Origin of the sequence: Aquabacterium sp. (assembly GCF_014378415.1) — a bacterium.
In the GTDB taxonomy this organism is placed as follows: domain Bacteria; phylum Pseudomonadota; class Gammaproteobacteria; order Burkholderiales; family Burkholderiaceae_C; genus Aquabacterium.
On record NZ_JACMNS010000006.1, the window covers coordinates 1 to 40,949 of the forward strand.

General features: G+C 63.5%; 34 protein-coding genes and 2 pseudogenes. 18 read left to right on the forward strand and 18 right to left on the reverse strand.

Annotation, left to right across the window (positions count from 1 at the left end; all coding sequences use genetic code 11):
• The 4 genes and pseudogenes from H7225_RS00875 to H7225_RS00890 all read right to left on the reverse strand — a co-directional run.
• Window positions 1–262 (reverse strand): annotated as a pseudogene (locus H7225_RS00875) (ABC transporter permease); the annotation flags it as partial.
• A complete protein-coding gene (locus tag H7225_RS00880) occupies window positions 259–1,002 on the reverse strand; it encodes an ABC transporter ATP-binding protein (protein ID WP_290658673.1) in 744 nt (247 codons plus the stop codon). The pseudogene H7225_RS00875 and the gene H7225_RS00880, both read right to left, overlap by 4 nt.
• Before the next feature lie 24 nt (window positions 1,003–1,026).
• Window positions 1,027–2,013, reverse strand: coding sequence for an ABC transporter substrate-binding protein (locus H7225_RS00885; RefSeq protein WP_290658675.1), 987 nt, complete (start codon window positions 2,011–2,013; stop codon window positions 1,027–1,029).
• Between the two features lie 78 nt (window positions 2,014–2,091).
• On the reverse strand, window positions 2,092–3,000 hold the full coding sequence (locus H7225_RS00890; RefSeq protein WP_290658677.1) for a LysR family transcriptional regulator: 909 nt from the start codon (window positions 2,998–3,000) through the stop codon (window positions 2,092–2,094).
• 97 nt (window positions 3,001–3,097) lie between these two features.
• On the opposite strand from H7225_RS00890, the gene H7225_RS00895 reads away from it, so the two are divergent.
• A complete protein-coding gene (locus tag H7225_RS00895; RefSeq protein ID WP_290658679.1) occupies window positions 3,098–3,283 on the forward strand; it encodes an NmrA family NAD(P)-binding protein in 186 nt (61 codons plus the stop codon).
• A 662-nt stretch (window positions 3,284–3,945) separates the two neighbouring features.
• Here the strand turns inward: H7225_RS00895 and H7225_RS00900 are convergent.
• The 7 genes from H7225_RS00900 to H7225_RS00930 form a co-directional block, all read right to left on the reverse strand.
• Window positions 3,946–5,946, reverse strand: a complete 2,001-nt coding sequence (locus tag H7225_RS00900; protein ID WP_290658680.1) for a sensor histidine kinase — start codon at window positions 5,944–5,946, stop codon at window positions 3,946–3,948.
• 128 nt (window positions 5,947–6,074) lie between these two features.
• Window positions 6,075–6,650: a tRNA-uridine aminocarboxypropyltransferase gene (locus H7225_RS00905; protein ID WP_290658682.1), complete on the reverse strand. Its 576-nt coding sequence runs from the start codon at window positions 6,648–6,650 to the stop codon at window positions 6,075–6,077.
• Complete coding sequence (locus H7225_RS00910; protein WP_290658683.1) at window positions 6,647–6,859, reverse strand: hypothetical protein; 213 nt, start codon at window positions 6,857–6,859, stop codon at window positions 6,647–6,649. The genes H7225_RS00905 and H7225_RS00910 overlap by 4 nt, the downstream gene beginning before the upstream one ends.
• A gap of 18 nt (window positions 6,860–6,877) precedes the next feature.
• Window positions 6,878–8,128 (reverse strand): M20/M25/M40 family metallo-hydrolase, encoded by a 1,251-nt coding sequence (locus H7225_RS00915; RefSeq protein ID WP_290658685.1) that lies wholly within the window; start codon window positions 8,126–8,128, stop codon window positions 6,878–6,880.
• Window positions 8,125–9,906 (reverse strand): 2-oxo-4-hydroxy-4-carboxy-5-ureidoimidazoline decarboxylase, encoded by a 1,782-nt coding sequence (gene uraD, locus H7225_RS00920; protein ID WP_290658687.1) that lies wholly within the window; start codon window positions 9,904–9,906, stop codon window positions 8,125–8,127. Before uraD ends, H7225_RS00915 begins: the two co-directional genes overlap by 4 nt.
• Complete coding sequence (gene puuE / locus H7225_RS00925; RefSeq protein ID WP_290658689.1) at window positions 9,903–10,841, reverse strand: allantoinase PuuE; 939 nt, start codon at window positions 10,839–10,841, stop codon at window positions 9,903–9,905. The genes uraD and puuE overlap by 4 nt, the downstream gene beginning before the upstream one ends.
• Complete coding sequence (locus H7225_RS00930; protein WP_290658730.1) at window positions 10,838–11,515, reverse strand: GntR family transcriptional regulator; 678 nt, start codon at window positions 11,513–11,515, stop codon at window positions 10,838–10,840. Before H7225_RS00930 ends, puuE begins: the two co-directional genes overlap by 4 nt.
• Before the next feature lie 197 nt (window positions 11,516–11,712).
• Here H7225_RS00930 and uraH point away from each other — a divergent pair, with 197 nt between their 5' ends.
• Together uraH and H7225_RS00940 are read left to right on the forward strand one after the other, a co-directional pair.
• Window positions 11,713–12,099 carry a hydroxyisourate hydrolase gene (gene uraH / locus H7225_RS00935; protein WP_290658691.1) on the forward strand — a complete coding sequence of 129 codons (387 nt, stop codon included), beginning with the start codon at window positions 11,713–11,715 and terminating at the stop codon, window positions 12,097–12,099.
• A 3-nt stretch (window positions 12,100–12,102) separates the two neighbouring features.
• Window positions 12,103–13,350: a urate hydroxylase PuuD gene (locus H7225_RS00940; protein ID WP_290658693.1), complete on the forward strand. Its 1,248-nt coding sequence runs from the start codon at window positions 12,103–12,105 to the stop codon at window positions 13,348–13,350.
• Window positions 13,351–13,377: 27 nt separating this feature from the next.
• On the opposite strand, the gene H7225_RS00945 is transcribed toward H7225_RS00940, so the two are convergent.
• Window positions 13,378–16,362 (reverse strand): response regulator, encoded by a 2,985-nt coding sequence (locus H7225_RS00945; RefSeq protein ID WP_290658695.1) that lies wholly within the window; start codon window positions 16,360–16,362, stop codon window positions 13,378–13,380.
• A gap of 565 nt (window positions 16,363–16,927) precedes the next feature.
• On the opposite strand from H7225_RS00945, the gene katG reads away from it, so the two are divergent.
• From katG to H7225_RS00980, 7 genes are all read left to right on the forward strand, one after another.
• On the forward strand, window positions 16,928–19,189 hold the full coding sequence (gene katG / locus H7225_RS00950) for a catalase/peroxidase HPI (RefSeq protein ID WP_290658696.1): 2,262 nt from the start codon (window positions 16,928–16,930) through the stop codon (window positions 19,187–19,189).
• A gap of 88 nt (window positions 19,190–19,277) precedes the next feature.
• Window positions 19,278–19,766 (forward strand): hypothetical protein, encoded by a 489-nt coding sequence (locus H7225_RS00955; protein ID WP_290658698.1) that lies wholly within the window; start codon window positions 19,278–19,280, stop codon window positions 19,764–19,766.
• 9 nt (window positions 19,767–19,775) lie between these two features.
• Window positions 19,776–20,048 (forward strand): diguanylate cyclase, encoded by a 273-nt coding sequence (locus H7225_RS00960; RefSeq protein WP_290658700.1) that lies wholly within the window; start codon window positions 19,776–19,778, stop codon window positions 20,046–20,048.
• Window positions 19,960–20,550 carry an SDR family NAD(P)-dependent oxidoreductase gene (locus tag H7225_RS00965; protein WP_290658702.1) on the forward strand — a complete coding sequence of 197 codons (591 nt, stop codon included), beginning with the start codon at window positions 19,960–19,962 and terminating at the stop codon, window positions 20,548–20,550. Before H7225_RS00960 ends, H7225_RS00965 begins: the two co-directional genes overlap by 89 nt.
• A 149-nt stretch (window positions 20,551–20,699) precedes the next feature.
• Entirely contained in the window at window positions 20,700–21,575 is an 876-nt protein-coding gene (locus tag H7225_RS00970) for a hypothetical protein (protein ID WP_290658704.1), read from the forward strand.
• A 109-nt stretch (window positions 21,576–21,684) separates the two neighbouring features.
• Entirely contained in the window at window positions 21,685–22,908 is a 1,224-nt protein-coding gene (locus tag H7225_RS00975; RefSeq protein WP_290658706.1) for a lipase family protein, read from the forward strand.
• Between the two features lie 57 nt (window positions 22,909–22,965).
• Complete coding sequence (locus H7225_RS00980) at window positions 22,966–23,376, forward strand: GFA family protein (RefSeq protein ID WP_290658707.1); 411 nt, start codon at window positions 22,966–22,968, stop codon at window positions 23,374–23,376.
• A 198-nt stretch (window positions 23,377–23,574) separates the two neighbouring features.
• Here the strand turns inward: H7225_RS00980 and H7225_RS00985 are convergent.
• The 4 genes and pseudogenes from H7225_RS00985 to xdhA all read right to left on the reverse strand — a co-directional run.
• A pseudogene (locus H7225_RS00985) lies at window positions 23,575–23,922 on the reverse strand (8-oxoguanine deaminase); the annotation flags it as partial.
• A gap of 4 nt (window positions 23,923–23,926) precedes the next feature.
• Window positions 23,927–24,799 carry a xanthine dehydrogenase accessory protein XdhC gene (xdhC, locus tag H7225_RS00990; RefSeq protein WP_290658709.1) on the reverse strand — a complete coding sequence of 291 codons (873 nt, stop codon included), beginning with the start codon at window positions 24,797–24,799 and terminating at the stop codon, window positions 23,927–23,929.
• Between the two features lie 5 nt (window positions 24,800–24,804).
• The gene (xdhB, locus tag H7225_RS00995; RefSeq protein WP_290658711.1) at window positions 24,805–27,129 is read right to left on the reverse strand and encodes a xanthine dehydrogenase molybdopterin binding subunit; all 2,325 of its coding nucleotides are present in this window, start codon (window positions 27,127–27,129) and stop codon (window positions 24,805–24,807) included.
• Window positions 27,117–28,616, reverse strand: coding sequence for a xanthine dehydrogenase small subunit (gene xdhA, locus H7225_RS01000; RefSeq protein ID WP_290658713.1), 1,500 nt, complete (start codon window positions 28,614–28,616; stop codon window positions 27,117–27,119). Before xdhA ends, xdhB begins: the two co-directional genes overlap by 13 nt.
• Before the next feature lie 131 nt (window positions 28,617–28,747).
• Between xdhA and H7225_RS01005 the strand changes: the two genes are divergently transcribed.
• From H7225_RS01005 to H7225_RS01035, 7 genes are all read left to right on the forward strand, one after another.
• Window positions 28,748–29,761, forward strand: a complete 1,014-nt coding sequence (locus H7225_RS01005; protein ID WP_290658715.1) for a LysR family transcriptional regulator — start codon at window positions 28,748–28,750, stop codon at window positions 29,759–29,761.
• Window positions 29,762–29,767: 6 nt separating this feature from the next.
• The gene (gene guaD, locus H7225_RS01010; protein ID WP_290658717.1) at window positions 29,768–31,168 is read left to right on the forward strand and encodes a guanine deaminase; all 1,401 of its coding nucleotides are present in this window, start codon (window positions 29,768–29,770) and stop codon (window positions 31,166–31,168) included.
• Between the two features lie 18 nt (window positions 31,169–31,186).
• On the forward strand, window positions 31,187–32,698 hold the full coding sequence (locus H7225_RS01015; RefSeq protein ID WP_290658719.1) for an ABC transporter ATP-binding protein: 1,512 nt from the start codon (window positions 31,187–31,189) through the stop codon (window positions 32,696–32,698).
• Window positions 32,685–33,743, forward strand: a complete 1,059-nt coding sequence (locus H7225_RS01020; RefSeq protein ID WP_290658721.1) for an ABC transporter permease — start codon at window positions 32,685–32,687, stop codon at window positions 33,741–33,743. The genes H7225_RS01015 and H7225_RS01020 overlap by 14 nt, the downstream gene beginning before the upstream one ends.
• Window positions 33,740–34,675, forward strand: coding sequence for an ABC transporter permease (locus H7225_RS01025; RefSeq protein WP_290658723.1), 936 nt, complete (start codon window positions 33,740–33,742; stop codon window positions 34,673–34,675). Before H7225_RS01020 ends, H7225_RS01025 begins: the two co-directional genes overlap by 4 nt.
• A 62-nt stretch (window positions 34,676–34,737) precedes the next feature.
• A complete protein-coding gene (locus H7225_RS01030) occupies window positions 34,738–35,913 on the forward strand; it encodes a BMP family ABC transporter substrate-binding protein (protein WP_290658725.1) in 1,176 nt (391 codons plus the stop codon).
• Window positions 35,914–35,924: 11 nt separating this feature from the next.
• Window positions 35,925–36,956, forward strand: a complete 1,032-nt coding sequence (locus H7225_RS01035) for an adenosine deaminase (protein WP_290658727.1) — start codon at window positions 35,925–35,927, stop codon at window positions 36,954–36,956.
• A gap of 4 nt (window positions 36,957–36,960) precedes the next feature.
• Here H7225_RS01035 and H7225_RS01040 read toward each other — a convergent pair whose 3' ends face one another.
• Entirely contained in the window at window positions 36,961–37,713 is a 753-nt protein-coding gene (locus H7225_RS01040) for a YoaK family protein (RefSeq protein WP_290658732.1), read from the reverse strand.
• Window positions 37,714–37,781: 68 nt separating this feature from the next.
• Here H7225_RS01040 and H7225_RS01045 point away from each other — a divergent pair, with 68 nt between their 5' ends.
• A complete protein-coding gene (locus H7225_RS01045; RefSeq protein WP_290658728.1) occupies window positions 37,782–40,403 on the forward strand; it encodes an FtsX-like permease family protein in 2,622 nt (873 codons plus the stop codon).
• A gap of 6 nt (window positions 40,404–40,409) precedes the next feature.
• Here the strand turns inward: H7225_RS01045 and H7225_RS01050 are convergent, their stop codons facing one another.
• On the reverse strand, window positions 40,410–40,922 hold the full coding sequence (locus H7225_RS01050; protein WP_290658733.1) for a chemotaxis protein CheW: 513 nt from the start codon (window positions 40,920–40,922) through the stop codon (window positions 40,410–40,412).
• Between the last annotated feature and the right edge of the window lie 27 nt (window positions 40,923–40,949).

Genomic DNA, 40,949 nt, shown 5'->3' on the forward strand with positions numbered 1-40,949 from the left:
ACACAAAAGCGATCAGGCTGCCAATCACGATCGATGCGCCAAAGGCCAGCAAGGTGATCTTCAAGGTCACCAGCAAAGCGGCACCCAGCAGCGCCCAGTCGGCCACCAGCGTCTGGCCGATCAACCAGGGTGAGGGCACCAAGTAGGTGGGCACGTCAAAGTAGGTGACCCAGGCTTGCCATGAACTCAGCAGTGCTGCGGCGGCCAACACCGGCAAAGCCAGGCGCAGTAGCGATTCTTGGCGATTGGTTGATGAAGTCATGCGGTGGCCCCGGAGGCATCGCTCAGGCATTGGCGCAGGTGCCGCTCTAGCGTGTGAAAGGCCGTGCTGCTGCGCCAATCATCGCCGCGAGGGTAGGGCGTGCCAATGCTGATCTCGTCCACGATGCGGCCTGGCTGCGCCGCCATGACGACCACGCGCTGCGATAAGTAAACCGCCTCGCTGATCGAGTGGGTCACGAACACCACGGTCAAGCCTTGGGCCTGCCAAAGCTTCAACAGCTCATCGTCCAGCCCTTGGCGCGTGATCTCGTCCAGGGCGCCAAAGGGTTCATCCATCAGCAGAATCTGTGGATCGGTCACCAGGCTGCGGGCAATGGACACGCGCATCTGCATGCCGCCCGACAGCTCACGCGGCCTCTGCCGGGCGGCACCGTGCAAGCCCACCAGTGCCAAGGCCCGAGCCACGCGTACTTCGGCCTGCGACCTGGGAACGTGGGCCAGGTCCAGTGGCAGGCGCACATTGGCCTGCACGCTGGCCCAGGGCATCAAGGTGGCTTCCTGGAACACGAAGGACAAGCGCTTGCCCTGCACAACGATCCCCCCCTGCGTGGGCAGCAGCAAGCCCGCCATCATGCGCAGCAAGGTGCTTTTGCCACAACCCGAGGGGCCCAGCAAGGTGACGAATTCGCCCTTGGCCACCGACAGGCACACCGGCTGCAGCGCCTGCGTGCCATTGGGGTAGACCTGCGTGGCCCCTTGTACTTCAATGGATGATTGCATGCTCAAACTGGCGGGCTCCTGCGCTCAGGGCATGACTTTGGCCGGGGCGATGAAATCGGTCCGGTAGGTCTGCTTGAGCGACACCTTGGCCGGGTCCACCAGCTTGTGCTTGACCAGCATGTCGTAGGTCTGCTTCATGCGCTCATCCGTGATGATGCCGATGCCCAGCTTGGCCGCGTCGCCCCCCATCACCGTGCCGGTGTCTTTCAGGGTGGCAATGCCATAGGCCAATTGCTCATCGGTCATGTTGGGGTTGTCTTTTCTGATCAGCGCATTGGCGGGTGAAGGGTCTCCCGTCAGGTAGCTTTTCCAGCCCTCCATGGAGGCCTTGACGAAAGCCGCCACCGCCTTGGGCCGCTCCTTCAAAGTCTTGTCCATGCAGACCACGGCCGTGGCATAGGGCGGCCAGCCCTCGTCGGCCAGCATGAAGACGCTGGGCTTGAGCTTGCCCTCCTTCTGGATGGCAAAAGGCTCAGACGCCAGATAGCCTTGCTGCGCGATGCCCTTGTCGGCCAGAAAGGGCTGGATGTTGAAGGTGTAGGGCCGCATCTGGCTGTCGGTGAAACCGTATTTGGCCTTGAGCCAGGGCCAGTAGGTGACCATGCCGGCACTGCCAATCAGCAAGGTGCGGCTTTTCAGCTCGGGCAGTTGCTTGACATCGGGGTGGGCAATCAACACCACCGGGTCTTTCTGGAAGGCGGCGGCCACGGTCACGGCCTTGATGCCTTGCTCCCAGGCCTGGATGGTCTGCACGTCGTAGCCCATCACGCAATCGGCCTGGCCGGCCAGCATCAATTGCATGATGTTGATTTGGGGCCCGCCCATTTTCAGGGTCACGTCCAGGCCGGCTTTGGCATACAGGCCCGTGGCCTGTGCTTGGTAGAAGCCGCCATGCTCGGCTTGCGCGTACCAGTTGGTCACGTAAACGAATTTTTCGGCGGCGTGGCTCAGGGGGGTGCACAGCAAGGCCAGCGCAGCCACGCACAGGGGGTGCCGGGATTTTGTGCTCAAGGGGGCGGCCATCTTTTGCTCCAGGATCTGTGATGCGTGCCTAGTGTAGTGTTGATGCCAGCCGGGCTTGATGGCAGGTCAGGAACTCCGAAGGCTGGATTGCGCATACCGGCCCAGGGCCTCGCTCAGGAAGCGGAACAAGCCCATCACCCGTTTGTTGGACTTCAGGCCCGAATGCGTCACCAGCCACATGTCCAGGCTGAACACCATCACGTCGGGCAGCACCGGCACCAAGGCAGGGTCACGCCGGGCCACGCCCATCTGGCAGCCGCCGATGCCCATGCCGGCCCGCAGCGCGGCCAACTGCGCCAGATCGCTGTCGGTGCGAAAGGCAAAGTCATCGCGCGACACCGGCAGGCCAATCTGCTGTGCCAGTGCCCCGATGGTGGGGTCCAGGTCTGAGCCGATCAGGGTGTGATGGCGCAAGTCCTGCAGGCTTTTGGGCAGGCCGTGGGTTTTGACGTAGCGCTGGTGCGCATACATGCCAATGTCGACCCGGCCCAGGCGCTTGGCCAGCAAGGCCTGCTGAGTGGGGCGAATCATGCGCACGGCGATGTCGGCCTCGCGCTTGAGCAGGTCTTCGCTTTTGTTGGTCAGCACCAGTTCAATGGTGACCTGGGGATGCTGCTCGCGGTACTGGGTCAACAGCGCGGGCAGCACCTCGCCCCCCATCATCTGGCTGGCGGTGACGCGCACAGTGCCTCGTTCGTCTTCCCGGCTACCGGAGGCCACGCGCGCGGCTTGCTGCACGGCGGCGGCCATGGCCTCGACCGAGTCCAGCATTTCGGTGGCCACGAGCGTGGGCGTGAGCCCGCCCTGGGCACGGATGAACAAGGTCACGCCCAGGGTCTGCTCCAGGGCGTCCATGTGACGGCCGATGCTCGGTTGCGTCATGCCCAAGGCACGCGCGGCCGCCGACAAGCTGCCCTCGCGCATCACGGCCAGGAAGGAGCGGTACAAGCTCCAGTCGATGTGTTGGCTTCTCATGCAAAAATGTATATCAGATTAACGTAAATAGCCAATTGCCGTTTAGATTGAGGCTGCCTACCATCCAGGTCATCGCAACCACCGACAGGTGATCCAGATGACTCAAACCGTTTTGTTGATTGGTGCCACGGGTGGCCTTGGTGGCGCGGTGGCCCAAGCATTTCTGGCCCAGGGTTGGCAGGTGCTGGCCTTGACCCGCCAGCCGCCGGCCGCCGCGCAACTGCAGCCTGCTCAAGCCGGATTGAACGGCGTCGAGTGGTGGGTCGGTGATGCCATGAACTAAGCCGATGTGGTCAAGGCGGCCCAAGGCGTCGATTGCATCTTTCACGGCGCCAACCCACCGAGATACACCCGTTGGCGCGAGCTGGCCTTGCCCATGCTGGCCCATTCGATCGAAGCGGCTCGCAGCAGTGGCGCGCGCATGATCTTCCCGGGCAACGTCTATAACTTCGGGCCCGACGCCGGGTCCGTGGTCAATGAGGAGTCACCACAGCATCCAAAAACGCGCAAAGGGATTGTGCGGGTGGAGATGGAGCAGATGCTGCACCGCGCGGCTGAGACACAAGGCGTTCAAGCCGAAGCAGCCCTTGCGATCGGTGACTTACCCCGGCAGCGCCGAGGTGGGTCATGCCTGGGCCTACCTGCCCGATCTGGCCTTGACCATCGTGCGCCTGGCCAAGCTGCAGTCCACTTTGCCCACGTTCGATACTTTTCACTTTGCAGGGCATTGGACACCGCGTGGTGCCGAGATGGCCGAGTCGATCCGCCGGGTTTCGGGCAACCCCGGTTTGCCGATCAAGGCCATGCCCTGGTGGTTGATTAACCTGGGCGCACCTTGGGTGACCTTGCTGCACGAGATCGTCGAAATGCGCTACTTGTGGCAAGTGCCTTGTCCAGCAGCACCAGGTCAAACGCCTCGCGCTCCGGGCGGCCCGTGCCGAATGATCAAAGACCAGCCTGATCTGCGTTACGCAGTACCAGCATGGCAGTCATGGTGTCGCTGTTGGTCTGGCGATCTTCCACGCACAGCACCTTGCGTTGATCTGAGTTGGCGTCTGGGGTGGGCGCGTTGAGCTTGTGCTGCACTTTGGCGGAACCCGCGGCGGGCAATGTGAATTTGAACTCGCTGCCTTCCTTCTCGATGGAGCGCACGCTCAGGCTGCTGCCCATCAACTCCAGCAGCCGCTTGCAAATCACCAGCCCAATGCCCGTGCCGGGTATTGAGGTGTTTTCACGCCCCAGCCGGTTGAAGGGTTCGAACAGGTGTTCGACCTGTTCCCGCGTCATGCCCAGGCCGGTGTCCCTGACTCGAAAGGTCAATTGCCCTTCATTTTCTTGCAGGATCAGGCTGACCTGGCCGCCAGGCCGGTTGTACTTCACAGCGTTGCCGAGCAGGTTCAGCAACACCTGTTTGAGCCGGGTGCGGTCTGCGCATACCTGCGCAATGCCGTCCTGCGTGATGACGTCCAGGTGCACGTCGGCCGAGCGAGCCTGAGTGGTCAGCATTTGCTGGCAGTCGCGCGTCAGGGCACGCACGTCCACGTCCTCGATGAACAAATTGACGGAGTCGCTTTCGATCTTCGTCACGTCCAGCACGTCAGAGATCATCGCCAGCAGGTGCAGTCCGGATGCTTCAATCTGATTGACCATGCCCAATTGCCGGGTGCTGAGCGGATCGGCCGTGTTCATCTTGAGCACCTGCGCAAAGCCCAGCACAGCGTTCAAGGGGGTGCGCAACTCATGGCTCATGCGCGACAGGAAATCGGTTTTTGCCTGATTGGCGGCTTCGGCGGCGGCCTTGGCCCGAAGCTCCTGTTCGTGCTGGCGCAGGCGCTCGCCCATTTCCAGAAAACCTTGTTCCAGCGCCACGAACTCGCGGCTGCCCATGGCATTAGAGGGTGGGCCTGGGTCTGCGCCCCGAGACAGGCTGCCCATGCGGGCCAGCAGGCGATGTACCGGGTACGCCACCTTGGCCAGCGCCAGCCGCCATGCCAACCACATGGCGGCCACCGACAACAGCGTGTTGACGATCAGCAGCATGATCAAGTTCTCGTTCAGGCCGGCATCCAGCCCGGCTTTGGGCACCCCGACCGCCACGCTCCAGTTTGAAACGCTGGAGCGGCTGAAGGCAGTGATCACCGGGATGCCTTCCAGGGTGGTGGTCTCGAGCACGCCTTCCCGCTGTTTTTGCAGCATGCGGACCAGGTCGGGCACGGCAGGCTTGCCCTGAAAGCTAGTCAACTCACGCGTGCGGGTGATCACTTTGCCCTGGCCGTCAAGCACGACGCCAATCCAGTCGGGGGGTAGCCGCTGTGCCAGCAGAAGTTTGGCCAAGCGGTCCGGAAATATCCCGGCATTGAGGCCGTAGATGACGTGGCCGTCGCGCGTGACTGGCACGCCAATGGCCAGGATTGGTTTGCCCGTGGCGGGCCCGATGAACAAGTCTGTCAGCACGGTGGTGCCGGTGGTGAACACGCTTTGCAGTTGCGCTGGCCCAACTTTGGTCGGCAGGGGTGCCTCTGGCGGCAAGATGGTGTTGACCCGCTGCCGTCCGCTGGCGTCAATCAAAATGTAGTTGGTGATGCTCTGAAATGGCAGCGCCTGCTTGGCTTCGCGATAAAAAGCGGGCAGGTCATGGGTGCCCAGCGCGGCGGATTTGGCCAACACGTGCAGCCCCGATTCGATGCTGGCGATGTCGTGGTCCAGGCTGGTCGTGGCGGCCCGTGCCGTGGCGATGGCATCCTGGACCGCGCGCGCTTTTTGCTGACGATAGCCCGACACGATGAAGTAGGTGGACATCAGGACGCCAGGCAGGATGCAAGCCATGGCCAGCAAAGCAAGGTTGCTGCGGATGCTCCAGGTGGCCGGCTGGTTTGACAAGCCGGCGGCGCGCTTGAAAACCCAGGTTTTTCGTGGGCCGATACTTCGTAGCACGAAGTTGATCATGGCGTGAATCCAGAGGCATGGATGTCTTGAACACGGGCTGCCTGTGGACGAGGCAGCAGCGGGCACAACCATCAATACAACTGTCCACTTTGTGAGTAGACCACAAGCCCGCGGAGGAATGTTTGGATTCAGCGCCTCTGGCTGGCCACGAAACCGGCAAAGGCTGCTAGCAGCGGTTCAAACTGGACCGATGGGCCTTTTTGCAGCTGCTGCAGTGCCAGGCAGGTGGCCTCCAGCGTGGACAACTGGTCTGGGCGATGCGCTTTGCGAATCAAGTACCTGGAAGGCGGTGGTGCCTGCAGCGCCAGGCGAGGCAGCTGGCGCAGGGCCGGGTTCAGGTGCAGCATCTTGCGGCTTTTGCGCCAAGTGCCGTCCAGCACGACCAGGCGGATTTGGCTGGGCTCAGTCGGCAAGGGGTCTGGATGGCAGCCTTCTGCATCACCTGGGTACAGCAGCAGGTTGACGCGGTGGTCGGTGTCCAGAAGGTTTTGCAGCGCCAACGGGTCAAAGGCCTCGCCGGTGACCAGGCGGCTGCCTGACAAGCTCAGGTGCAGCAAGCGGGCGCTGCCCTTGGCCTGGTGCACTTCCAGTGGGTGCTGCAGGATCAGCACGTCTGCCTCCGTCAAGGTGGGGGTGATCCAACGACAGATGCAGTTGCTTTCAGGGCGCAAGCACCGTGTGCACTGAAGGCGGCCTGGCGTCACGCGTGTGCCGCCACGACCGCGATCAGCAATGGCCCGGTGCGCGCCACCGAGGCCACGTCCACCGATTCGCCGGGGGCATGCGGGCCCCGGATGGTGGGCCCGAAAGACACGATGTCCATGCCCGGGTACTTGGCCGCGATGATCCCGCATTTCAGGCCGTTGTCGGCCCCCAGCGTGGCGAAGTGGGCCCACACGGCGCTTGGTTGCAACTCACTCACCATCACAAGTCACCTCAGCAGGTCCAGCAAAGTCCTGGCGACCACCTTGGTGGCTTTGCGCAGGTCTTCCAGCACCAGGTGCTCGTCGGCGCGCTTGGCGTTCGACTCGAACACCGTGCGCGGCCCGGCGCCATAGATCACGGCCGGAATGCCTTGCGCACAGTACAGCCGCACGTCGGTGTACAACGGCGTGCCCATGTTGGGGATGGCCTGGCCAAACACGGTTTGCCCGTGCTTTTGAATGGCCTCCACCAAAGGCGCGTTGCCGGGCAGGGGCTGCAGTGATTTGGCCAGCAACAGGCGCTTCACGTCCACGGTGATGCCCGGGCAGGTGGCGGCGGCCTCCATGATCACGCGGCGGATGTCGGCCTCCACCGCCACGGGGTCTTCTTCCGGGATCATTCGGCGGTCTAGCTTCAGCACCACCTTGCCGGGGACCACATTGGTGTTGGTGCCGCCTTCAATGCGGCCCACGTTCAGGTAGGGGTGTGTGATGCCCGGCACTTTGGACGTGATGGCTTTGTAGGCCGTGTTCTGCGCGTACAGGGCGTTGAGGATGACGACCGCGCCTTGCAAGGCGTCGATGCCAGTGTGGGGGATGGCGGCGTGCGCCATCAGGCCGTGCACGGTCACTTCCATCTGCAGGCAGCCGTTGTGGGCGGTGACCACTTCGTAACTGAAGCCTGCGGCGATCAGCAGGTCGGGCTTGGTCAGGCCCTGGCGCAGCAGCCAGCCGGGGCCCATCTCGCCACCGAATTCTTCGTCGTAGGTGAAGTGCAGTTCGACCCCGCCTTTGATGGCGGGCGCCTCGGCCTGGGCCGCCAGGGCTTCCAGCGCGCGCAGGGCAAAGCTGAAGGTGGCGAAGTCGCTCTTGCTGACGGCGCTGGCGCGGCCGTACAGCTTGCCATCGACCACCTCGCCGCCATAGGGATCATGGGTCCAGCCTTCGCCGGGCGGTACCACGTCGCCATGGGCATTGAGGGCCACGGTGAGGCCGCCTGCGGCAAAGCGGCGGCGCACGATCAGGTTGGTCAGGCTGGTGAGGCCATGGTCGCGCACCTCGGCTTCGGGCACGGCATGCTGCTCGGCCTGCCAGCCAAAGCCTTGCAGCAACTCGGCGGTGCGTTGCGCGTGGGGCGCGTTGTTGCCGGGCGGGGTGTCGGTGGGCACCTGCACCAGCGCCTGCAGAAAGCGCACCTCTTCGTCAAAGTGGGCGTCGATCCAGGCGTCCAGGGCCTGGTAGTCGGATGAGGTCGTCATAGATTTTCAAGCAGCTGCATGAAGGCGTCCACGCACAGTTGGGCGTCGTCGCTGGTGATGGTCTCTAAGGGGTTGTGGCTGATGCCGGCGTTGCCGCCCCGCACAAAAAGCATGGCTTGCGGCATGACCTGGTGCAGCTTCATCGCGTCGTGACCAGCGCCACTGGGCAAGGAGTAGACGGGCAGGCCAATGGCTTGAACGGCCTGGACCCAGCGTGTTTGCCACGCGGGGTCGCTGGGCGCGGCGGCGGCAGTCATGGTGCGTTCCAGTTTGTAGTGCACCCCGCGGCGCTGGCAGATGGCTTGCAGGGCGCCTTCCACGTCGGCGGCCAAGGCGTCGCGCTGTTCGTTGTTGGGCGCACGCAGGTCCAGCGTGAATTGGCAGCGGCCGGGGACCACGTTGATCGAGCCCTGCGGCACGTTCAGCACGCCGACGGTGCCCACCGAGGGGCCATGGGGGCTGCTCAGGTCCAAGCCCGCCCGTCGCTCCACGTACAGCAACAGCTTGGCCACGGCGGCGGCCGCGTCCTTGCGGCGGTCCATGGGCGTGGTGCCGGCGTGGCTGGCCATGCCCACCACTTCGCCGCTGTAGCGCGCGCTGCCGTTGATGGACGTGACCACGCCCAGCGGCATGTCGATTTCGTCCAGCACGGGGCCTTGCTCAATGTGCACTTCGACGAAAGCCTTGTATTGGCCTGGGTCGCGCTTCAAGGCCCTGATGGCGTCCAGTTTGCCGGGCAGTCCAGCGTCCACCATGGCCTGGCGCACGGTGATGCCATCGGCATCGGCCAGGTCCAGCCAGGCGGGGTTGAAGTCGCCAGTCAGCGCGCCTGATCCCAAAAAGGTGGCCTTGTAGCGCTGGCCTTCTTCTTCGGCAAAGCCCACCACCTCGATGCCGAAGGGCAGGCGCTGGCCACGCTGGTGCAACTGGCGCACGCAGGCCATGGGCGCGAAGATGCCCAGGCGTCCGTCGTACTTGCCGCCATTGCGAACGGTGTCGAAGTGTGAGCCGGTCAACAGCCAGGGCTCGTCGGGGTCGGTGCCCTTGTAGCGGCCCACCACATTGCCCACGGCGTCCTGGGTGACTTCGTCAAAGCCGCAGTCTTGCATCCAGGTTTGCAACAGCTTGGCGCAGGCCTGGTGGGCGGGGGTCAGGTAGGTCACCGTCAGCTGGCCGGCGGTGTCGCCGATGCCTTCGCTGTGCTGTGCCAAGGCTTCGCACCAATCCCACACCAATTCGCCATCAAGGTTGCTCACGGCGAACTTGTCGTTCAGGCGGATTTCGGCGATGCGGTGGATGTTGCGCAGGCACTCGGCCAGTTCAAAGTCCGGGTGGTTGTCCAGGCGGCGCTGGAAGGTGGCGATGATGGCCGGGCGGCTCAGGCCCAGGCCACGCGGGCCTCGCACGGCCATGATGAAGGGCCAGCCGAAGCGCGCGTTGTAGTCCTGATTGAGTTGCTGCAGCAGCGTGAACTCTTCGGCCGTGCAGTGGGTCAGCCCGGCCTTGCTTTGCTCATGGCTTGATTCGGCCGTGAGCTGGCCCGCCACGGCGGCCTTGCCCGCCAGCTCGGGGTGAACGCGGATCAGGCCCAGTTGTGCTTGCGGCGGGGCTTGCCTCACGACCTGCGCCAAGGCGTACTTCAGGTGGGTCAGGGACTTGAAGGGGCGCTGTGCCCAGGCCTGCTCGGCAATCCAGGGCGAGTGTTCGTAGATGCCATCCAGCAAGGCGGTGAAGCCAGCCTGGTCGGTGCTGTTGAGTTGGTCGAGAGTGAGGCTCATGATGGGTGCACCGCTTTCCAGTGGCGCGCGATGTCCAGGCGGCGGCAAACCCAGACCTTGTCGTGCGCTTCCAGGTGGTCCAGAAAACGTTGCAGTGCGCGGATGCGGCCTGGCCGGCCCAGCAGGCGGCAGTGCATGCCCACGCTCATCATCTTGGGTGAGTTGGCGCCGTTGGGGTCGCCCTCGGCATAGAGCACGTCGAAGGTGTCGCGCAGGTAGGTGAAAAAGTCGTCGGCCTGCGAATAGCCTTGCGGCAGGCAAAAGCGCATGTCGTTCACATCGAGCGTGTAGGGCACGATCAACTGCGACACGGCTTCGCCGTTGGTTTTGGTCACCGGCATCCAGAAGGGCAGGTCGTCGCCATAGTGGTCGCTGTCGTATTCAAAGCCGCCGTAGTCGGCCACCAGGCGGTGTGTGTTGGGGCTGTCGCGGCCGGTGTACCAGCCCAGGGCACGCTGGCCGGTCAGTTGCTCGATGGCCCGCATGCCCAGCGCCATGTGCTCGCGCTCGGTGGCCTCGTCCATGTTCTGGTAGCTGATCCAGCGCCAGCCGTGGCAGGCGATTTCGTGGCCCAACTCGACGAAGGCCTGTGTCAGTTCCGGGTGGCGTTGCAGGGCCATGCCCACGCCGAACACGGTGAGCGGCAGTTGGCGTTGCTCGAACTCGCGCAGCAGGCGCCACACACCCACGCGAGATCCGTATTCGTAGATCGACTCCATGCTCATGTGCCGGTCCGGGAAGGTGGGCGGGTTGAACATTTCGCTGAGGAACTGCTCGCTGCCCGGGTCGCCGTGCAGCACGCTGTTCTCGCTGCCTTCTTCGTAGTTCAGCGCGAACTGCACGGCGATGCGTGCACCGCCCGGCCATTGGGCGTGCGGCGGTTTGCGGCCATGGCCGACCAGATCGCGAGGGTAGGGGGCACGGTTCAATGTCATGGTCGCAGGGCATCGGCCAACGTGAGTTGGGGGACGCGGGGGTGTTCGGTCAATTGGTGTTCGACGGTGTTCAGGTGTTCGTCCAACAAGCGGATGGCCTCGTCGGCATCGCGCGCCTCGATGGCCCGCAGGATGTCGACGTGCTCTGCGTTGGAGGCCCCCGCGTCGTCGGACGACTGGTACATCAGGGTGATCAGCGAGCAGCGCGACACCAGCTCCTGGATCAGCTCGATCAGGACCTGGTTGCCCAGCACCTCGGCCAGGCGCACGTGAAAATCGAACAACAGCTTGGTGCGCGTGGCCACGTCAATGCGGCGCACTGCATCACGCTCGGCTTTCAAATGCGCCTTCAGCCGTTTGATGTCAATCGGGCGGGCCTTGTCGACCAGCTCGCGCAGCATCTGACTTTCGACCATGCGGCGCACGGCGAAAACCTCGCGTGCCTCAATGATCGACGGCTTGGCCACGAAGGCGCCCCGCGCCGGTTCCAACCGCACCAGCTTGAGCTGCGACAAGCGGATCAGCGCCTGCCTCACGATGGTGCGCGACACGCCAAAGCGGTCGCCGATGGTTTGCTCGACCAGCTTGGCGCCGGGCTGCAGGCGGTGTTCCACGATGGCACGCGTGACCGCCGCCACGATGACTTCGGTGCTGGACGACTCGCCCTCGTCCACGCAGGCCTGGTCCACGGTCGGCAGGGCGTCTGCATCGACCTTGGTCAGTCGGAGGTTCTTGCGTGAAGCGCTCATCGTGGTTAAAGTGTATACAGTTTTATGCGCTGTCGGCAAGCCCGAGGCGGCCTTTCATGGTCGGCCCGCGACTTGCATCGCTCCTCTTTGAATGCACATGCCGTGCCAGGACACCCAGATCCATGACCGACCCCAATCCCCCCATCGCCTCTGCGCCGTCAGGGCGCCTGACCACCCATGTGCTCGATACCGTCCATGGCCATCCCGCCGCCGGCATGTCGGTGGCCTTGTACGTGATGCAGGGTGAGTGGGCCTTGATCAAGCAGGCGCGCACCAACGCCGACGGCCGCCTGGACGCTCCGCTGTTGGCTGGTCACGACCTGGTGCCGGGTCGCTACCGCCTGGTGTTTGACGTGGAAGCGTATTTCCGCCACATGGGCGTCGACCTGCCCAAGCCCGCCTTTTTGGGCCAGGTGCCGCTGGACTTCGGCATCGCAGATGGCACCGTGCATTACCACGTGCCCCTGTTGGTCAGCCCCTGGGCCTATTCCACCTACCGAGGCAGTTGATCGATGTTTGCAGAATTGGCACCCTGGCTGAACTACGCCCTGGATTGGGTCAACCTCTTGCTGCGATGGGCCCACGTGGTCGTGGCCATCGCCTGGATTGGTTCGTCGTTTTACTTCGTGTGGCTGGACAACAGCCTGACCCCGCCGCCCGATCAGGCCCTGCAAGACAAGGGCGTGGGTGGTGAGCTGTGGGCGGTGCACGGCGGTGGTTTTTACAACCCGCAGAAGTACCTGGGCGCGCCCAAGGCCGTGCCTGCGCACCTGCATTGGTTTTATTGGGAAAGCTACTCCACCTGGCTGACGGGCTTTGCCTTGTTCACGGTGCTGTACCTGTTCAATGCGGGCACCTTCTTGATCGACAAGTCGGTCTTCAACTGGACGCCGATGGCCGCCGTGACCACGGCCTTGTCATTCCTGGTGGGCTTTTGGGCGATCTACGACGTGATCTGCCGCACCGTGGGCCGCAAACCCGAGGGCAACGCCCTGGTCGGTGCGTTGGTGTTTGGCGTGGTAGTGGTGGCCGCTTGGGCTGCGGCACAGTTGTTCGCGGGCCGGGCGGCCTTCCTGTTGGTGGGCGCCATGATGGCCACCACCATGAGCGCCAATGTTTTCTTCTGGATCATCCCCGGGCAGCGCACGGTGGTTGAGTCCATCAAGGCGGGTCAGCCGGTGGACCCGGTGCACGGCCAGCGCGGCAAGCAGCGCAGCGTGCACAACACTTATTTCACGATGCCGGTGTTGATTGCCATGCTGAGCAACCACTACAGCTGGGTCTACAGCCATGCGCACAACTGGTTGGCGCTGGTGCTGCTGATGTTGGCCGGCGCCTTGATCCGTCACTTTTTCGTGGCGCGCCACAAGACCGAGGTCGCCGGTACGCCCGCGCCCTGGCGCTGGGTCGTGGGTGGCTGCCTGGTGTTGGTGGGGGCCGTGGTCTGGCTGGCACCCGCACCGCAGCCGGCCGCTGTGGCCAAGCCGGCGGAGGCGTCATCGGCCCCCATGGCCATTGCCCCGATGGACCCACTGTTGTCCCAGGTCAGTGGCATCGTTCAGCAGCGTTGCGTGATGTGCCATAACGCAGGTCTGGCCAACAAAGGTGTGATGTTGCACAATCCCGAGCTGATCAAACAACACAGGCAACAGATCTACCAGCAGGTGGTGATGTTGCGGGCCATGCCGATGAACAACGCCACTCGGATCACCGAGGACGAGCGCGGCGTGCTGGCCAAGTGGTACGAAGCCGGGCAGTGATGCCGACGTGCTTACCGTGCGCTGGCCTCAAACCAGTTCGGCGGCAAGCCTTTTCATCAAGGTTTTCAGCTCGCCGTTCAACCGCGCACCTTGCTGACCCAGTGCTGCGGCGTCTTCGCTTTGCGTCAATGCTGCTTCAAACGACTTGAGTGCCTGCGCCAAGGCAATGGCGCCCAATGTGCCGCAAGCACCTCGCACTGAGTGGCAGGCTTCCATGCATTGCGCGCGCTCTTGGGCCGAGCCCGTCAGTGTCAACGCGGGCACGCCTGCCTGGTAGGTTCGGGTGAGGTGATGCAGCATCCTCTCCAGAATCGCGACCTGGTTTCCGACGTTGTAAAGCCCCGCATCAATGTCCATGCCTTCGATGGCGGCCAGTCGTTCTATCAAAGGTGCTCTGCTTGGCGCATGGGCCACGGTGGAGTCCAGCGATGGCGTGACGGCTTCTGGCAGGGCGACTGGCTTTGGCAGCCAGCGCAGTAGCGTGGCATACAAAGTGGCCGGGTCCACCGGCTTGGCCACGTGGTCATTCATGCCGACCGCCAGGCATGCAGCGCGGTCCTCGCCAAAGGCGTTGGCCGTCATCGCCACGATGGGAAGGTCAGACCCAAATTTTTCACGAATCGCCAGAGTCGCGGCCAACCCGTCCATGACGGGCATCTGCATGTCCATGAGGATCAGGTCAAAGTGACGGGCCAGGGCCATTTGGACCGCTTGCGCGCCATCCTGTGCCGTCGCGACCTGCAAGCCCGCGTTGCGCAGCAGTTCGCTGGCCACCTCTTGGTTGATGGGGTTGTCTTCGACCAGCAAAATCTGCTGACCGGCGTGCGCTTGTTGCAGCATGAGCTCATGCTCGCCAGATGTGAGCTCGTTGCTGATGGCGATTTCAGCCGGGTGGCCCAGCAGTTGTACCAGCTTGTCGTGCAGGGCCGAGGCGGTGATCGGCTTGAGCAACACAGCATCAAATCCCGCGACGCGTGCCTGCTGTTGAAGTTCAGGTTCGTCAAAGGCCGTCACCAGGATGCTTGGCGGCATGCCGTCGCCCAGCAGCTTTCGCAGTTCGCTGTGCGTCTCAATGCCATCCATCGGCGCCATTCGCCAATCGATCAGGATCACGTCGTAAGGCTTGCCCGCGATCATTTCCTGGCGCATGCGCTGCAATGCCTCAGGGCCGTTGCTCAGGGCATCGACGTGCAGCCCGAAGGTTCTCAAGCGGTCTTCGAGTGTAGCTAGGGATTCGGGCAGGTCATCGATGAGCAGGGCGCGTTGTCCCTCCATGGGCGTTGCTGCAAGAGGTCTCTTCAACTCGGTTCCGTGCTTTAGCCAGGCGGTGAACCAGAAGGTGCTGCCCTTGCCCAGCCTGCTGGTCACGCCCGCTTCGCCACCCATCATCCGGGCAAAATGGCGAGTCAAGGCCAGCCCCAGGCCGGTGCCGCCATGCTGGCGCGTGGTCGAGGTGTCAGCCTGCTCAAAGGCGTCGAACAGTCTGCCTTGCTGGTCGGGGGCGATGCCCTCGCCGGTGTCAGTCACTTCAAAGCGCAACTGCAGACCCCGCTCTTGGTCAGACTGACATTGCACCTGCAAGCGCACCCAGCCCTGCGGGGTGAAATTCACGGCGTTGGTCAGCAAATTGATCATGGCCTGCGACAGTCGGGTTGGGTCGCCGCGCAGGCGGTCGGGCACGTGGTCGGTGTCCAGCACCAGTTCCAGGCCCTTCTCCTGGGCGCGGGTGGTGACCATGTCGAGCGCGCTTTTGCTCAGGCTATCGAGCGAAAAATCGACCTCCTCCAAGGTCATTTTGCCGGCGTCGATTTTCGACAAATCGAGGATGTCGTTCAGAATTTGCAGCAAGTGTTTGGCGGCACCGTCCACTTTGCTCAGGCGTTCGCGCTGCAGCGTGTCACGCGTATCGCGCTTCATCAAATGTGTGAGGCCGATCACCGCGTTGATGGGCGTCCGGATCTCGTGGCTCATGTTAGCCAAAAAATCCGCTTTGGACCGCGTTGCGCTTTCGGCCGCCAATCGCGCCTTGGCCAGTTGCAGCTTTTCGCGCGCGATGCGCCATGACAGGCCTGCAATCAAGGCCAGCACGAGCGATGACAGGGCGGCAGACATCCAGGCCACTCGCGCTTGGCTTGCGCGCAGCGCAGCCTCTGGTCGGTGCGTTATCACGAACCAGGGGGTGGCGTTGATGCGGTTAACTGGTGGGCCGGCGTCGGGTGTGGGGTCCAGCGTGCGCCAAGCCCATACCGCACCGTTGGCCACCATGGTGCCAGAGTCGAGTTCGGCCATTTTGGCCCACACCTGTGGCGCACGCTGAGCCATCGTCACCGTTCTCTTGAACATGAAGGCGAACTCGTCTTGGGCCGACAGCCCGCGCAGGAAATCACCCCGCCGGTTGACGAGCAGGCGCTGCGTGCCCGGGTCGTCTTGCGTGTAGTCCAGCGCTTTCAGGATGTCCCGACCTTCTACGTTCACCACGATCACGCCTCGTGAGTGTCCGCAAGACGCGCCTACTCGGATCACGGCCCTGAACATGGGGTGGGGCGGCTGCTCAATTTGGCCTTGCTCGACGTTCAGATCAAGCTCGGACACGTAAATGGAGTCTGGCGGCAAGACCAGCGCATCGCGGACGAAATAGCGGTCGCCCTTGTTCTGCAATTGGTTATCCGGGCTTCTGCGCGGCCCATCTGGCGCGGCATAAATGCGAACACGCTCCAGGCCATGGTCGTCGATCCAGCGTACTTGCGCATAAGAGGGATTGCGCTGCAAGAGTAAGACAAACGCATTGGCCATGCCGTTGAGCTTGGTGGCCGTGGGCGCGTCAATCGCAGCGCAGATCGGCGCTTCGTGGGCCAAGGATCGGAGGTGCCGCATCACCGGTGCCAGTGACAGAGCCACCGACGTGGCGGCAACCTCGGCCGCGTTGTTCTGGAGGGCCATCTCGCGGTTGGCCTCGGCGCCCATGCCTTTCCAGGCCAGCAAGGACCCCAGGGTGACGACCAGGACTGCCAACGGCAGAAACGGTTTGAAAAACTCTCGCATCACAGGTGCCCACTTACTGAGCGCCCGGAACCTCCGGGCATGGCTGCTGGCGAACATTTCCACGGCTAGAGCATGCTCGTTGCACAGTCTGCCATAAACAGAGGCGCGTCATTTATCATCGCGTGTAGCTTTGCGTTGATGACCGCCGCCTTGCTCCTTGAAGGCGGCATCTGCATGGCCATGCCTTTGCCCGTTTTTAGCCTGATGGATTCCGTCGGGGGATTGATCGGGTGGGCCTTGGCCAAACGTGTGCAACCTCAGCCCGGCACCATGAACACCTTGCTGTTGCTGCCTTTGCCAGTCGTTTGCGCGCAAACGCATGTGACGCGGCCGCAAGAGATCCGCCAAAGCACCGCCTCATTCGGCCCAGGCTATTTTGCGTTTCTACAAGAACCGTGGTGGGCGCGGCGGCCAAGCTTGACCCATCACAGGGAGCCCGTTCGCTATCGGGGGCATAGGAGTTTTTACCGTCATTGGCGCTGTTTTTAAAAGAGAATTTGTTTTCCCTCACATTCCAGGCAGCAGGAGACTTCACATGGGTAACGACAAGACACAGGCCAAGTGCCCCTTCAACCACGCCACAGGCGCTGGCACGACCAATCAAGACTGGTGGCCCAAGCAATTGCGCGTGGACCTGCTCCATCAGCACTCCTCCAAATCCGACCCACTGGGCGGGGATTTTGATTACGCCAAAGCCTTCAAGAGCCTCGACCTGGCCGCCGTCAAGCAAGATCTGGCCGCCTTGATGACTGATTCTCAAGATTGGTGGCCGGCCGACTTCGGACACTACGGGCCGTTGTTCATCCGCATGGCCTGGCACAGCGCAGGCACCTACCGCATCGGCGATGGGCGTGGAGGTTCCGGCCGCGGCCAGCAACGCTTCGCGCCCTTGAACAGTTGGCCCGACAATGTGAGCCTGGACAAGGCCCGTCGGCTGATTTGGCCGATCAAGCAAAAATACGGCCAGAATATCTCGTGGGCCGATCTGATCGTTCTTGCCGGCAACGTCGCGCTGGAAACCATGGGCTTCAAGACCTTCGGCTTCGCCGGTGGCCGTGAAGACGTGTGGGAGCCCGATCAAGACGTGTACTGGGGCCGCGAGAAGACCTGGCTGGGCGGCGACCTGCGTTACACCCACGGCTCGCAAGGTGTCGAGAAAGATGGCGGCGTGCTGGTGACCGATGACAAGGCCGACGGCGACGAGCACACGCGTGATCTGGAGAACCCACTCGCCGCCGTGCAGATGGGCTTGATTTACGTCAACCCGGAAGGCCCGGACGGCAACCCCGACCCACTCGCTTCCGCCTTTGACATCCGCGAGACCTTCGCGCGCATGGCCATGGACGATGAAGAGACCGTCGCGCTGATTGCCGGTGGCCACAGCTTCGGCAAGACCCACGGCGCCGGCCCTGCCTCGCATGTCTCTGACGAGCCCGAGGCGGCTGGCATTGAGGATCAGGGCTTTGGCTGGAAGAACAGCTTTGGCACCGGTAAAGGCGGTGATGCGATCACCAGCGGCCTGGAAGTCACCTGGACCACCACGCCCACCCAGTGGAGCAACAACTACTTCGAGAACCTGTTCGGCTTCGAGTGGGAGTTGACCAAGAGCCCCGCAGGCGCTCACCAGTGGGTGGCCAAGGATGGCGCTGGCGCCGGCACCATTCCGCACGCGCACGACGCTGCCAAGCGTTTGGCGCCAACCATGCTGACCACCGACCTGTCGATGCGTGTGGATCCGGCCTACGAGAAGATCTCGCGGCGTTTCCTGGCCAACCCCGATCAGTTCGCGGATGCCTTTGCCCGAGCCTGGTTCAAGCTCACCCACCGAGACATGGGCCCCCGTGCCCGTTACCTGGGCCCCGAAGTGCCCGCCGAAGAACTGATCTGGCAGGACCCCATCCCCGCTGTGAAGCACGCGCTGGTCGATGCACAGGATGTCGCAGCGCTCAAGCAAAAGGTGTTGGCCTCGGGCCTGACAGTGGCCCAGCTCGTCTCGACGGCGTGGGCATCGGCGTCCACCTTCCGTGGTTCGGACAAGCGGGGCGGTGCCAATGGTGCGCGCATCCGCCTGGCGCCGCAGAAAGATTGGGCCGTCAACCAACCCGAGCAACTGGCGAAAGTGCTGGCGGTGCTGGAAAGCATCCGCGCTGACTTCAACGCCACGCAGACCGGCGGCAAGGCGATTTCGCTGGCCGATCTGATCGTGCTGGCAGGCAGTGCAGGCGTTGAGAAGGCTGCCAGTGATGCTGGCCAAGCAGTGGCCGTGCCATTCACGCCGGGCCGCGCGGACGCTTCGCAAGATCAGACCGACGTGTCATCCTTCGTCCCGCTGGAGCCGATCGCCGATGGCTTTCGCAACTACCAGAAGGCGCGGTATGCCATGCCGGCCGAAGCCTTGCTGATCGACAAGGCGCAACTGCTGACGCTGACGGCGCCGGAGATGACGGTGCTGGTCGGTGGTTTGCGCGTGTTGGGGGCCAATGTTGGGCAGACCCCGCATGGCGCCTTCACCCAGAAGCCGGGTGCGCTGAGCAACGACTACTTCGTCAACCTGCTAGACATGGGCACGGAGTGGAAGCCTGTCTCAGCTGCCAAGGAGGCCTTTGAGGGGCGCGATCGCAAGACGGGCGCCGTGAAGTGGACGGCCACGCGCGTCGACCTGATCTTCGGGTCGAACGCGCACTTGCGTGCCATCGCCGAGGTCTATGGCAGCGCGGACTCGCAGCAGAAGTTCGTTCAGGACTTTGTGGCCGCGTGGGGCAAGGTGATGAACCTGGACCGGTTCGACATCGCCTGAGATCGGCGTGCGCCGGTGTGGCGCGGCGCTCACCCCGAATTGGGCTTGGCGGGGTGGGCGAATGCATCCGGTCATTCGTGAAAATGTCATGGCTGCTCCGTTTCACGGCACGGCTTACGCGCACCTGAGTCGACCTGTCTCGTTAAACTTCGTCATCAAGGGTTTTGGACAGGTACTGGCTCGGTATCTGCAAGACAAGGAATCGGAACGGCTACGCCAGATCCGCCTTGCGGCCATCCTCATCCTTGCCTTGAACTGCGTGCTGCTGTTGGCTGACTGGTACATGGTGCCCGATCAGTTTCAAGTGGCGCTTGGCTTGCGCCTGCTGGTTCAAGCCCCACTGACCATCGTGGGTTTGCTGTGCCTCAAGGGTGCTCACCGATCCGTGCGCGAGTTGCTGGCCTTGGTATTGGGCTTGGTGACAGCGGGCATCACCTGCTATGTGTCTGTGACCAGCCAAGACCCGCTGGCGCCGGACTATCTGGTGGCCTTGTTCATGATCTTGCTGTTCAGCAGCTACCGCAGTGAGCACGAAGAACGCGCCAACTGGTTGATATCGCAGCATCAACAGCTTTAGCGCGAGGAGGTGGAGCACAGCAACCGACAACTGAATCGCCTGTCGCGCTTCGATCCGCTGACCGACATGGCCAATCGACGGCACTTCGACGAATTTTTGCAGCAGGTCTGGTCACGTGCGCGGGCCGATGGTGACGAAGTGGCCGCCGCACTCAAGGGCCATCTGCGTCAACCTGACGACCTGATCGCACGCTATGGGGGCGATCCACACCTACCTGTGCGATGTGAGCGACAAAGCCTCGGTGGTGGCCTTTGTGGCTTTGGTGTCCGCAGCCTTCCTTGACATCAAGTTGTTGGTCAGCAACGCGGGCCGATTGCGCGAGCTGGACTTCACGCAAGCCGATTTGTTGCAGCAGGATCTGACGCAAGAGATCCGCGCCAACCTGGAGGGCAGCATTCACATCACGGCAGGATTTTTGCCTGCCTTACGCGCATCTACCCCATCTCGCATCATCATGGTGAGCTCGGGCTTTGGCTTGTTACCCGCCACGCGCGCACCGATTTACTCGGCGTCCAAGGCGGGCTTGCAAAGTTTCACCAAGGCGCTTCGGCGCCAACTGGACGGGCAGGGCATCACCATCACCGACGTGGCCTCGCCTTCGGTGGACACCCCCGCCACGGCACATTACCAAGCCAACAAGATCTCGCCGGAGCAGGTGGTGGCGTTGACCTTGGCCGCCGCCTGGCGGGGCCAAGCAGAGGTCTACCCGGGCATGGCGCGTTGGCTGCCTTTGATGATGCGATTGGCGCCTGGTCTGATCGCGCGCATCGTGGCCAAAGGCTGAGTCAGCTTGTTGTTTGTCGTTAAATGGCAAGTCACCGGGTAAGTCCGCACCCACAAAGCCAATGATTGGCCGCTTCAGCCCATGCGGCCATGGACCCATGGGCCTAGCATCTGGGCAACTCCAATCTGCCCGCGCACGCCAGGTCCACCATGAACATCTATCGCCAATTTCTCTGTGCCTTGACGCTCGCCGCTTGTGCCCTGGTGGCCACGCAAGCGCAGGCCGCCGACCATGAACGCGGCCCAGACCCCACGGCTGCGCTGCTGAATGCGACAGGGCTTTATGCGGTAAGCGCCTTCAAGATCTCGAAGGCCGATGCCAAAAGCCACAACTATGGTGGCGCCACCGTGTACTACCCGAATGCACCAGGAGAAACCTTCGGCGTGGTGGCCATGACGCCCGGCTTCCTCGCCTTCCAGGCGGTCTATGAAACGCTGGTGAAGAAGGTGGCGTCTCACGGATTTGTGGTGATCAACCTGGACAGCGTGGCAAGCCTTGACCAGCCTGATACGCGCGCCGTTGCCGTGGCCGGCGCTTTGCAGCATGTGGTTGATCTTGCCCAGGTGGGGCAAGTGCCCTATGCCATCGTGACCGATGTGAGGCGCCGCGCCGTGATGGGCAACTCCATGGGGGGCGGGGCGGTGCTGAGCGCGGCGGTGGCCGACAACACGCTCAAGGCAGTTGTCGCCCTTCAACCCTGGCACACCACCAAGAGCTTTGCAGGCGACACGGTTCCGACGTTGATCGTGGCTTGTGAGAAAGACACCATCGCACCGAACAAGACGCACTCGGATCAGTTTTATGCCAGCTTGAATCCCTTGCTGCCACGCGCCGAAATCGAGGTCATAGGTGCCAGCCACTTGTGCTCCACCTTCCTCGCCAGCAAGGCGCAGTTGGCCACTGCGGGCAAGGCCTCGGTGGCCTGGCTCAAGCGCTTCCTGGACGACGACATGCGTTACGACGCCATGGTCAAGGGGGGCATCAACGAAGGTGAGTTCAGCCGCTTCGTGGTCGAAGGGTTCTAAGACAGCCCCCTGTTCTGTGGGCGTGTTTCCCCTCGCTTCAGAGGGAAAACGCCCAACTATTTGAATTGCACCTGACCTTCCAATTGATTTAAACCCGCTAAGGAACAACATGAATCGAACCGTGAACCGCCTGACCACCATCGCCGGCCTCGCCTGCGCTGGTGCCTTGTCCATGACGACGCTTGTCCAGGCCCAACAGGTCTATCCCACAGTCGACGCCAAACTCAAGCCCACCGCCGACGCCTTCTACACCTCGCCCACCAGCGGCGAGCTGGCCGCCGAGGTCCCCGGCAACGTGCTGCGCTACCGCGCACTGCCAGCCGCTTCGCTGGGCACCAGCCTCAAAGAAGGCTGGCAGGTGATGTACCGCTCGACGAACACCAAGAACCAGCCCGTGGCCATGGTCACGACCGTTCTGATCCCCAAGGCTGCCCCTGCAACCGGTCGCAAGCTGCTGTCTTACCAATCCTTCTACGACAGCCTCACGCTGGACTGCTCACCTTCTGGTCAGGCCACGTCCAACACGCTGCTGGAAAAGACTTTCTTCCAATCGGCGCTGAACAAGGGTTACATCGTGACCATGGCCGACTATGAAGGCCTGGAATCACAATGGATCGTCGCCAAGAACAGCGGCCAGGGCGTGCTCGACGGCATCCGCGCCACACTGAGGTTCAGCAACAGCGGTCTGAATGCATTGACGCCCGTGGGCATGTTGGGCTACTCCGGCGGCGGCTTTGCCACGGCCTGGGCCGCTGAGCTGGCGGCGGGCTACGCGCCTGAGCTGAAGATCATCGGCGCTGCGCAAGGCGGCTTGCCCGTCAACCCCATCAATGTGGCCAAGAAGGTCGATGGCGGTTTCTGGGCGGGTGCCTACCTGGGTGCGGTGGTGGGCTTGTCGCGCGCTTATCCCGAGCTCAAGGTCGAGGACTACGCCACGCCCGAAGGCATTGTGGCCATCAAGGACATCGGCACACGCTGCCTGACAGGTTCGCCCAATCTGCTGACGGCCTATGCCTACAAGAAGGGCTCTGACCTGTTGAAGGATCCCAACTTCCTGAACCTGCCCGAGATGCAAGCCATCAACCGCGAAAACACCATGGGCCAGAACACGCCCAAGATCCCGCTCCAAATCTTTCAAAGCATTGGTGATCAAGTGATGCCCATCGCTGACGTGGACAGCCTGGCGGCCTACTACTGCGCCAACAACGCCACGCTGGAATACAAGCCAGTCGCCGGCACAGACCACGTTCTGGGCGCCATGGGCTTGAGTGGTGGTTTGACCTACCTGCTGAACCGTTTCGACGGCAAGGTGGCGCCGAACAACTGCAAGTAAGGTTGAAGCGAAACATGTGTCAAACTTCCTGAAACCCCAAGTTTCAGGAGGGCGGTCATGCACCGTGGCAGCTGCCTCTGCGGAGGCGTTACCTTCACCGTGTCCGGCGATCTGCCGCCGATCCAGGTCTGCCACTGCGGCCAATGCCGCCGTGCGCAGGGCACGCCTTTCGTCACCAACATCCCGTTGGACGAATCGCAGGTGGATTGGCTTTCTGGCATCAGCCTGATCCAGCGGTACGAGTCATCACCTGGCAAGTACCGCTGCTTTTGCAAGACCTGCGGCTCGCCCTTGTTCAGCCAGCGCAGCTCACTGCCGGGTGTGTTGCGCCTGCGGGTGGGCACGCTTCAAGGGCATGTCAAATCCAAAGTTGGCATCCACATTCACGATGCATCCAGGGCCAATTGGTGGACGCCACAAGATGACGCCCACGCGCCCAGGCATGACGAGAATGGCCCAGCCGCATGAAATATCGCTTGGCCCCGGATCCTCCAACATGATCCGGCCGTCTACCACCTAGGCATCCGCCAGTTGCCTGGCCATGATCCGCCACCTCGCGCCCATTCACGATGGTCCATGCTGTCGTCTGGCCATGGCACATCAGCAGCGAGGTCACCGGGTCGTGTACGGCGCTACTGGCCATGCCCAAGGTGCGCAGGATGTGGTTTCGCGCTCGACCAGGTGGTCGGGTGGCAGACCGCCAGCGCTCTCGCCCACGCTCATGCTGCCCCGGCTGGCCATGAAGCGGATGCCGATCTCTTGCGCGGCGGCGATGCTGTCGTCCAGCCTGACGCCGTTGGGGTAGAGCGTACGCAGCCAGCCAAACAGCTCGGCGTTCTGCGCGGCGGGGATGGCCCGCGTCAGGCTTTGGACCATGTGGTGGGGCGGGTTCACCAAGCCTGGGATGACGATGTGGCCACGTGCGTCGATGGTCTGGGTGGCCTGGGCGAGCAATTCGGGCGGAAGGTCGGCCGTGGGGCCGGCGGCCACGATCTCGCTGCCTTTGAGCAGCACGGCGTCAGTCCTGTGGTGATGTTGAGGTGTGTTGCAACAGCTGCGCGAGCACGGCGATGGCAATGACGGCGGGCTCTTTGCCAATCACGCCGGGCAGGCCGATGGGGCAGGTCAGGCGGGCCAGCGTTTCAGGTGTGATGCCTTGCTCAGCCAGGCGGTGCAGGAACTTGGCGCGTTTGGTCTGCGAGCCGATCAGACCGGCGAAGCGGAAGTCGCCGCGGCGCAGTACGGCATCGATGATGCGCAGGTCCAGGTCGTGGCGGTGGGTCAGCACCAGGTGGCAGGCCTTGGTTGGCGCGTCGTGCACCTCATGCTCTGCGGCCTCGGTGGCCATCCACTGGATGTGCGGCGGCAGGCTGGCCAGCATCTCAAGGGTGGGCAGGCCGGGTTGCTCGGCGTTGGGCAGGCTGGCATCTTCAGCGCGCTCATCGATCCAGCGCACGGTGCAGTCCAGGTCCACCAGCAGGCGCACGATGGCCTGGCCCACGTGGCCGGCGCCGTGCAGTTCCAGGTGAAAGCGGGGTGGGGGCAGGGCCCAGTTGGCCAGCGTGGCTTCGTTCAAAGGTGCAAAGCGCAGTGTCACCACGCCACCACAGCATTGGCCCAGCGTGGGGCCCAGCGCAAAGGTGCGGGTCCACGGGGCCGTGGGCTGGGTGTTCTCTTGCAAGGCATGGCGCGCCAGGTCAATGGCCTGCCATTCCAGGTGGCCGCCGCCGATGGTGCCGTCAACCTGATCCGTGGACACCAGCATGCGCGTGCCAGTGCCGCGTGGGGTCGAGCCTTTGATCTCGTCCACCGAGATGACCAAGGCATGGCGCTGGGCCGCCCACCATTGCTTGGCGGTGCGTCGCAGGGCCCGTGCGCTCAGGCTGCTCATGGTGATCAGGCCCGTGCGGCCTTGACGGCATCGACCGCGTCGAGGATGGCCTCGGGCGTGGCGGGTGCGCGCAAAGGTGGGTCGATGTCATGGCCGCCTACGCTCGACACCGCATCGCGGATTGCCAAAAACACCGAGAAGGGCAGCAGCAAGGGCGGCTCGCCCACGGCTTTGGACCGGTGGATGGTGTCTTCCACGTTGATGTTGTCGAACAGCTTGACACGGAAGTCGGCCGGGCAGTCGCTGGCGGTGGGGATCTTGTAGGTCGAGGGTGCGTGCGTCATCAGTCGGCCCGACTCAGGGTGCCAGTACAGCTCTTCGCTGGTGAGCCAGCCCATGCCCTGGATGAAGCCACCTTCGATTTGGCCGATGTCCACGGCCGGGTTGATGGACTGGCCCGCGTCGTGCAGCACTTCGGCGCGCAACAGCCTCCACTCGCCGGTCAGCGTGTCCACCAGCACTTCGCTCACAGCCGCGCCATAGGCGAAGTAGAAGAAGGGTCGGCCCTGCATGGTGGTGCGGTCCCAGTGCAGTTTGGGCGTGGTGTAGAAGCCGTCGGACCACAGTTGGATGCGGGCAAAGTAGGCTTCGCTGATGACCTGTTCGAAGGACAGTTTCTGCGAGCCGATTTCCACCTGGTCGTCCACGAAGCGCACGGCATCCTCTGGCACCTGTTCGCGGTCGGCCAGGAACTTCGTCAGCCGCTCAATGATCTGCCGCGCTGCATCGGCGGCGGCCTTGCCGTTCAGGTCGGATCCTGTGGACGCGGCCGTGGCCGAGGTGTTGACCACCTTGGCTGTGTCGGTGGCGGTGACGCGCACGCGGGCCATGCTGACGCCCAGGGTGTGCGCCACCATTTGCGCCACTTTAGTGTTCAGGCCTTGCCCCATCTCGGTGCCGCCGTGGTTCACCAGCACGCTGCCATCGGTGTAGATGTGCACCAGGGCGCCAGCCTGGTTCAGGTGCACCACATTGAATGAGATGCCGAACTTGAGCGGCGTCAGGGCCAGACCTTTTTTCAACACCGGGCTGCAGGCGTTGAATGCTTCTAAAGACTGGCGGCGCGCTCGGTAATCGCTGCTGGCCACCAACTCATCAATCAAAGGGCGCAGCACATTGTCTTCAACCGTCTGGCCATAGGGCGTGACGTTGTTCTCTTGCAAGCCATAGAGGTTGGCCAGGCGCACGTCCAGCGCATCCAGCTTGAGCTTGCGGGCGATGCTGTCCAGTGCCACCTCCACCGCCAGCGCGCCTTGGGGCCCGCCAAAGCCACGGAAGGCGGTGTTGCTTTGCGTGTTGGTGCGCGCGCAGTAGCCGTGCATGCTCACGTTCGGCAGCCAGTAGGCGTTGTCGAAGTGGCACAGGGCGCGCGTCATCACCGGGGGCGACAGGTCGGCCGACCAACCTGCGCGCGAGACCATGTTCACCTCGGCGGCCAGGATGCGGCCCTGGTCATCGTGGCCGATCTCATAGTCGTGGATGAAGCAATGGCGCCTGCCCGTGATCATGAAATCGTCGTCGCGGTCCACGCGCAGCTTGACCGGCCGCTTGAGCTTTCGGGCTGCGATGGCCGCGATGCAGGCGAACACGGCCGATTGCGATTCCTTGCCGCCAAAGCCGCCACCCATGCGCCGGCATTCGACCTGGATGTGGTGCGAGTGCAGGCCCAGCGCGTGCGCGATGTGGTGCTGCATCTCGCTGGGGTGTTGCGTGGAGCAGTGCACCAGCATGCCGTTGTTCTCGCGCGGGATGGCGTACGAGATCTGGCCTTCCAGGTAGAACTGCTCTTGCCCACCCAGGTAGAAGCGATCCTTCAAACGGTGCGGTGCCTGGGCCATCGCGCCGGCAGCATCGCCGCGCTTGAGGTGCATGGGCGGCACCACGTAGGACTCGGCGGCGTGGGCCGCTTCGATGGTCAGCAGCGAAGGCAGGGCTTCGACCTGGATGACGTCCTTGGCGCGGGCCGCAGCACGGCGCGCCGATTCACGGTCAGTGGCGATGACGGCGAACACCGGGTGGCCCAGGAAGTGCACTTCGCCATCGGCCAGGATGGGCTCGTCGTGGATGATGGCGCCGCAGTCGTTCTTGCCGGGCACATCCTGGGCAGTCAGCACCGCGACCACGCCGGGCATGGCTTTGATGGTGGCCACGTCAACGCCAAGCAATCGTCCATGTGCCACGGGCGACAGGCCCAGGGCACAGTGCAGGGTGCCTGCCAGCTCGGGCAGGTCGTCGATGTACGGGGCGGCACCCGCCACGTGCAGGTGGGCGGACTCGTGCGGCAGGGATTGGCCAGCTGCCGTGGCGGTCTTCATCGTCAGGCGGTCCATACCTGCACCTTTTCAGCGGCGAGCGCGTGCTCCGTGCGGGTTTCAAGCCAGAAACGTTCCAGCAGGTTGACGGCCACGCGCGAGCGGTAACTTTGGCTGGCGCGCAGATCGGTCATGGGCTTGAAATCTTGGGCCAGCGCAGCCTGAGCGCCGCGCAAGGTGGCCTCGGTCCAGGGCTGGCCAATCAGCGCGGCTTCGGTCAAGGCCGCACGTTTGGCCGTGGCCGCCATGCCGCCCCAGGCCAGGCGCGCCTCGGCGATCACGTCGCCGTCCAGCCGCAGCATCAGGCCGGCGCACACGGCCGAGATGTCGCTGTCGCGGCGCTTGGAAATCTTGTAGCCGCGCACGATGTCGTCCTGCTGGGGCAAGGGAATGTGCATGGACTGCAGGAACTCGCCGGGCTCCAGCGCGTTCTTCATGTAGTCCAGGTAGAAGCTTGACAAGGGCAGGGTGCGCTGCCAGTCGCCTTTGCGCAAGGTGACCTCGGCATTGAGGGCCAGCAGCATGGGCGCGCTGTCCCCGATGGGCGAGCCATTGGCGATGTTGCCGCCCAGGGTGCCAGCGTGGCGCACTGGCGGCGAGGCGAAGCGCAGCCAGATCTCGCGCAGGGCAGGCACGTGCTGCACGATGGCGGCCCAGGCGTCTTCCAGCGAGGCGGCGGCGCCAATGGTCAGGCCGGTGCTGGTGGCGGTGATGGCCTTGAGTTCTTTGACGCGGCCCAGGTAGAGGATGTCGCCCAGAGGCTTCATTTGCTTGGTGACCCATAGGCCCACGTCGGTGCTGCCGGCCAGCAGGCGTGCTTGCGGCATCTGCTGACGCCAGCGGGCCAACTCGCTCAAGGTGGCGGGGGCGACGAAGCGGGTGCGCTTGGCGGGGTTGGTGGCCTCGGGCGCCTCGTGGATGAAGGTCTGGTCAGTGGCGTCCAGCGCTTTCAACGCGTTCAACGCTGGGGTCGGGTCGAAGACCACGCGGGGTGCCTCGAACATTTTTTGTCCGGCGTCCAGGATAGGGCGGTAACCCGTGCAGCGGCACAGGTTGCCCGACAGCGCATCGGCCAAGTCTTGCCTTGGCAATGCCTGCACCTGGTCTTCATAAACCTGCCACAAGGACATCACGAAGCCCGGCGTGCAGAAGCCACATTGCGAGCCGTGGCAATCGACCATGGCCTGCTGGCAGGGGTGCAGTGCGCCGCCGTTCATGCCCTGCAGGTCTTCAACCGTGAACAGGGCTCGCCCATCAAGCGTGGGCAAAAACTGGATACAAGCATTGACGGTGGTCTTGGTGAGTGCCTGCCCTGACTCATCGACCTCGCCGACGACCACGGTGCAAGCGCCGCAATCACCTTCGGCGCAGCCTTCTTTGGTGCCGGTGCAATGCGCCTGCTCGCGCAGCCATTGCAGCACGGTGGTGGTGGGCGGCAGGCCCTCTACGGTGTGGATCTGCCCTTGGTGAAAGAAGCGAATCGGACGGGGTGTCGGGTCGCTCATGGTCAGACTCCTGGATCAGCGACAAGCATTGAATGGCACACCCCACTCAATGGGGATCCCACCTCAGAGGGTACTGCGATTGGGGTTTGCCGCTATACCATCATGGTAATAATAACTATCTGCTGTTGCACATGAGCAAGGACGCTGTTTTCGACAAGATCGACATTTCCCTCATCCGGGTTTTACACACCGTGATTACCGAGTGCAGCGTCTCCAAGGCGGCCCTTCGCCTTCAATCCAGCCAGCCCGCCGTCAGCACCCAGCTGAAGCGCCTGCGCGAGATCACGGGCGACCCGCTTTTGGTGCGCTGTGGCCAGACCATGGCGCCCACCGATGTGGCGCTGAGTCTGCTGGAGCCCGCCTCGGCCATCCTGCAGCACGCGCAGAGCATGTTTGGCCACAAGAACTCGGTGCGCGACTTCGACCCGGCCAGCACCACGCTCACTTTCCGGATTGCCGCCACCGATTACCTCGATCCTTTCTTCCTGCCTGAACTCACCCTGAGGCTACGCCGACTGGCGCCCAACATCAAGGTCGAGGTCGTTCAATTGACCGCCGAACTCGACCACCGCCGCAGCCTGGCGCGTGGCGAGGTCGACCTGGTGATCGGCAACTGGCTGGAGCCCTCTGACGAGCTGCACTTGGGCCGCCTGCTGACCGACGAGGTGGTGTGTCTCGTCTCTGAAGACCACCCTGCTGCGCGCCTGCCCAAGGAAGGCAAACGCGCCTGGTCGATCGAGCAATACCTGGCGGCCGAGCACGTGTCGCCACCGGCTTTGCACCCGGGCGCCGTGGGCGTGATTGACGAGCGCCTGGCCATGCAGGGCTTGCGCCGAAACATTGTGGTGCGCAACCCGCACTTTGCCCAGCTGCCCTACATGGTGGCAGGCTCCTTGCTGGTGTTGACCACGGGGCGCCGCTTCTGTGAGCGTTACGCGCAACAGTTGCGCGTCAAGATCATCCGATGCCCCGTGCCATTCCCGGCCATGAACTACTATCAGTTGTGGCACGATCTCACGCACCATTCAGCGGCCAGCCGCTGGTTGCGCGAGCAAGTGCGCGACGTGGTTCGTGGTCTGCACCAGGTTCGCCCTCCTTTGCGCGCCGAGTCCTTGCCCGTGCTGGGTTCTTCGGCCAAACAGTGAGCTTTCATGCCTGATCCCCGATTGAATCCCGTCAACGGCCCAGCTGTCCAGACTCGGCGGGTGCTGCGCGGCGACCTGCTGGATTTCACCGCCGACCCAGGCTTTGCGCTGCCCGCCGAAGCGCCGGGTGTGCGCTGGCGCCCCGACCATGTCCTGCTGATCGACGGTGAGCGCATCGCGGCCATCCATCCGGCCGGCGATCCCTTGCCACAGGACTGGGCCGATGTGCCGGTGACCGACCACCGTGGTCAGTTGATCATGCCGGGCTTCATCGACACCCACGTGCATTGCCCGCAGTTGGACGTCATCGCCAGCTATGGCGCCGAGCTGCTCGATTGGCTCAACACCTACACCTTCCCGGCCGAGCGCCGCTACGTGGACCCGCTGGTGGCCCGCGAAGGCGCCGAGCGTTTTCTCCACGCCCTGTGGGCCCATGGCACGACCAGCGCGGTGGTGTTCCCCACGGTGCACAAGGTCAGCGCCGAAGCCTTGTTCGACATGGCCAGCGCGCACCACATGCGCTTGATCACCGGCAAGGTTCTGATGGACCGACACGCGCCCGAGGGTCTGCTGGACGACGTGGACCAGGCTGAGAAAGATTGCATCGACCTGATCGACCGCTTCCATGGAAAAGCCAGGCAGTCGTTCGCGGTCACCGTGCGTTTTGCCCCCACCAGCACCCCTGAGCAACTGACCATGGCCGGCCGCCTGTGCCAAACCTACGCTGGCACCTACATGCAGACCCACGTGGCCGAGAACCGCGACGAAGTGCGCTGGGTGGCCGAGCTGTTCCCCACCGCGCGCAGCTACCTGGACGTGTACGACCGCGACGGCCTGATCGGCCCGCGCGCGGTGCTGGCCCACGGCATCTGGTTGGACGCCAACGACCGCGCCGTGTTGAAGGCGCATGGCGCGCAGATCGCCCACAGCCCTTCGTCCAACCTCTTCCTGGGCAGCGGTTTGTTCAACTGGCTTGAAGCCGAGCGTGAAGGTGTGAACGTGAGCTTGGCCAGTGACGTGGGCGGCGGCACCAGCCTGTCCATGCTGCGCAACATTGCCGATGCCTACAAGATCCAGGCGCTGCAAGGCGTGCGCCTGTCGGCTTGGAAGGCCCTGTACACCTGCACCTTGGGCGCCGCCAGCCACCTGGGTTTGGCCGATGAGATTGGACGCCTGGAGCCGGACTGCATGGCCGACCTGGCGGTGTGGAGCATGGCGCAGGGCCCAGTGGCCGAGCATCGGGATCGGGTCGCTCAGCAACGCCTGGCCCGCGTTTTGCAAGAGCATTTGCACGAGCGCATCTTTGCCTGGGTGACCATGGGCGATGAACGCAATCTGGTGAGCACCTACGTGGCTGGCCAATGCGTTCATTCGGCCTCGTCGCTTGTTCAGGCCGCAGTCCAATAACGCGCCCAGGCGCTTTTTATGTCGTATCGCCTAGAACTCCGCAATATCACCAAGCAGTACCCTGCGGTGCGGGCCAATGACGATGTCAGCCTGCACGTCCTGCCGGGCGAAATCCACGCTGTGCTGGGCGAGAACGGCGCCGGCAAATCCACCTTGATGAAGATCATCTTCGGCGCGGTCAAACCCGACGCCGGCGAGATCTACTTCAACGATGCCTTGGTGCAGGTGCGTTCGCCGCAAGAGGCCCGAGCGCTGGGCATCAGCATGGTGTTCCAGCACTTCTCCTTGTTTGACACCCTCACCGCCGCCGAAAACGTGTGGCTGGGCCTGGACAAGAAATGGACGCTGCCCGAGGTAATCGAGCGCATCCAGGCCGTCTCAAGCGACTATGGGTTGGAGGTTGATCCCTGGCGCCCTGTGCACACCTTGAGCGTGGGCGAGCGCCAGCGGGTCGAGATCGTGCGCGCCTTGCTGACGAACCCGCAATTGTTGATCCTGGATGAGCCTACCTCGGTGCTGACGCCGCAAGCCGTTGACAAGCTCTTCGTGACCTTGCGCCAATTGGCCGAGCGTGGTTGTTCCATCCTTTACATCAGCCACAAGCTGGACGAGATCCGCGCCTTGTGCCACCGCTGCACCGTGCTACGCGGAGGCAAGGTCACGGGCGAGGTCGATCCGCGCCAAGAGACCAATGCCAGCTTGTCCCGCTTGATGATTGGCTCCGAGCCGCCGCAGCTCAAGCGCGTGGCGCCGGTGCTGGGCGCCATGGCCTTGGTGGTCAAAAACTTGAACCTGGCCAAGCAAGACACCTTTGGCGTGAACTTGCAAGACATCTGCCTGCAGGTGCAGGCCGGCGAGATCGTCGGCATCGCGGGCGTGTCGGGCAATGGGCAGCAAGCCCTGATGGCGGCTTTGAGCGGTGAAGACCCGCGCACCACGCCCGGCATGGTCACCTTGTTTGGTCGGGATGTCAGCCAGTCGTCTCCGCGCGAACGTCGAAGCCAGGGGCTGCACAGCGTGCCCGAAGAGCGCCTGGGCCGGGGCGCTGTTCCCAGCATGTCGCTGGCGCAAAACACCTTGCTGACCCGCACCAATGCCGTCGGCCCTGGCGGCTGGCTTCGCATTCAGGGCACCCACGGCATGGCATCCGATTTGATCAGCCGCTTCAAGGTCAAGGCCGTGGGCTCGAACGCGGCGGCCAAGAGTCTGTCTGGCGGCAATCTGCAAAAGTTCATCATGGGCCGCGAGATCGATGCCTCGCCCAAGTTGTTGCTGGTGTCCCAGCCCACCTGGGGCGTGGACGTGGGCGCGGCCGCGCAGATCCGTGGCGAATTGTTGAAACTGCGTGACGCCGGTTGCGCGGTGCTGGTCGTTAGCGAGGAGTTGGACGAATTGTTTGCAGTCAGCGATCGATTGATGGTGATGGCGCAAGGGCGCTTGTCGCCCAGCATTGACGCCAGCCAGGCCACGGCCCCGCAGATCGGCATCTGGATGAGCGGCTTGTGGGAGGCCGCCCATGTTCAAGCTTGAAACACGTGCCGAGCCGTCCAAACTGCTGATGGTGGGCTCGCCCGTCATCGCCTTGCTGATCACGGTGCTGGTGGGTTCGTTCCTGTTCGTGGTCTTGGGCAAGAACCCCGTCGATGGCCTGCGGATGTTCTTCTACGAGCCGGTTAAAAGCGTTTATTCGCTGACCGAATTGACCATCAAGGCCACGCCCCTGGTGCTGATCGCGCTGGGGTTGGCCGTGTGCTTTCGCGCCAACCTGTGGAACATCGGGGCGGAAGGGCAGTTCGTGCTGGGCGCCATTTGCGGCGGTTGGGTGGCCATGCAGGCCACGCCCGACACCGGCCGCTGGATCGTCGCCGCTGTGCTGATCGCCGGCATGCTCGGCGGCATGGCCTGGGCGGGCATCGTGGCCCTGCTGCGCGACCGCTTCAACGCCAGCGAAATCCTGGTCAGCCTGATGCTGGTCTACGTGGCCGAGATGTTGCTGAGTTACCTGGTCTACGGCCCCTGGAGGGATCCTCAGGGCTATAACTTTCCGCAAACGATCACCTTCCTGGACGCGGCCCGCATCCCCAAGATCGTCAGCGGCTTCCGCATGAACATCGGTGTCTACATCGCCTTGGCGGCGGTGGCATGTTTCACGATCTTCCTGGCGCGCACCTATGCCGGTTTCCAGTTGCAGGTGGGCGGCCTGGCTCCGGCGGCGGCGCGTTATGCGGGCTTTTCGTCACGCCGGGCGCTTTGGACCGGGCTGTTGATTTCGGGTGGCATGGCTGGATTGGCAGGCGCGCTGGAAGCGGCCGGGCCACAAGGGCAGCTCACGCCTTTCGTGCCCATGGGCTATGGCTTCGCCGCCATCATCGTGGCCTTCGTGGGGCGGCTCAATCCCATTGGCATCGTGTTCTCAGCCTTGTTGATGAGCATGTTCTACATTGGCGGCGAACTGGCCCAGTCGCGTCTGGGCCTGCCCAAGGCGCTGACCGGCGTCTTCCAGGGTTTGTTGCTGTTCTGCCTGCTGGCCTGCGACACCTTCATCCATCAACGCTTGCGCTGGGTTTCCAAATGAGCGTCTTCACCGCCGATTCGCTGGCCTTGCTGCTGGCCGCCACGCTGAACGCGGGCACCGTGCTGGGGCTGGCAGCGATGGGCCTGCTGATCAACGAGCGCTCCGGTGTGGTCAACCTGGGGGCCGAGGGCCTGATGCTGGTGGCCGCCATCGCCGGTTTTGCCACGGGCGTGACCACGGGCAGCGACACCCTGGCCTTCATGGCCGGTGCGGCTGCAGGGGCCTTGCTGGCCGCCGTGTTCGGGGTGCTGGTGATCTGGCTCAACACCAATCAGTACGCCACGGGTTTGGCGCTCAGCCTGTTCGGGGCTGGGCTGTCGGCCTTTGCCGGCATCCGCTACACGCAAGAGAAACTGCCTGAGCGGCCCAACTTCGCCGTCCCCTACCTGTCAGACATCCCGTTCGTGGGGCCCGCCTTGTTCAAACAACACCCGCTGGTGTACCTGGCCATCGCCTTCACGGCGGCCCTGGCCTGGTTTTTGTACCGTTCACGGGCCGGTTTGATCTTGCGGGCGGTGGGCGAATCGCCAGAGTCGGCGCACGCCTTGGGCTACCCGGTGCGCCAAATTCGCTTGATGGCTGTGATGGCTGGCGGCGCCCTGTGCGGTTTGGCGGGGGCTTATCTGTCGGTGGTCTACACCCCGCTTTGGGTCGAGGGCATGGTGGCTGGCAAAGGCTGGATCGCCCTGGCGCTGACCACCTTCGCCACTTGGCGCCCGGCCCGCGTCTTGCTAGGTGCTTACCTGTTCGGCGGCGTGACCATGCTGCAGTTCCAGCTGCAAGGGCAGGGCATTCAGATTCCCAGCCAGTTGCTGACGATGCTGCCTTACCTGGCCACCATCGTGGTGCTGGTGCTGATCTCCCGCAATCCGACGTGGATTCGCGTCAACATGCCCGCGTCGTTGGGCAAGCCCTTCCATCCCGGCAGCTGACGAGGCATCATCGCCCCTGGCTGTCTGTTTCAGTGTTCTGATTTTTCCACCCTGGAGATGACATGACTCGACCATTGACCAAACGTTCTTTGTTGAAAGCGGCCGGATGGGCCAGCATTGCCGCGACCGCCGCCCTGGTGGGTTGCGGCAAGAAAGAAGCCACGCCTGACGCCGCTTCGGCCGCGTCGACACCTGCGGCCACCGCCTCGGTGGCGGCCGCCGCGCCCGCAGGCCCCCTGCTCATCGCCTTTGCCTATGTGGGCCCGGTGGGTGATGCTGGCTGGACCTACGCCCATGACCAGGCCCGGCTGGCGTTGGAAAAAGAATACGGCGACAAGATCAAGACCTCCTTCGTGGAGAAAGTGCCCGAAGGCCCTGACGCCGAGCGCGTGCTGCGCGACATGGTCAGCCAAGGCAACAAGCTGATCTTTGGCACCACCTTTGGCTACATGGAACCCATGCTCAAGGTGGCCGCCGATCACAAGGACGTGAAGTTCGAGCATGGCACGGGCTACAAGACGGCCGAGAACATGCGCACCTACGACTCGCGCACCTATGAAGGCGCCTACATGGCCGGCGTGATCGCGGGCGGCATGACCAAGTCCAACACCCTGGGAGTGGTCGGCTCCATCCCTATCCCTGAGGTGATCCGCAACATCAACGCCTTCACGTTGGGCGCTCAAAGCGTGAACCCCAAGGTCAAGACCAAAGTGGTCTGGATCAACAACTGGTTCGATCCCCCGAAGGAAACCGAAGGCGCGCAAAGCCTGCTCAACCAGGGTGCCGACGTGCTGTTCCAGAACACCGATTCCAGCGCGGTGCTGCAAACGGCCGAGAAAGCCGGCAAGTACGCCTTTGGCTGGGATTCGGACATGAGCAAGTTTGGCCCCAAGGCCCACCTGGGCTCGGCCATCATCAACTGGGCGCCGTACTACATCAAGGCCACTAAGGATGCGCTGGAAGGCACCTGGACCACCGGCGGCGTGTGGTGGGGCGTGAAGGAAGGTGCCATTGACCTCGTGTCCCTGTCTGACAAGGTGCCCGCTGACCTGAAGGCCAAGGTGGACACCATCAAGGCTGGCTTGAAGGACGGCAGTTTCGTCATCTGGAAGGGCCCCATCGTGGGCCAGGATGGCAAGGAAGTGCTGGCCAAAGACGCCGTGGCCGATGACAAGTTCCTGGGTGGCATCAACTTCTACGTCAAGGGCGTGGATGGTGCGGTGCCCTCCAGCAAATAAGGATGAGCGCCATGACCATTGCACCCAACCGCTTGCCCGAACTGCTGCAAGCCATGCCCAAGGCGGAGTTGCACATCCACATCGAGGGCTCGCTTGAGCCCGAGTTGATCTTCGCCCTGGCGCAGCGCAATGGCGTGGCGCTTTCTTACCCCAGCGTGGAGGCCCTGCGCGCGGCCTACGCTTTCACCGATCTGCAAACCTTCCTGGACATCTATTACGCGGGTGCTTCGGTGCTGCTCAAGGAAGAAGATTTCCACGACATGGCTTGGGCCTACCTGAGCAAGGCCGCCGCCGAGAACGTGCTGCACACCGAATTGTTTTTCGACCCCCAGACCCACACTGACCGGGGCGTGCCCTTCGAGGTGGTGATCAAAGGCCTGGACCTTGCGTGCAAGCGCGCCAAGACCGAGCTGGGCGTCAGTGCCACGCTGATCATGTGCTTCCTGAGGCACCTGCCCGAAGAAGCCGCCCTGAAGACCCTGGATGAAGCCTTGCCCTGGCTCGACCTGATCGTGGGCGTGGGCCTGGATTCAAGCGAGCGAGGCCACCCGCCCGAAAAATTCGCCCGGGTGTTTGAACGTTGCCGTGAACTGGGTTTGCACGTGGTGGCCCACGCGGGCGAAGAAGGCCCGCCGGCCTACATCATCAGCGCATTGGATGTGCTCAAGGTCGAGCGCATCGACCACGGCGTGCGTTGTGTCGAAGATCCCGCGCTGGTGCAGCGCCTGGTCAAAGAGGGCATGCCCCTGACCGTGTGCCCGCTGTCCAATGTCAAGCTGTGCGTGTTCAGCACCTTGGGCCAGCACAACCTTAAAACCATGCTGGACCTGGGCCTGAAGGTGACCATCAACTCAGACGACCCAGCCTACTTTGGCGGCTACCTGAACCAGAACTACCTGGAGACCTTTGCCGCCCTGGGCCTGGACGCCTCGGCCGCCTACACCCTGGCGCGCAACAGCTTCGAGGCCAGCTTTGCCTCCAACGAAGACAAGGCCGACTGGATCGCCAAGCTCGACCAAACCTTCGAGCGTTTCGGCGCTTAATGTTTCATTCGGTGAGCTTGCTCGGTCGTTGCGGCACGAACTGCACCGATGACAGCAGCGCCAATACCAGTGCCAGCGGCACGGTGGACACATAGCCCAGGTGTTTGAAGCCCAGCGCGCCCACCACGCTGCCGACCATGAATGCCCCGGTCAAAGCCAGCAGGATGCGCAGCTTTCGCGTGTTGACCTGGACCTTGCCCAGCGCATGGTTGGGCGCTGAGTTGTTCCAGTAAACCAGTTTGCCCAACTCGATCCCGATGTCGGTGACCAGGCCGGTGACGTGCGTGGTTCGGATCTCGGCATTCGACACCTTGGTCACCATGGCGTTCTGCAGCCCCATCACGAAACACAGCAGGGCAATGGTCAAGGACACCTCCAGCGTCATGGACAGGCTGAGCCGTTCACCCATCAGGCCAAAGACCAGCAACAAGCCCGCCTCGATCATCAGGGGCAGGGCATATTCGCTGCGACCTCCGCGCCGCCGCGCCCAGTTGATGAGGATGGCCGAGGTGGCCGCCCCCAGCAAAAAGGCCAGCAAGGCCTCCAACCCGGCCATGACGAGGTCGAAGTTGCCCAGCGCCAGGTGATCGGCCATGCCCGAGACCACGCCGGTCATGTGCGAGGTGTATTGCCCGATCGCCAGAAAGCCACCGGCGTTGATGGCGCCCGCCACGAAGGCCAATGAAACACCCAGGTGAAGGTTGCTCTGCTGCGTGCGTTCCGGGGCGGTGAGACCTTGCAAATACTTGATCGGCATGACAGGGGGCGTGGGCATTCGGCTTGGGTTCTAATGATCCTTCAGTTTTGAGAATAAAGCGGAGTTTCATGGCGATCAATTCAGCGGTGTCGTCGGTGCCAGCCTGGCGCTGGGCCCTCAAGCAAACTTGGCGCGACATGCGATCAGGCAGCCTCAGGTTGCTGCTGGTGGCCGTGGTGCTGGCCGTCACGGCTTTGTCTGCCGTGGGTTTTTTCGCCGATCGCATTGAGCAAGGCCTGGTGCGCGATGCTGCCCAACTGCTGGCCGCCGACGCCTTGGTGGTGGCCGACCAACCCATGCCGGCTGCATTGGCCGGCGAGGCGCAAAAGCTGGGTCTGAGGCAGGCCAACACGGCGGCCTTTCCCAGCATGGCCCGCGCACCGGATGAGCGTGGCGGCGACAGCAAGCTGGTGGCCCTGAAGGCCGTCAGCGAAGCCTACCCATTGCGCGGCCAGATCACCTTGGGCCGTTTGCGTGCCGACGGCATGGTTGAACCTTCGGGCAAAGCACCAATGGGAGGCCCTCCTGCCGGTCAGGCCTGGGTGGATGCGTCCTTGCTGCCCGTGCTTAACCTGCGGGTGGGCGATCAGCTCTGGTTAGGCGACATGTCCTTCCTCATCGCCTCGGTCATCGCCATCGAGCCTGACCGGGGCGCCGGTTTCATGAGTTTTTCACCCCGCGTGATGATCCGCCAATCCGACCTGGCGGCCACACAACTGGTGCAACCCGCCAGCCGCGTTACTTACCGATTGCTGGTGGCCGGGCCTGCCCGCGCTGGCGATGCTGGCGTTGGGCTCGGCAAAGACAAGCCCGCCGCGGCCACCAATGCCTCCACCAAGGCGGTGCAATCCTTCGTCGTAGCCGCCGAGCAGCAATCCAAAACCACCCGAGGTCTGCGCGTGGAAACGCTTGACCAAGGCCGCCCCGAAATGCGTGCCACACTGGACCGCGCAGGCCTTTTCCTGCGCCTGGTGGCCCTGTTGGCCGCCTTGCTGTCGGCTGTGGCCGTCGCCCTGGTCTCGCGCGACTTTGCCCAGCGGCGCCTGGACGATTGCGCCATGCTGCGCGTTTTGGGCGTGCCGCAAAATCAGATGGCCCTGACCTACGGGCTTCAGTTCCTCATTGTTGGCTTGGTGGCCAGCATCATTGGCCTTGCCTTAGGTTGGGGCTTTCACCAAGTGTTCGTGGCACTGCTGTCAGAGCTGGTGCCCGTGGCCTTGCCCGCACCCAGCATCTGGCCCGTGGTGTTGGGCTTGGGTGTTGGCGTGGTGCTCACCTTGGGCTTCGGCCTGCCGCCGGTGTTGCAACTGGCCCGCGTGCCACCGTTGCGCGTGCTGCGCCGCGATGTGGGCGAACTCAAAGGCGCGTCCGTGCTGGCCGTGGGCGTGGGTGGCCTGGCGCTGCTGGCCTTGCTGATGATGGTGGCGCGTGACATCAAGCTGGGCGCGATCGCCCTGGGCGGTGTCGCCGTGGCGGTGCTGGCCTTTGCCGCCCTCAGTGCCCTGGCGGTGTTCATCCTGCAGCGGCTGCTGAACAAACTCAGCGGCGTGGCCCCGCCCTGGCTGGTGCTGGCCACTCGGCAACTCACCGCCCAGCCGGGCCAGACCGTGGTGCAGGTGTGCGCGCTGGCCATCGGCCTGCTGGCGCTGGTGTTGCTCGTCTTGCTTCGCACCGACCTGATCGCCAGTTGGCGGGCGGCCACACCGGTCGATGCGCCCAACCGCTTTGTCATCAACATTCAGCCGGACCAGACCGAGGCCTTCAAGGCGCAACTGCAGAAAGCCGGTGTCAAACAGTTCGACTGGTACCCCATGATCCGTGGCCGCCTAGTGGCGATCAACGGCAAAACCGTCAAGCCCGAGGACTACACCGACGACCGGGCCCAACGCCTGGCCGATCGCGAGTTCAACCTCAGTTACTCAGACAAGCAGCCCGCCTACAACCCCGTGGTGGCGGGCCGTTACCAGCCCAACGAAAAGGGCGCCTTCAGCGTCGAAGAAGGCCTGGCCAAGACCCTGGGCCTGCACCTGAACGACCAACTCACCTTCGACATCGGGGGCGTTCAGCATGCGGCCCGCATCACCAGCCTGCGCAAGGTCGACTGGGCGTCAATGCGCGTCAATTTCTTCGTGATGGCGCCCATGGCGTCGATGCCCGAATGGCCGGCCACGTTCATCACCTCGTTTCGCGCGCCGCCTGGTGGCCAGCTAGACCGCATCCTGGTGCAGTCCTTCCCAAGCGTCACCGTGGTGGACGTGTCGGCCACCCTGGCGCAGATCAACCGGATCATGGACCAGGTCATCGCGGCGGTTGAGTTCCTGTTCGCTTTCACCTTGGCGGCGGGTTTGATCGTGTTGATGGCGGGCCTGCTGACCTCGCGCGAGCGCCGGGCCAGGGATTGGGCTGTGCTCAAGGCCCTGGGGGCGTCTCAACGCATGCTGGCCAAGGTGCAGCTGGTGGAGCTGCTGGGCGTGGGGGCGCTGGCAGGCGCGCTGGCTTCCACGGCGGCGCTGTGCGTCGGCTGGGCGCTGGCCCGCTGGGTGTTCGAGTTCGATTGGAGTGCACCGCTGTGGTGGCCCTTGATGGGCGCGGCGGTGGGCGCGGTGCTGGCGTCACTGGCAGGCTGGTGGAGCCTGCGGGGGGTGCTGGAGCAATCCGTCGTCAATACCTTGCGACGGGCGGCTCAGTGACCAACATCAAGGCGTCAGGTTGCTGATCAGGCCCATCTCGGAGCTGCTCATCAGCGACTCGATGTCCATCAAAATCAGCAGGCGCTCATTGATGTTGGCGATGCCGGTGATGTAGGTCGTGTCGACCATGGCGGCGCTCATTTCAGGCGCGGGTTTGATCATCTGGTCGGTCAGCTGGATCACGTCGCTGACCGAATCGACCACGGCGCCAACCACGCGGCCGCGCACGTTCAGCACGATCACCACAGTGAAGTCGTTGATGTCGCCTTCGCCCTGGGCGTTCAGGCAGTTGAACTTCACGCGCAGGTCAACGATGGGCACGATCACGCCGCGCAGGTTCACCACCCCTTTGAGGTAGGACGGTGCGTTGGCGATCTTGGTGGGCGGCTCGTACGAGCGGATCTCCTGAACCTTCAGGATGTCGATGCCGTACTCTTCCGTGCCCAGGCGAAACGTGAGGAATTCACGGCCAGATACCGCATGCTGAATTTGACGGGCTGGATTGCCCCGGCTGGACAAACTACCGGGCGCGCCGGGCCGTACCGC

Excerpts from the sequence above, each read along its gene's own strand:
- H7225_RS00880 (WP_290658673.1), bottom strand. The coding sequence starts at position 1,002 with ATGCAATCATCCATTGAAGTACAAGGGGCCACGCAGGTCTACCCCAAT.
- H7225_RS00890 (WP_290658677.1), bottom strand. The coding sequence starts at position 3,000 with ATGAGAAGCCAACACATCGACTGGAGCTTGTACCGCTCCTTCCTGGCC.
- H7225_RS00895 (WP_290658679.1), top strand. The coding sequence starts at position 3,098 with ATGACTCAAACCGTTTTGTTGATTGGTGCCACGGGTGGCCTTGGTGGC.
- H7225_RS00900 (WP_290658680.1), bottom strand. The coding sequence starts at position 5,946 with ATGATCAACTTCGTGCTACGAAGTATCGGCCCACGAAAAACCTGGGTT.
- H7225_RS00915 (WP_290658685.1), bottom strand. The coding sequence starts at position 8,128 with ATGACGACCTCATCCGACTACCAGGCCCTGGACGCCTGGATCGACGCC.
- uraD (WP_290658687.1), bottom strand. The coding sequence starts at position 9,906 with ATGAGCCTCACTCTCGACCAACTCAACAGCACCGACCAGGCTGGCTTC.
- puuE (WP_290658689.1), bottom strand. The coding sequence starts at position 10,841 with ATGACATTGAACCGTGCCCCCTACCCTCGCGATCTGGTCGGCCATGGC.
- uraH (WP_290658691.1), top strand. The coding sequence starts at position 11,713 with ATGACCGACCCCAATCCCCCCATCGCCTCTGCGCCGTCAGGGCGCCTG.
- H7225_RS00940 (WP_290658693.1), top strand. The coding sequence starts at position 12,103 with ATGTTTGCAGAATTGGCACCCTGGCTGAACTACGCCCTGGATTGGGTC.
- katG (WP_290658696.1), top strand. The coding sequence starts at position 16,928 with ATGGGTAACGACAAGACACAGGCCAAGTGCCCCTTCAACCACGCCACA.
- H7225_RS00955 (WP_290658698.1), top strand. The coding sequence starts at position 19,278 with ATGGCTGCTCCGTTTCACGGCACGGCTTACGCGCACCTGAGTCGACCT.
- H7225_RS00965 (WP_290658702.1), top strand. The coding sequence starts at position 19,960 with ATGGGGGCGATCCACACCTACCTGTGCGATGTGAGCGACAAAGCCTCG.
- H7225_RS00970 (WP_290658704.1), top strand. The coding sequence starts at position 20,700 with ATGAACATCTATCGCCAATTTCTCTGTGCCTTGACGCTCGCCGCTTGT.
- H7225_RS00975 (WP_290658706.1), top strand. The coding sequence starts at position 21,685 with ATGAATCGAACCGTGAACCGCCTGACCACCATCGCCGGCCTCGCCTGC.
- H7225_RS00980 (WP_290658707.1), top strand. The coding sequence starts at position 22,966 with ATGCACCGTGGCAGCTGCCTCTGCGGAGGCGTTACCTTCACCGTGTCC.
- xdhC (WP_290658709.1), bottom strand. The coding sequence starts at position 24,799 with ATGAGCAGCCTGAGCGCACGGGCCCTGCGACGCACCGCCAAGCAATGG.
- xdhB (WP_290658711.1), bottom strand. The coding sequence starts at position 27,129 with ATGGACCGCCTGACGATGAAGACCGCCACGGCAGCTGGCCAATCCCTG.
- xdhA (WP_290658713.1), bottom strand. The coding sequence starts at position 28,616 with ATGAGCGACCCGACACCCCGTCCGATTCGCTTCTTTCACCAAGGGCAG.
- H7225_RS01005 (WP_290658715.1), top strand. The coding sequence starts at position 28,748 with ATGAGCAAGGACGCTGTTTTCGACAAGATCGACATTTCCCTCATCCGG.
- guaD (WP_290658717.1), top strand. The coding sequence starts at position 29,768 with ATGCCTGATCCCCGATTGAATCCCGTCAACGGCCCAGCTGTCCAGACT.
- H7225_RS01015 (WP_290658719.1), top strand. The coding sequence starts at position 31,187 with ATGTCGTATCGCCTAGAACTCCGCAATATCACCAAGCAGTACCCTGCG.
- H7225_RS01020 (WP_290658721.1), top strand. The coding sequence starts at position 32,685 with ATGTTCAAGCTTGAAACACGTGCCGAGCCGTCCAAACTGCTGATGGTG.
- H7225_RS01025 (WP_290658723.1), top strand. The coding sequence starts at position 33,740 with ATGAGCGTCTTCACCGCCGATTCGCTGGCCTTGCTGCTGGCCGCCACG.
- H7225_RS01030 (WP_290658725.1), top strand. The coding sequence starts at position 34,738 with ATGACTCGACCATTGACCAAACGTTCTTTGTTGAAAGCGGCCGGATGG.
- H7225_RS01035 (WP_290658727.1), top strand. The coding sequence starts at position 35,925 with ATGACCATTGCACCCAACCGCTTGCCCGAACTGCTGCAAGCCATGCCC.
- H7225_RS01040 (WP_290658732.1), bottom strand. The coding sequence starts at position 37,713 with ATGCCGATCAAGTATTTGCAAGGTCTCACCGCCCCGGAACGCACGCAG.
- H7225_RS01045 (WP_290658728.1), top strand. The coding sequence starts at position 37,782 with ATGGCGATCAATTCAGCGGTGTCGTCGGTGCCAGCCTGGCGCTGGGCC.